Here is a 57,671-nt window from a genome sequence, read left to right as displayed (position 1 = left end):
ACCTGCGGTGATAGAAACTTCGAGCGTACCTACAAAACCTTCAGCCAAGAAACGCCACGTGGTCCAATAGGTAAAGAAAATCCAATACGAAGGAGCAAGTTGGCCAGTAACGTAAAAACGATACACGATTGCCGCTATACCCAAGGTCACCAAAAGCGATGCGATGATGGTGCCAATAAGAATCTTGCGCTGCGTTTTTGGTCCTGGCTGCTCATAGAGGACATCGCGCATGGATGTTGTATCGCTTTGTGCATTCATCGCTTAATCCTCACTTTCTTATCGAGCTTATCGCCAGCAAAACCAATGACAAACGCCGTAAGTGCATAGCCCAAAGCAGAAATCATGAAGGGCAAAATACCACCAACAGAGCGTGTGTTAATAAAGGAAACTAAACCTGTAAGTTCATTGGGAGAAAGCGGCACCTGTGAGCCTAAGGCCGTTGTAAGCATGACTGCAATAAACAGATTGGTCATAGGTAAAATGGCCGAACGCAACGCTTGGGGAATTACCACAAGGCGCAGCATTTGCATAAAAGATAACCCCAAGGAACGCGCCGCTTCAATCTGACCTACACCAATGGTATTGATACCACTCATAAAGTTGGCAGAGCCAAACGCAGAGGCAATGAGTACCGTGGTAACGATAACGCATTCACGATAATCAAGTACTACCTTGAGATTAGGCAGCGCATATACACAAATAACCAGCAAAGAGATGCCTGGAATATTACGGAATATCTGTACATATAAGTCTCCCACTTTGCGCAAAGGCGCAATGGGGCTTACGCGCAATATGGTAATGAATATCGATACAAGCATGACGCAAGCAAATGAGACAAGTGTCATAGACCACGTAGTGAGCAGTGCTTGGATATACAAGTCACCATATAAAGAAATAAGCTCCGAAAAACTCAAGGTACACCTCCCCAAAATGTAATAACGGCCCTCCGTGCATTATAGAATCACGAAGGGCCTTATATACCTAAACAGAGATTCTGTATGCTATACAAGCAGTCCTGTCTTAGCCTTCAATAACAGGAGCATCAGGCGTCTGAGAAATACCAGCGCGGTCACCAATGCAAATCTTCCAAAGCTTAGCCCAGGTACCGTCCTCTATAACCTTCTTCAAGAAACCGTTAACAAACGCAACGCCATCAGAATTAAGGGGTAAGCCAACACCATAGTTATCCTTAGGACCAAAGGTATCGCCTGCAAGACGATACTTGCCAGGATTCTTTACCATAGCGCCAGTTTGCAGGGTAATGTCAATAACGTAGGCATCTACACGACCTTGCTCAAGCGCGGTACGAGCCTCCTCGTCCGTACTAAACTCCTGCACCTTTGCCTTAGGTGCAAGCTCTTCTAGGATAGAAGGACCAGTGGAGCCAGACTGTGCAGCAACCGTTTTGCCTGCCAAGTCATCCACACCATTAATGTCTTTATTGTCTGCCTTTACCAAAATACCTTGCTGAGAGGTGTAATAAGGGCCAGCAAACGAGATAACCTTCTTGCGCTCATCATTGATGGTATAGGTAGCAAATACGGCATCTACCTGATCATTTTGAAGTACTGACTCACGAGTATCAGAAGTTACCTGAGTAACCTCACTTTTAGTTTGATCACCAAGAATATACCGAGTCAGTAGTGCATATAAGCCAGCATCAAAGCCACGAATGGCATTGTCCTTCTCATTAAGCAAAGCAAACAAGGTAGAGGTCTTGGTACCACCAACACGAAGGGTACCAGCAGCCTTAACCTTCTTTGCCCACTCAGAAGCATTAATTTCAGAGTCAGAGGCAGTAGAGCCCTTAGAAATGAGCTCATCATATGCCTTAACATCGAGCTCGGGGGAAGCGTTTTTGGTATCAGAGTCTTTTTTAATTTCCTTGCCTTCACTGCAGCCAGCAAGCGTTACAACAGCAGTAGTTGCCGCTGCACCCAAGCCAAGAGCAACAGCCTGGCGCCTATTCATCATCATGCTCGTAAACTTCTTCATGGGGTATTCCTCTCAAAAGTAAAGACTGGATATACCAGCCCATTTACACCATGCCTAAACGTACGGATTATATTCCCCAAATTCGGGAGTATTTACATGCATTATAAAAAGGGAACCAATAAAATTGGTCCCCTTTTTCATCTTGTAATCGTTATTTTACAAAATCAACGTGTAACAGTTACAGCTATTATTTGTAATACGAGGTGAATCAGCTATTTTAGATGCACACCTGTTACATACGCGCGGGTAAGCTTGGCAGTTTGTAGTAAAGCATCTACATGACAACGCTCGCGACCATGGGTGTTAAGGCAGGCCATACCAAAAGCACCACTCTTCATATTATTGCCAAGGCAATAAGCAGCAGAAGCATCCGTGGAATAGTGGAAGCAAACTTGCGTATTCCATTTGCCTGCATCGCACACGTTCTGAGCAGCACCAATAAGCTGATTAGACAGTTCCCAGTCATACGGTCCGCGCGCATCAGAAACAATGATGCCCACAGAGTGCTCATCACCATCATAATCTGGCCCAATCAAGGTAATATCCAATGCCACATACTCGCTTACCTCGTCAGGAACAAAGGCACCACCATGGCCAATCTCTTCAAAAATAGGAAATGCAAATAACGTATCAAACGCAGGGACTTCCCCCGTCTGCTTTAACCATTGCAGTGTGTCTAAAAGCACAGCTACTGCGGCCTTATCGTCAATATAACGACCGACCATATAACCATTGTCATACGACACAAAATGAGGATCAACAGCCACAACGGCACCAGGGGTTATCCCTAAAGAACGGGCGTCATCGGCAGTCTTGACGTCACCAATAATAGAAATGGACATATGGTCTTCATCGCGTGGGGTTTCTCGGCAGTCTGCAAAAACATGTACGGAATGCTTATTACAAATAACCTGACCATCTACCGCGTTACCATTGCGGCAATGAATGCGAACGGTCTCTCCTTCAATGGAGTGGTAATTGATACCACCAAGTTGACGCACGCGCAAGCTGCCATCATCATTAAAGCCTCGGACGATAAGACCAATGGTATCTAGGTGAGCTCCCAAACATACGGTCTTGCTGGAATCCTTGCCAGGCACCCGTACATATGCAGTAGCTTTATTATCCGTATACATGCTGTATCCCATGTGCTCCAGTATCTGTGCAAGATATGCATGGATTTCTGGATAATAGCCAACAGGGCTATCCACTTCAATGAGCTTGCGGGTGGTATCAATCAGATACTGAGCATCAATGTCATAGGTCATAGCGTTCTCGTTTCTTTGGTTTCTATACGGCGCCAGCGTGTAGCTCCTCTAAACTGATTACTGAGCTGGTGTTTGAACTGATGTTTGAGGCTTTGCATACAGCGCAACCAGCTCTTGCAACATATCTACCATTGCTTCCAACTCAGGCACGGGTACAAACTCACGCACACCATGCGCGTTATAGTAGCAGGCAGACAAATTAGCACAGGCAAATCCACGGAAAGATAACTGGCTGCCATCGGTACCGCCACGCATGGGAATACAGGTCATTTCTGTATTGATATGCGCATAGGCACTTCGTGCATTATCAATCAGATGCTTATACTCTGGTTTGGTAACTACGTCTGCCAGATTGTGATATTGGTCATGAGCCTCAACCGTTATCACGTCCTGACCATACTGTAAATTCATAAAGGCAGCTGCATCACGCATGGTCTTCTTGCGCTTCTCTACCAACGCTTGGTCATGATCGCGAATGATATAGTCTGCCTTGGCTTGTTCACAATCACCGCTCATACGTTCCAGATAGTAAAAGCCATCATAGCCCTCAGTATACTCAGGACGCTCCTGAGCAGGAATCATCTGATGGAACTTCATAAGAGCCTCGGAAGCGTTAATCATGACACCCTTGGCAGTACCCGTATGAACAGACAAGCCCTTGGCGCGTACGTTTACCTCGGCAGCATTAAAGGTTTCATAGCAAAACTCGCCCAGCGGGCCACCATCAATGGTATAGCCAAAACTTGCACCAAACTTCTTAAGATCCAACAAAGCAGCGCCATGACCAATCTCTTCGTCAGGCACAAACGCAATCGCAATGCGTGGATGAGGCAGCGAGGGATTATCTTTCAGACGTGCAAGCAATGAGACAATCATAGCTATACCGGCCTTATCATCACCACCTAGCAAAGAAGTACCATCTGTAGTGATAAGATCCCAGCCCACCATATTGGCAAGGTGCGCATTAGTCTGAGGAGAAACGTAAACTTCTTTACCATCACGATCAGTACCAATGATAAGCTTGCCACCTTCGTAATGCATAATGTGAGGATGAACCGGATTGCCATAGCTTTGCCAAGCAGTGTCTAAATGACAACATAAACCCAACGCAGGCAACTCTTGAGCCTCTGGCGATGCAGGCCAATGAGCTGTAAGATACGCATGCTCATCTACCGTTACATCTTGAGCGCCCAATTCTTCCAAATCTGCAGCAATCACCTGAGCCATATCAAACTGACCAGGTGTGGAAGGCACCTTGTCTGCAGTTAAAGGATTGGATTGTGAGGCAACTTCACAATACTTTATAAAGCGATCAACAACATCACTCATGACAAACCTCTCATAGCGATAGGGCCCGCTCTATACACGGGCCCTACCATTCACCTTTGATACACCTACTGCACAACTGCATTATCTGCCATACATGCTACCAGCGCAGGATTGAGCGAAAGTTCGCGCTGAGCATCAGAGAGCGCCTTATCATACAGATGACAAGCACACATATGGCCATCCTCAACCTCTATAAGCTTAGGAGCTTGTTCCGTACAAACTTTCATGCACTGAGTACAACGCGTATTAAACACACAGCCCTGAGGAGGATTGGTGGGACTTGGAACATCACCCTGCAAGATTTGTTTATCTTGAATGCGCTCATGTGCAATGCGAGGAATAACGTCTAAAAGCGCCTGCGTATACGGGTGAAGGGGCTTCTCGAAAAGAGCATCTTTGCTTGCTAGCTCCATCTCGTGGCCCAAATACATAACCATAACAGTATCGGAAATGTGCTTTACAACCGAAAGATCGTGACTAATAAAAATGTACGAGAGGCCCAAACGCTCCTGCAGTTCTTCAAGCAAGTTAATAACCTTTGCCTGAACGGAAACGTCCAAAGCAGATACAGGCTCGTCGCATACCACAATATCGGGCACCAGAGCAATTGCGCGAGCAATGCCAATACGCTGACGCTGGCCACCAGAAAACTCATGAGGATAGCGATACTTATATGAGAGGTCTAAATTAACAGCGTCCATAACCTCTTCAATACGACGATCGCGCTCTTCTTTAGTCTTACACACGCCTGCAATATCAAGAGGTTCTGCAATGATATCTGCAACGGTCATGCGAGGATTAAGTGAACTGTAGGGGTCTTGGAAGATGAGTTTGAGCTTCTGGCGCGCCTCGGTAAGTTCATTACCACGCAAACTGGTAAAGTCCGTATCTCCCACATAAACCTTACCGCTCGTGGGCTCAGTCAAACGCAAGATGCACTTGCCTGTAGTGGATTTGCCACAGCCAGACTCACCTACAATGGCAAAGGTCTCGCCACGATGTACCTCAAAAGATACATCTTCCAGTGCATGCACCATCTGAGCAGACTTGCCAAAAAAGCCCTTTTTAATGGGATAGTGTTTGGTAAGATGCTCTGCCTTAAGCACAACATCGTTGGTGTCATAGTTTTTACCCATGCCTACTCACCCCAGCTTTCGGTATACATCCAACAGGCAACCCTGTGGTTTTTATCGCCCTTAACCGTCTTAAACTGAGGAGCATGCCTGCGACAAATATCTTTTGCAAAGGGACAACGCGGATGAAATGGACAACCATCAGGCATCTCTGCCAACATGGGAACGTTACCAGGAATGGCATACAAGGTATCTACGGCAGAATCAAGCGAAGGAATAGAGTCGATAAGCCCTTTGGAATACGGATGAAGCGGATTAGTAAAGAGCTCGGGCGCCACAGTGTACTCCACCTTGTGTCCCGCATACATAACCAACACCCAGTCTGCCATCTCGGACACAACACCCATATCATGCGTAATAAGCATGACAGCTGTACCAAGCTCTGCGCGCATACGATCAATGAGCTGCAAAATCTGGGCCTGAATGGTTACATCCAACGCAGTGGTTGGCTCATCACAAATAAGCAATTCAGGCTGACAAGCCAATGCCATTGCAATCATGATGCGCTGACGCATGCCACCAGAAAGCTCATGCGGATAACTCTTAAAAACCTTCTCGGGAGCAGGAATGCCAACCAGTTTAATCATCTGAAGCGCACGCGTATCTGCTTCCTTTTTGCTCATATGAGCGTTATGGGCTAAGATTCCTTCGCGGATTTGTTTGCCTGCAGTCATAACAGGATTAAGCGACGTCATAGGCTCTTGGAAAATCATGCCGAGCTTGTTGCCACGATATTGACGCATCTCATCAGGTGTTAGTTTGGTCATGTCTACACCAGAGAGCTCAATAGAACCATTCGTAATCTTTGCGGGAGGTGTGGGCAACAACCCCATAACGGCTAAGGCAGTCATAGATTTACCACAGCCGGATTCTCCTACAACGGCAAGGGTTTCTCCCTTGCGCATGATAAACGACAAATCCGTAATGGCTGGAAGTGCCCCGTCTTCAGTAAAGAGGGTAACGCTTAGGTCCTTGACGCGCAGCAATACCTCACGACGACCGCCCTCCCTGAGGCGCTCATCCACCAAATCTTCTGCCAGTGCTGCATACTCCTGAGCCACGACATCGGAGTTAGTCACATGTTTTTTCTTTTCTTCGGTCATGTTTCCTCCCCCTATGAACGCATCTTGGGATCAAGCGCGTCGCGCAACGCATCGCCCAAAAGATTAAAGGCCATTACGGTAATGATTACAGCCAAGCCTGGAACAATTGAATAGTTGGTATTGGATTGAATATAGGGCTGCGATGCAGAAATCATCTGTCCCCAAGAAGACATGGGTGGCTGCACGCCCAAACCCAAGAATGATAACGAAGCCTCAGACAAAATCGCATTAGGAATGCCCAGTGTCGAAACAATAATGAGTGTAGACACACAGTTGGGAAGCAAGTGCTTCATAATAATGCGCCAGCTCTTACCACCACTCAAAATGCAAGATTGGATGTACTCAGAGCCCTTAAGACGCATGACATCGCCTCGTACCAAGCGTGCAGTACTCGTCCACATGAGCAAGCCTAAGGCTACATACAGGTTAGTTAGTCCGGGCCCCATTACAAACATCACAACAATGGCAAAGAGCAAGAAGGGAAATGACGAGAATACCTGGATGATAAAGGAAATAACGGCATCTACCCAACCGCCAAAGTATCCGGCACACACACCAGCAAAGAAGCCAATAAACAGCGCCAGCAGCTGAGAAACCACACCTACAGAAAGCGATACCCGACAGCCATAAATGACGCGTGACAAAATGTCACGACCAAACTCATCGGTACCAAACAAATGTGCAGCAGAAGGCTCCTGCAGCATATCTGCTAAAGATTGTGCATCTGGATTGTAAGGCGCCAACAGCGGTGCAAACAGAGCTACCAACACCAATACCGCAACAACAAACAGGCAAAACATACCTAACTTGTTCTTTTTAAAGATGTTCCAACTTACTGCCCAATAGCTTTCTGCACGCTTTTTAGAACCAGTAGTACGCTCGTTTACCTGGGCTTGCACAGCGGACGCGGCAACACGTTCGGCCTGCTGTACCTTCTTGGATTTTTTATCACTCGCAAACAGTGCCATTATTCTGCTGCCTCCCCTCCGAGTCGAATGCGTGGATCTACTACGGCGTAGAGAATGTCTACGAGCAAATACACAACAACACAGATAAACGCAATGTACATAACGCCACCCTCAATCAGAGGTAAGTCACGCGCGTTAATGGCATCAAGCAAAAGCTTGCCAACACCAGGAATACCAAAGACTGATTCTATAAGCAAAGAGCCTGTAAGGATATTTCCCAACTGCGTACCTGCAATGGTAATAATGGGAATCAAGGCATTACGCAAACCATGAACCAAAATGATGGCACGTGGCTTGAGTCCTTTGGCTTCTGCAGTACGCATAAAGTCTTGATTAAGTACGTCCAACATAGAGGTGCGTGTTACACGAGCAATAGATGCAGCATATTGGGCGCCTAAGGCAATTACGGGAAGAACGTAGCTAGCAGGTGTTTTTACACCAGACAGAGGGAACCACTTAAGCGTAAGTGCAAAGATAATCTGAACGATAATAGCTACCCAAAACGAAGGTGCCGAAATGCCCAAAATAGAAAGTGCCATAAGAGCGCGATCAATCCATTTACCATGAAAAACCGCGGCAGTAACACCAATAACCAAACCAAAAATCAACGCAAAAAGATAGGCAAAACCTGCAAGTGTTCCCGTAATAGCAATGGCCTTAGCGATAAGAGCAACAACGGGTTTCTTCTGTGTGTATGACACACCAAAGTCTCCCTGAACCATTCCCGTAAACCAGGAAACATACTGCTCTGGAACGGGCTTATCAAGACCCATGTTATGTCGTACCTGAGCAATGGTTTGCTCGTCAGCCATATCGCCCATCATAATGCGAATGGGATCTCCAGGAACGATATTCAGTACAAAAAATGTAATAAGCGAAATACAAAAAATAACGCCTAGTGCCTGTAAAATCCTCTTTGTGAGGAAACTCCTCATCTGGCCCCTCCTATCCTTCACTCGACACTACGTGCCTCAACGCCCATGCAAATCTACCAGGTATAGCTCTTTGTATGCACTGCTTGTATACGCTGCAAAAAAGATGAAACAAAGGCGCTGCTTTATTGTTGCAGCGCCTTTTTATGCGTTATACCTTGGACGTTACAAATACCTTACCCCGTGTAGTCGTCCTTAGAGGTATCGATATCAATATCAAACGCATGGTAAATCAAGTTGCCAACTTTGGCGTTCTTAACGTAGTCTTTTGCCACAAAAGAACCCTTAGGCCAGTACAGAGGAATCGTTGCATAATCCTCGCGCGTAAGCAGGTTGTCTGCTTGCTTGTAATTATCGGCACGCTGATCTTTATCTTGGCTGGTACGTGCTTCAGATACGAGCTTATCAAACTCGTCATTGCTATAGAATGAAGACTTCTTTGCAGCATTTTTACTATAAAAATACGTATACATGTGGTTATCTGCATCGGCATACAGCGGGAACCAACCCAAAGAAGTAATCTGCAGGTTGCCATCTGCCCAGTCACTTGACCACACACCAGCATCCTCAGTCTGAACGCTCAGCTCTACGCCAATCTTTTGCCAGTAGGCCTGTACTGCAGTAATCAATTTCTCAGACAAACCAGCACGTACCTTGGCAGAAAGCTTCAGATTACTTACGCCAGCCTCTTTAAGAAGCGCCTGTGCCTTATCCGCATCATACTCAAAAGCAGCAGCACTCTTGTCATAACCAGGAGTTGCAGGAGCAAGCCAACCAGAGCAGGCGGTGCCCTTGCCAGACAACATCGTGTCAATCATCTCTTGACGGTTAATAGCCAAAGAAAGTGCCTGGCGGACGCGCTTATCGGTCAGGCCCATATCATCCTTGAGGTTCAAATTGATGAACTGTACACCAAGCTGATCATAGCTGGTGATAAGGTCTTTGAGCTCGGGATCCTTAACGGCCTGGGCTACCTGCGTAGCATCCAAATCGCACATATCAATGTCGCCATTCTTGAATGCCTTTAGTTTTGTATTGAGGTCATCGTAGTAGACGTAGTGAACCTCATCCAAGGCAGGAGTGCCATCATGGTACTCTGCGAACTTCTCGAGAATAACCTCGTTAGTATCATCATTGGACTTAACTTTGTACTTACCAGTACCAACTACATCCGTACCAGTACCCCACTTGGTACCCGCCTTTTCGCAGGCATCTTTAGGGAAGATATGGGCATAGGAAATGCCAAGGTTATTGATGAACGATACCATAGGGGTAGAAAGCGTAAAGGTAAAGTGAGTGTCATCCTCAACGGTAAGACCCTCAAGCTCGGTAGCCGTACCAGCTAACATCTCGGGAGCACCCTTGATGACATCGTACATGTAAGTGGACTTAGCACCCGTAGTAGGGGTAAACATACGCTCAAAGGTGTATTTTACGTCCTTTGCGGTAAGCGTAGTACCATCATGGAACTTGATACCCTCTTTAAGCTCGCACTTAAGTGTGAGTGCGTCAGACTCAAACGTCGGAACTTCCTTGAGCAAGCAAGGAACAAGCTCGTTATCCTCGGTCCAACGCAAAGGAGCTTCAAAAATAGAATCTGCAATGGAGGAACTACCAGAAGACGTAGACTTCTGCATGTCGAGGCCCATCTTAGCGTTGGCCTGACCAAATTTAAAAATCTTCTTCTTGGAATCAGTGTTTGAGCCCGTACCTGCACAACCAGCAAGACCTGCGGTTGCAGCAGCGCCAGCTACAACAGCAGAACCCTTGAGGAAGCTACGGCGGCTAAAGGAATTCTCCAACATGCGCCCACCCTTTCATAGTCAACAATAGTCCTCACTGCCAAGATAAGGAATCTCAACTAGTGTTGCAACTGTACTATGAAGCATATTGATGTGCGCAACAAGCGTGTTTATCAATTAGAAATAGTAACGTTACCAAGATGATAAACAAAAGACCCGTCTCCATATTTTGAAGACGAGTCTTTATCAAGCTGTATATAAGACGTAAAGGTTTATTCCTCAGTAGTCTCTTCTGCAGGAGCCTCTACAGAAGTCTCAGCAGCGGCCTCAACCTCTGCCTCTGCTTCTACCTCAGACACTGCCTCAGCTGCAGCTGCAGCCTCGCCCTCAAGAGGTTCTACATCAATGTCAATACCCAAAGTCTCGGCAGCTGCCTTCATAGACAGGGAGATACGACGACGATCAAGGTCAATCTCCATTACCTTAACCTGTACGGTATCGCCAACCTTGCACACCTGTGCAGGTGCATCAACATGCTGCTTTGCCATCTCAGAGATGTGGACAAGACCCTCAATGCCATCACCAAGGTCAACAAAAGCGCCAAAGGTAACAAGCTTGGTTACGTCACCCTCAACGATTGCACCAACGGGGTACTTCTTAACAAGCGTGTGCCAAGGATCCTCGGTGGTTTGCTTAAGACCAAGGGAGATGCGCTCACGGTTAAGATCAACATCGAGCACCTGAACCTCAACCTCTTGACCAACCTTAACAACCTCAGAGGGGTGGTTAACGTGGTTCCAAGAAAGCTCAGAGATGTGGATAAGACCGTCAATACCGCCAAGGTCAACAAAGGCACCAAAGTCAACAATGGAGGATACGTTACCCTTAAGACGCATACCAGACTGAAGCTTGGTAAGAATCTCGGAACGCTCTGCCTTACGAGCCTCCTCAAGAACAACGCGACGAGAAAGAACAACGTTATTACGGTTGCGATCCATCTCGATAACGCGAGCCTCAATGCGAGTACCCATGTATGCAGCAAGGTCCTTAACACGACGAAGGTCAACCAAGGAAGCGGGCAAGAAGCCGCGCAGGCCGATATCAAGAATCAGGCCGCCCTTAACAACCTCAATAACCTCACCCTCAACGTTCTCGCCACCATTGAACTTCTCTTCAATGCGATTCCAAGCGCGCTCATACTCAGCACGCTTCTTGGAAAGGATAAGACGGCCGTCCTTGTCCTCCTTCTGGAGAACCAATGCCTCAATCTCATCACCCATGTTTACGATGTCAGCAGGGTTAGCGTCCTTGCGAATGGACAGCTCGCGAACAGGAATTACACCCTCAGACTTAAAGCCGATGTCCAGCAGGACCTCATCGCGCTCAATCTTGACGATAGTACCAGTTACCAGATCATTCTCGTCAAAGTCGGTAATAGTACCGTCGATGAGGTTGTTCATCTCCTCGTCAGAAATGTCGTCGAGAGAGAAGATGGACGAGTTCTGAATCTCACTCAAAGGTGGACCCCTTTCAAAAGCGGGGCCCCGATTGCCATGGTCATCGCCTGCAGTGTAGAAAGAGTTCCTGACACCAACTACGGAAAATTACATGCTCGGGGGCCAACAGATACGGATGTATGTCCGTCCTAGACATACGTTTGACAGAATAACCGTTTTATGCTGGTGATTTCAAGCTAAAAGCGCACTTTGTTGAGGAAATATTGAGGAAAAATCATTATTACTCGTTTTGGAGCACATAAAAGTCGAACAAATCTCAAGAAACATGAGCATTATACAGAAGTTTATTATCATCTTGTAAGTTCATGAAGGTGTGTGCGTCCACAACATATGACGTAATAAACGATACAATGCAGTCTGTAATGAGTTGTAACATATAAACATGCAAGCTATATCAGCTTAACCTTATATACGATTTATATGCGACCAGAGAGGTGCAGGACGCCAGTGGATACAACTGCCTATGCCAATCATTTGACCATCCTTAAAGAAGAACTTGTGTGTGCGCTTGGGTGCACCGAGCCCATTGCCGTTGCCTTCGCAGCAGCACTTGCTCAAGGAGCACTTCCCTGTCGTGCCGAGAAACTCAGCGTAGTATGCAGCGGCAACATTATTAAGAATGTAAAAAGCGTAACCGTCCCCAACTCTGACGGCATGCGTGGCATTGAAGCGGCAGCAACACTGGGTTGTGTTGGCGGAGACCCCACGCGCGTACTAGAGGTGCTACAAGCGGTCACTCCCGATGATATTACTCACACTAACACCTTACTTAAACAGGGGTTTTGTGAGGTTGAGCTTGCAGAAGGTGTTCCCAATCTGTATGTACGTATACAAGCTGAGGGCAAGGGGCACACCTCAGTTGCTTGTTTAGTAGAACGCCACACCAACGTAACGGAACTAAGCTTGGATGGTGCACCTGTTGAGGTAGCTGGATTTGGTGCCGGTGTATCCAACTGTAACGACACCAATGCAGCAAGCGCCGAGCGCGCAGCTTTATCTCTCAGCTCCATTTGGGATTTTGCTCATGAGGTTATATGCTCTGACATCGAAGAGCTTATCAACAACCAAATTGAGCGCAATCGTGCCATCTCCCATGAAGGATTAAAAAACTCATGGGGCGCTAATATTGGGTCTACCCTGCTCGCAAGCCGCCCACATGACATTTCCTGTCGCGCACGTGCTGCAGCCGCTGCTGGCTCTGATGCCCGCATGAGTGGATGTCCTATGCCTGTAGTCATTAACTGTGGCAGTGGCAATCAAGGCATTACCTGTTCTCAGCCTGTTGTGGAATACGCAGCAGAGCTAGGGGCAGATCACGAGAAACTCATTCGCGCAGTTGCTATGTCTGATTTAGTTGCTGTGCACGTAAAACACTACATTGGCGAGCTGTCTGCATTTTGTGGTGCTGTTTCCGCTGCCTGTGGTGCTGGTGCAGCTATTACCTACTTGCGTGGGGGTTCCTTAGCTCAATTTGAAGCAACGGTCGTAAACACACTTGCTAACGTTGGTGGCATTGTATGCGATGGAGCAAAGCCCAGCTGCGCAGCTAAAGTATCCGCTTCCGTTGACGCTGCAATTCTTGGCTGCGATATGGCTCTATCTGATCACAACTTCAAAGCAGGCGATGGCCTTGTTGGAGAAAACGCTGAAGAGACCATTCGTTCCATGGGCTACGTTGGCAGAGTTGGCATGCACCCCACTGATGTAGAGATTCTCAACATTATGATTGGCAAAACAGACGTTAACGCTCACGTTTAAGCTTCTATAAAACCTGTATCTTCAATGAGTTCGGAACCATCAGCTGCGGTAGTGGCAAGCTCATCACAGCGCTCATTTAGCGCGTGACCAGCATGTCCCTTAACCCATACCCAATGCACGGCATGTTTGTGAGCGGCCGCAAGCAAGCGCTGCCATAAGTCTACGTTTTTAACGGGCTGCTTGTTAGAAGTCTTCCAACCACGCTTAATCCAGCCTGCTACCCAACGCTGATTAAAAGCGTTAACCACATACTGAGAATCGCTATGAAGCTCTACGTTACAGGGTCGTTTAAGTGCTTCAAGCGCCACAATAACAGCTAAAAGTTCCATCCGATTGTTGGTAGTTTTGTAATACCCTTGGCTCAGCTCAAGGGTTTTAGTCTCTCCAACAGAGTTGGTATACCTTAGCACGGCGCCATACCCACCTCGCCCAGGATTGCCACGAGAAGCCCCATCGGTATAAATAAGCACCTCGGGACCTTGAAGCGCCTCAGAAGAAGGAACTTCTTCTGGCTTAAAGGAAAAATCGTCAAAACTTGCCATATCAGCTATCCTACTTTGCTTCAGCCCAGTTATTGCCATATGAAGGCTCTGCAATCAAGGGAACGCTCAAGGTACACACGCCTTCCATTTGCTCTTGAGCCAAACGAGAAACTAGCTCGAGCTCATCAGTAGGAACTTCAAAATCCAACTCATCATGAATTTGTAAAACAAGCTTTGCACGCAAGCCTTGTTTAACCAACTCGTTTTGAACACGTACCATTGCAATCTTGATGATATCTGCCGCACTGCCCTGCATGGGATGATTCATAGCGGTGCGTTCTGCAAACGAGCGAAGCTGAAAGTTCCGGCTATTAATGTCTGCGGTATAGCGGCGACGCCCATACATAGTAGTTACAAAGCCCTGCTCATGAGCAAGTTTAATCTGTTGTTTAAGGTATGCATCAACGCCAGGATATGCCTCAAAATAGCGGTCAATCATAGCTTGTGCCTCGGCACGAGGAATACCTAAAGAAGTGGCTAATCCATATGCCTGCTGGCCATATACAATGCCAAAATTAACGGCCTTAGCGCGACTGCGCAATGTAGGTGTAACCTCTTCTATGGACAATCCAAATACACGAGCTGCTGTTGCAGCATGAAAATCCATGCCACTATTAAAGGCAGCAATCAAATGTTGATCACCAGACAAGTGTGCAAGTAAACGCAATTCAATCTGAGAGTAATCGCATGCCAAAAAGACGCTCTTTGGAGGCACCGAGAAAGCCGTACGTACCCGATGGCCCAACTCAGAACGGGTGGGAATATTTTGCAAGTTTGGATCAGAACTGGACAAACGACCCGTTGCTGCAACCGTTTGATTAAAGGTGGTATGAATACGACCATCACCGCGAATAAGCTCTGGTAAAGCATCCAAATAGGTTGACTTAATCTTTGTACGCTCACGGTATTCCAACACCTCTGCCACACGCTCATCTTTTTGAGCCAAATCGCTGAGCACCTTTGCATTGGTAGAGTAAAAACCCTTCTTAGTCTTCTTAAGACCAAAGCTTGGCAAGCCCCATACATCAAACAACACATGCGATAGTTGCTCAGGGGAATTAACCTTGAACTTCTCGCCAGCTTCTTGCTGAATATGGGCAACCATGCGGTCAATTTCTACGCCCAATTCCTGTGATTGCTTGCGAAGTTCTACCGCATCCGCATGTAAACCATTGCGCTCCATAGCTGCCAATACCACCAATAAGGGCATTTCTACGGCATAAAACAGCTCATCTGCATGGGTCTGTTTAAGCAGATTGGTCAAGACGTCTTGCAGCACACGAGCCACCCATGCATCAATGGCTTGCTCAGAATAAGTGGCATGCGCCTCAGGCAACGTAGTCTTAAGGTAGTGCTGAGCCAATGCAGCTGTCGAGAAACTCGTCTTGTCAGAATCGAGCAAATACCCTGCTACACCCACATCAAAAATGCGTGCAGAATCAATATGGCTATAAGACATAAGCGCCGTCTGTGAAGAATCAGGTGGCATGACCATGTGCACCAACTGTTTGACATCAGACGATACAATCTTGCCGGCCTCAAACAGCTGCTGCAATGTAGCTAGGGCATCATCACCATCAAAACGTGCCAGTGCCTCATCCGTGGCCACCCACAACACATTGGTGGCATCGCCTAAATCCAATGCCAATTGGCCAACAGCACTTCCCTGCTCAAGTGCTACGCCAACCCACAGGCCCTTCTGGATAGCAGACGCCACAAGCGCAGTAGCATCCTTGCCCTCTGCCGGCTTGGGAAGCGCAGAAAAAGCACTTTTGGGCGTTTGTACGCTACCGCCTGCCAGCGCAACAATACGCTGAAGCACGCCCGTAAAACCTAAATCAGAAAAAGCCTGGGAAACCTCTGCTAATGCCTTATCAGAGGTAAATGCGGGGAACTGAACTTCAGATAATTCCAGCTCAATAGGAGCATCAGTGCGAATGGTTGCCACTTTGCGGCTCAAAAGCGCATCTTCCTTATGCGCCCGTAAGTTCTCACCCATTTTGCCCGTTACTTCATCTGCGTGGGCAAGTACTTCATCCAAACTGCCATACTGCATAATAAGTGCAGCAGCCTTCTTGGGACCAATACCAGGAACGCCAGGGATATTATCCGAGCTATCGCCCTTAAGGCCATAAAAATCAGGAACAAGCGCGGGTGTAATGCCGTTATACAAATCACTCACAGAATCTGGCGTCATAATGGATACATCTGTAATGCCTTTGCGAGTAGACACAATATGCACCAAGTCTGTAGATAACTGATACATATCACGATCGCCCGTCACCAACAGCATGGTATAGCCCGCCTGTTCTCCACGACGAGCCAACGTACCCAAAATGTCATCGCCTTCCCAACCCTCACACTCCATTACGGGAACACGCATCGTACGAAGCAGCTCTTTAACCATGGGAAATTGTGCATGCAAATCTGGATCCATAGGCGGGCGCTGAGCCTTATATTGCGGAAGCATTTCCATGCGTATCTGAGGACGACCCTTATCAAAAGCGCAGACTATGCCATCAGGCGAGAAGCTCTCGTAGAACTTGACAAACATATTAAAGAAACCAAACAAAGCATTGGTGGGGCGACCATCTGGTGCCTGCATGGGTTGAGAAATGGCATGAAATGCACGGTGCATAAGTGAGTTGCCGTCAATAACAGCAATGGTTTTTTTAGTGGAGGTAGCTTGCGTCATAGGTTCCTCTTTAAATAGTCAAACAAAAGCACGGACTCATCGGACTAAAACTCATACATATCTTGCAAGTGTGGTCTTAATTGTACCCGCCACAAGGACCTGACATAAAACGACGTCTCAAGGCAACAAAACACACGCAGATACATCAGGCAAACACAAAATATCTTATTTTTTCATGTATATATCACAAAAATGCACTTTTTTGTTACAAATCAGATTTAATGCTTCAAAGTGGGTTATAAATCCTTTATCACAAATTATGTGATAAGTTCATAGCCCACGAGCTGTGGTATGTAAGAGAGGCATTTGCATGGCTAATCAAGAAAAAGTGGTCATTTCCGACGCTCTACGCTCCATCATTTCCGCTAAGGGAACAACTCAGTCCGAGCTTGCTAAGGCTCTTGGCGTAAGCCAGCCTGCCATCGCTTCTGTTCTGGCTGTTGGTAACCCTCAGACCCGTGTTCTTAACAAGATTTTGGATGTATTGGGATATCGTCTGCTTATCCAACCTAAGGGTGCAGCCCTTCCCGAGAACGCAATTGAGGTTGTTCCTCGTTCTGACGAGAAGTAATTCTCGCAAGAAGTAATGTGTAGACTGCGCTCACACAAATTTGTATCAGTGCAGTAAGCCTACACACTACAGCACAAACAACAAAGTTTTAACGTGATAGGAGCTCGACGTGTGGCAGCAGCCATCATAACGTCGGGCTCCTGCGTTGCAATTGTGAACCCACCTCTCATAAGGTGGGTGCCCTACTTGCCTGTTCCGGCTTCCTCAACAACGAAGGATCCCCGTACTAAGCACAAGAACCAGGCTCCCTGAAAAAACTTGTCGGTTCACCCAGTTAGCTCGCAGGAGCTCGACACCTTTACTATACAAAATAGATAAATTGATACCAGTCTTGACTTACTAGAAGTTATGGCGTGTACTTAAACTTACCGTGTAAACATGCGTTCACGCGCTCGTGTTCGCTCCATCGTAGGAGTAGTACCACGTGAGTTCATATATTCCATACATGTGTGTATACCTTGTTGCCCTTATCGCAACTGTTATTACTACCCCACTAGCTAAGCTTATTGCTCGTAAAGTTGGTTCTATCGATAAGCCCGGTAAGCGGCGCATCAATAAAACACCTATCCCGCGCATGGGTGGCATTGCTGTTTTTATTGGCCTGGTTGCTGCAGCGGTAACGCAATATATTGGTACCACTCGCTACCTGTGGCCTATCGTGCTTGTCCCCCATCCGGGCATGTCCGTTAACTATTACTTACTTGCTGCCTCTCTAACGTGTATCTTTTTTGTGGGTGTATTGGACGATATATTCTCGCTCAAACCACTCGTCAAATTCACAGGGCAGATTATTGCTGCCGTTATTGCTGTGTGTGGCGGCCTTGTTATTGGCAATATTTATAACCCACTTACCGAGAGTGAAATTGTTCTCGGTTTCTTAACCTATCCCATAACCATTATGTATTTGGTTGCCTACTGTAACATCATTAACTTAATCGACGGCTTGGATGGCCTTGCTTCTGGCATTACCTGCATAGCAAGCCTTACTATGTTTGTATTAGCTACTGCTGCAGGACGCTTGGATGCTGCGGCACTTTCTATTGCGTTAGCTGGTACCACCCTAGGATTTTTGCGCTTTAACTTCAATCCTGCCAGCATCTTTTTGGGTGACTCAGGTTCCTTGTTGCTAGGGTTTACTTTAGGCGCAATTTCTTTGCTTAACGTAACACGCGTTGCCGGTCTTACCACCATTATTATTCCTTTGTTAGTAGCGAGCATTCCTATTATTGATACACTCTCTGCCATTGTGCGCCGCAAGCGTGCTCATGTAAGTATTGGACAAGCCGATAAGGGCCACATCCACCATAGGCTTATCCAAAGTGGCTTTGACCAGCGTCAAGCAGTACTTCTTATTTATGCATGGACCGCCATGTTATGCATTGGCTCCTTTGTTATGACAAAGGTTCCGGTCTGGCCTCGCATGATTATCTTTATTGTTTTGATTGTTGCGTCAGGTAGCTTTGCTTCCAAGCTTCATTTGTTTGAGCCAGTATTGCTTCATCACTATGATCCAGAAGCAGATGACGATGTACTTATTACACCTGATAACCCCGCCTTTGAACAAGAGGCTAAAGCGCAAAAGCTTGAGGGCAGCACTCTGCGCAAGCGCCTCAAAAAACGTAAGAACAAGCACTCATAAGACTATAGCGTGAGACAAGTTTCATACATTCGCTATATAGGCTGATGTTTTTCTCTCAGTATTTTCTTTGCAGTAAAACTCACTTTTTTTGATATTATGGTAGGATATGCTGTTCAAACCACTCTTCTTGGAATAGCTTTTTTCCTTTTGATATTTATGGGTTACCTGAATAAAGCATCCGGTTTTTCCATTATCGCCGTTATTTTGATAAGCGGGATTATATTATGGATATATGCTTTATATTTACGAACACAGGGACCGGATAATTAGATTTTGATAGAAACTGTAAAAACAGAAACCCGAGAAGCTCACGTGAACTTCTCGGGTTATTGCATACAAGCTATATCTGCGTACTGGAAGCTACTCAGCAGCCTCTACTGCCTTTTTAGCAATAGCTACAAGGTCTGCAAATGCTGCAGAATCCTCATAGGCAATCTGAGCCAAAACCTTACGGTCAAGCTCTACACCAGCAAGCTTAAGACCATGCATGAACACGGAGTAGCTCATGTCATTAATGCGAGCTGCAGCGTTAATACGCTGAATCCAAAGACGACGAATGTCGCGCTTCTTGCTGCGACGATCACGATACTGATACTGCAAAGAATGCTGCATCTGCTCCTTCATACCACGAAGGGTACGAGAGGAAGTTCCGTAATAACCCTTAGTACGCTCTTGGAGGGTGTGACGCTTCTTTTTGGCGTTAACTGCGCGCTTTACACGTGCCATATGTAATCAACTCCTTGTGAGTGAAATGCTCTTACTGACGCTTAAGCGCCTACTTACCCATACGTACCGATACATTCTTTGCATCGGCTGCGGAAACAACGGCTTCTTGACGGAAACCACGAATACGCTTCTGAGACTTCTTGGTAAGGATGTGGCTCTTAAATGCCTTAGCGCGCATAATCTTGCCGGTACCAGTTTTACGGAAACGCTTGGCGGTTCCCTTGTGAGTCTTCATCTTTGGCATACTAGTTCTCCTTCTTGTTTGCAGAATCGTCATCCATCATGGGCTTCTCATCAAAAGCGCCCTTAATAGGAGCGACGAGCATGTGCATGTTACGGCCCTCCATCTTGGGCTGAGCTTCTACATTTGCAAAAGGCTTTAAGTCTTCTGCAAGACGCTCAAGAACATTGAGACCCTGCTCAGGATGGGCCATCTCACGTCCACGGAACATAATCGTGATTTTGACGCGTGCGCCCTTCTTAAGGAAGCGAAGCACATGGCTCTTCTTGGTCTCGTAGTCGCCCACATCAATCTTGGGACGGAACTTCATTTCCTTGACCTCAACCTTGGCCTGATTCTTGCGAGCAGCCTTGGCCTTGCGGTCCTGCTCATACTTGAACTTGCGATAGTCCATCACCTTGCATACAGGAGGCTCTGCATTGGGAGCAATCTCAACAAGGTCAAGACCGCGCTCGTCAGCAAGACGCAATGCGTCAGAAACACCGAACAAGCCCAACTGAGAACCATCTTCGCCAATAAGGCGGCAGGTACGAGCGGTGATTTCCTCGTTTACACGAGGACCCTGGGGTTTGGCTATCTTCCTACACCTTCCTCTCTGTGCGGCACAGCCGCATAAAAATACCCAGACGACGCATACGCATCCATCTGGGACTTACGGCTCGCACAAAGACTGGCGAGAAGAACTATCCGTTTGCCTACCAGACAGCTGCCAAGAGGGCGCCGTTCAGGTGGGAATCCACGTGCCTGATTCCGCTTCTCCAACGCGCATACGCGCGAACTCGTTCTATATTAGAGATAGCTGCTGCCAAACGCAAGAAAAGATACCCTTAGATGCTGTGCTCCCAAACAAACACACATTCAGTGCATATTTTTTGGACTGTGGTTGGACTGTGTTTGCGCTAGAGTAGAGATGATTACCTCATATTAAGGGAGTATTATGGCCGACTTTGTTTTAACTTGTTGCTCCACCGTAGATGTCTCTGAAGAGTTTTTGCGTGCTCACGCTATCCCCTCTATCGACTTTAATTACATGCTCGACGACGTCTGGTACAAAGATGATTTTGGTAAATCCAATACACCTCGTAGTATGTTTGCAAAAATGCTTGCAGGTGCCCAAGCTACAACCTCTCAGGTTAACGTTGGCGACTACATAGATTTTTGGCGTCCTCTACTTGCCGATGGCAATGATGTTTTACATGTTACCTTGTCCTCTGGCATCTCTGGAACATACCAATCTGCATGCAACGCAGCTAGCATCTTGGCACAGGAGTTTCCTCATCAAAAGCTGTATATCGTAGACTCTCTTTGCGCGAGCGCTGGGTATGGCTTGTTAGTAAGTAAACTTGCTCAGATGCGTGATAGTGGTATGTCTATTGACCAGACGCGCGATTGGGCAGAAGCCCATAAAACTGAGGTACAAAGCTGGTTCTTCTCAACAGACTTACGATTTTTTATTAAGGGTGGACGCATTTCCAAGACAGCAGGCACGGTAGGCAGCATGCTTCATATATGTCCTTTGATGCATGTTGCCCCCGATGGTTCGCTTGCAGTTAAGGAAAAGATTCGTACTAAAAAGCGTGCCAGTAAGCGTGTGGTTTCTCTTATGGAAGAGACCTGCCACAATGGTTTTGACTATACGGACGAGGTGTTTATAAGCCATTCGGATTGTTTAGAAGATGCCCAGGAAGTGGCCAAGCTCATTGCTCAGGCGTTCCCCAAGGCTCAACCTGCACAAATCTTTAACATTGGCGCTACCATTGGCGTACATACAGGTCCTGGTACGGTAGCAACTTTTTGGTGGGGCACTCCTCGTAAGGATTAGAGTAACAACTAGACGCGCCATGAATATTTTTGCGTCGTCTCGTACCACTTGTTCATTTTTTCTGCTATAGTTTGTAACGCGCAATGCGCGTATGCCTGAGTGGTGGAATTGGCAGACGCGACGGATTCAAAATCCGTTGTCCGCAAGGACGTGTGAGTTCGAGTCTCACCTCAGGCACCATACAAAAGCAAGAGCCCCTTTTGGGGCTCTTTTTGTTATCTGTTGCTTTATATACCAGTCTGTAAGTTCAGCTGTTCTGTAAGTCTCGCTCGTGGATAGGTCTTTCTACTGATAAAAGCGATTAGTAGCACATTCTATTTGCATAGTAGTAGTTGCGCCATGTCCAGGAAGCACCATACAGTCTTGGGCAAGCTCTGCTTTGAGCCTCTTGAGTGAGTGCATAAGCTCATCAAAGTTACCGCCAGGCAAATCCGTGCGCCCCGCACTTCCTGCAAACAGCGTATCACCCGTAAAACACAAACCTTCTGCGGTACCATGCCCCACCAAACACACACCACCACGCGTATGCCCAGGTGTCTCGATAACATAAAAGCTTGCAGTCCCCACGTTTATGATGTCACCTTCGGACAAGGTACCCGTGGGATGAGGTGGCAGGGACTCTCCAGGTCTGTGACCAGCAGCATGAGCAGATTGTGCAAGCTCCACGTCTTTCTCGTTCATGAGAAAAGCGGTGGAGGGACGCATGAGTTCTGCCACACCACCTACATGGTCCCCGTGACCGTGAGTAGCAACAATGGTGGTAATGTTTTGATCTGCTAGCTGTTCTGCCAAAGCAGCACCATCAAAACCTGGGTCAATAACCAAACACTCACCCTCTGACACATAGGCATAACAGTTGGTAGAAATAGGACCTACCACAAAACAATGAATGGTGTCATTACCATACGATGCAGTGCTGGTAAAACTAATAGACATACCCTGTCCTTAATCCGGCATTACAGGAACACTAAGCTGTGTGTTTTTACAACCTCACCTACTACAAGCACCCTAAAAACGACGTTTAAGCTGTTTGCTTCCCTCTCCTGGCAAGATGCGACGTGCATCATATACGCCTGAAACTCGGCCCACCGTTGCCAGCAGCGAATTAAGAATACTTGCATCAGAGATGGCAATAAGAAAACGCAAGCGTGCGGCACCACTGTCGCTTGTTTGCGTAGCAGCAGACAAAATGTTGGCGCCTGCGTCACCTAATGCAATGGTTACATCCTTGAGCAAGCCCATACGGTCGGTTGCAGCAACTACAATTTCTACTTGGAACTCGGTTGCACCCGATGTATCCCACTCAACATCAATCATGCGCTCAGGATGACGCATAAGATCGGTGACATTGGGGCAGTTGGCGCGATGTACTGAAACGCCACGACCACGCGTAATAAAACCAATAATTTGATCGCCGGCAACGGGATTGCAGCATTTAGATAGATGAACTAAAAGATCAGCATCGCCCTTAACCACGACGCCACAATTAGTGCGCTTTTTACGTTGCTCACGCGTTTGAGGCTTGGCAAGCTTGAGGGGCTTATCGCCATCCATAGCCTCTTTTTTGCGAGCCTCTTCCTCTGCTGCTTTTGCTGCCTCTGCCAGCCGCTCGGGGCTGCCCTCCATAAGGACAGCTTCCACGCGATTAGCAACCGATTTTGCCGTAAGTTTATTGGTGCCTATTGCAGCAAAAAGATCATCAACCGCATGGAAATCATACTGAACATATACGCGGTTAAGCGCCTTAGTAGTACGGGCATTAGAGATACCAAAACCGCGTTTACGCAGTTCACGAGCGAGTTCAGAACGTCCTGTTTCTGCATCATCAGACTTGCTAGCGGTAGAAAAATACTTACGGATTTTGGCGCGAGCAGACGGTGTACGCACCAAAGAAATCCAATCACGCGAAGGCTTGGAGTTTTTATTGGTAAGAATCTCTACACGATCACCAATTTCCAACGAGTAGGTAAGCGGTACCACAGAACCGTTAACCTTAGCACCAACACAATGATTGCCAACCTCAGTGTGAACCGCATACGCAAAGTCCAAAGGTGTAGCACCAGCACGCAAACTCATGACCTCACCCTTGGGAGTAAAGACAAAAATCTCATCCTCATAGAGGTCTACGCGCAAGCTATCGAGGTATTCATGTGCGTCATCAATATCTGCCTCAGCAGCCCAGTCAAGACTGCGGCGAATCCAAGATATTTGTGAGTCCACGCTTTTATCGTCATGAGAAAACTCACCCAATGAGTTGCCTGAGCGCTTATAAAGCCAATGAGCAGCAATACCGTATTCTGCCTGCTCATGCATTTCATACGTGCGGATTTGAATCTCAATGGGTCGTGCGTCGGGGCCTACAACCGTCGTATGCAGCGAGCTGTAACCATTGGGCTTAGGGGTTGCAATGTAATCTTTAAAACGACCTGGTAAGGGATGCCACAAAGAGTGAACAGAGCCTAAAATGGAATAACAATCGCTCACCGATTGAGCAATAACACGTAAAGCAATCAGGTCATAAATATCCGAGAATTGTTTGTCCTTGCGCTTCATTTTTTGGTAGATGGACCACAGATGTTTGGGACGACCGCTAATCTGTAGACCCGTAATACCTGTTTGAGCAATCTCGTCCGAAAGCACCTCAATAATAGCGTTAGTCTCGCGCTCACGCGCCTCATGAGAGTCTTGTACCATGCGCGCAATGCGGGTGTATTCATCGGTATATAAGTAGAAAAATGAAAGGTCTTCAAGCTCCCACTTAAAGGAACTGATGCCCAAGCGATCTGCCAAGGGTGCGTACACATCCATGGTCTCGCGCGCCTTGAATATGCGGCGATGTGGTGGCAAAGATGCCAACGTACGCATGTTATGTAAGCGGTCAGCAAGCTTAATAATCACTACGCGAATATCTTTAGACATGGCCAAAAACATCTTACGTAAGTTAAGCGCTTGCTTTTCATCCATGGAGTCTACCTCAATGGATGTAAGCTTCGTAACACCATCTACAAGCTCCGCGACCGTCTCGCCAAACTGAGCAGCAATATCACCAAGTGTGGCCGTGGTGTCCTCCACGGTATCATGCAGCAATGCTGTGCAAATAACGTCTTTATCCATGTGCAAGTTATTTGCCAAAATAAAGGCAACTTCGACAGGATGATTGATGTAAGGCTCGCCACTACGACGGCGCTGATTACCGTGAAAACGTGCGGCAAAATCGTAGGCATCCTTTACGGTTTGTAAATCCGCCTCATTTAGATACTGCCCACAGGTACGAAGCAACAAGCTGTAATTGTCCGCTTCTGGAATCTCATCCGTTGCAGGAACAAACAATCCCTCTTCAGTTGTACCTCTACCAGCACTTGTTTCTAATGTCATCCGCTTGGCCTCCTTTAGACCTCATACCCAAAATCTGGGGTAATGGGCCTGTTAATACGAGCCAAAAGCTCGTCGGTCGAAGCAGTCAGAACCCAATTCCTAAACTGCTCAAACTCTTCACGTGCGTGCTGACCTTCCAAATAGCGAATAGATTTCTCTAGGTCTACACGTACGGGCGATAGATTCATAACAATTCTGCGCGTTGTTCCATATCCAGTGGTACGCAACAGTCCCAACTCTTTAAAAATGGCAATGCCGCACGACACCATACGTTCATCCAGCTCTGTATGAGCATCACGCTCACGGGCAGCCTCCGCCAACTCTGAATTGGATAACGAGAAACCCTGTGTGGGTGCGCCGTCCATCTGAGCTTGGGTTTGCCCAGTCATATCCGATTGCACCTTTGCCTGAGCAATAAGCGTGCGATATAGCACCACGAGCGCAGTGCGGTCAGGAGCACCAGCCGCAAGCAAGCGTTCATTGATACGAGCATCGCGATCACCAAATAACACGTAAATCTGGGCAGGCTTTCCATCACGGCCAGCACGGCCAGACATTTGGTTAAACTCCACAGAACCAAAGGGCATATGGTACAGCACAACATCACGGACGTCAGGCAAGTTAACGCCCTCGCCAAACGCACTGGTAGCAACTATGCAGCACAGCTCTCCGCTTCTAAATGCATCCTCTACCTTAGAGCGTTCCTTGCGCGTGAGTCCAGCGTTGTAGAAGGAAATCTTATGCCCCAAATCAGGTACAGCACGACGCAACATACGAGCCAACATAACGGATTGCTCGCGTGAATTAACATACACGACGACCTTCTCGCCAGAAGCAACAAGATGGATAAGAGCTGCATCGCGATCTTGGGAATCACGCTCATCTTGCACACTCAGATTACTGCGCATGGAACGATCTACAATTACATGGCTTGCATCAATATGAGCAAGCGAGCAGATTTCCTGGGCGCTATCAGTATGCGCTGTAGCGCTTACTGCCAAGCATACGGGGTTATTAAGCTCTGCTAAAACACGCGGTAGCTCGGTATATGCACTGCGATTGCCACCCTTTGCCGTGCCAGCATGATGCGCCTCATCCACCACTATAAATCCCACACGACCAATGGATGCAAAGCGCTGAGAGTGAATGGCCAAAAACTCTGGTGTGGTGAGAAGAACATCGATTGCGCCAGAACGTGCGCCAATAAAGATGTCATCGCGCTCATCCAAACGGGTTTCTCCGGTAATCACGCGAATGTTCATGCCAATCTTCTCGAACATCTCGGTAAGATGATAGGCTTGATCGGCTACGAGCGCGCGCAGAGGAAATACAAAAATGCTGACGCGCTTGTGCAAAATAGCCTCACGCGCAGCATGCATATGAAAGATGAGCGACTTACCCCTACCAGTTGCCATAACACACAACGTAGAGTGACCCTGGGCTAATTGCTGCAAGGCTTGTGCCTGAGCAGGAAGCAGCGCATGCTGGCCAATCGTACACTGGCGCAGTGCCTCAGTAAGTTCTTCATACGACAATGACTCAAACGAACTACGCATATGGGTAATCTGCGCCTTGCTCTCATCCTCTGCCTTAGAAGTAGCGGCATCATTGGTGGAATGCTGGCGTACTACCACAACATTAAGGCCATAGCCTTTTTGTTCACTGTGCGTTACGGCAACAACCGCTGCTCCATACTTTGCCCCCGCTGCAATACGCGGGGCTAATGCCGCATTAATAGCAGGACGTAACTCGCCTAGTACCTCGCCCTGTTCTGTAGCCAAAACCAATGTCTTTTGCTCGTGCGGGGCTGTGGGATCAAACATGATGTCTAAAGGCTGACCAGCAAAAAGCTGAGCAATGGCAGCTTGTCGTGCGGGAGATTGGACCTGCATTGCAATGGTTGGGAAACTTGATGCCTCGGCAAGGCCCTCATATTCCCCGCGTGCCAAAATAGCATGAGAGCGCGAGAAAAGCTCATCGGCAATGGAGGGCATTGTTTGCGCCGCCGCAGCTGCCGCTCGATACACAATATCACGCACCATAAGTTTAGGCTTGGTACGTCCTTGCCACGTCTCACTCACAGCCTCAAAGACAAGGTTAACAGCACCGTCAAAATCAACTGCCTGCTCCACATTAGGTGCTCTAAACATAATTGCAGGAATAGAATGAATGCCATCTGTTGCAGTAAACCGTAGATGCTCACCTGCACTGCCTACGCGACAACAACTACGCATACATACGCCAGACGTAGCCAAGAGCGGCTTTTTGTTGCCCTGGCCAAAGGGCTGCAATACCTCAAGCGAGTTAATAGATTGCACGTCAAGCTCATGTAACTCAACAAGTGCAGTTACTTCCCCAGTGGAAACAAAATCATCCTCTGGAAGCTTAGAGAGCTCCTCCTCCATACGCAATCTAAAAGCATCAATATTGGCGGCATCTAAGGTAACACCCACGGCACCAGAATGCCCACCAAAGCGAACGAGCAAATCAGAACACTTGCTCACCGCGCTAAACAGGTCTACCGAGCCAACACTACGACCACTGCCACGAGCAATACCATCAGATATGGTAAAGAGTAACGACGGCACATGATAGCGGTTAACAATACGGCTAGCTACAATGCCTTTAACGCCTTCATGCCAGCCTTCACCTGCAATAACAATCACGCGGCCACCAGGCTCATAGGTAGCCTCAACCATAGCCATAGCTTCTTGTGCCAAGCTTGACTCAATCTCACGACGCATCTGGTTAATGCGCTCAAGCTCACCAGCCAAACGAGCAGCGTGTTCAGGATCTTGGGTAAGTAACAACTCAAGTGCTACATCCGTTTTACCCATGCGTCCCGCAGCATTCAAACGAGGAATAAGCGAGAAGGGCAATGAGTCTGAAGTAACAGCCGCTAAATCCACATGACTTATAGCACTAAGTGCCACAATGCCAGGGCGATTTGTTTTGCGTAGACGACGGATACCGTCATACACCAGTGAGCGATTTTCACCCACAAGAAGCATCATGTCAGAAATAGTTCCTAAACAGGCAATTTCTGTATATTCACGCCATAACTGCGGCATACCCAGTCTGCGGCTTAAAGCACATACCAACTTGAGTGCAACACCAGCACCTGCCAGCTCACGTGAGCAATGAGAGGGCTGTAGTTTAGGATCAACAACAGGCACACCCTGAGGAACTAAATCTGCAGGTTCATGATGGTCGGTAATGACAACATCAATACCCTGCTCAAGTAGCCAAGTAACCTCTTTAGCAGCAGAAATACCATTATCAACCGTAATGATAAGGTCAGGCTTGCCATCTTCCATTACGCGATCAAGCGCCGCAACAGACAAACCATATCCCTCATCAAAGCGATGTGGGATATAGGCACGTACTTGATTGGCGCCCATACGACGCAGTGCCAACGTAAGCAAGCAGGTAGACGTCATGCCATCTACATCAAAATCACCAAACACTGCAATGATTTTATCGGCAGCAATGGCCTCTACAATCTTGGTAACTGCTTGCTCCATATGGGGGATGGTATAGGGATCAAACCAGTCTCGATCTAAATCAGGCTGCAAAAAACGCTGAGCTTCTTCATTGGCATCAAAACCACGCGCCGCCATAACTCGAGCAACCAAAGGAGAAACGTTAAGTTGCGATTGAAGGCGCTGCTCAGCATTGGCATGAGGAGCCAAAACTTCCCAGCGCTTGCTCCCATCGAGCTTAGCCATTATTTTACCTCGGCAACAGTTTCAGTCTGAGCGCCAGAACCATACTTTGCCTCAAGCTTTTTCCACTTGGGCTCTTGGCTCTTCCAGATGCACAGCAAAGGAGAAGCTACGCCAAAGGAGGAATAGCCACCCAGCACCAAACCAATAGCCATAGCAAAGGCAAAGTCTTTGAGTGTTGCTCCACCAAACGCAAGCATGGCAGCTACAGGGACCAACGAAGTAATCGTAGTGTTAATGGTACGAACCAAAACCTCATTGATAGAGAAATTTGCAATTTGGTTATAGCTCCGATGAGCACTATCACCTGAACGCTTGGCATTCTCGTTAATGCGGTGGAACTCAACAACAGTGTCATACAGTGAATAACCCATGATAGTAAGCAAGGCTGCTACCACATTAGGAGTAAGCGCAGTTTGTGTCCAAGCATAAATGCCTATAGTAATAATGAGGTCATGCAGCAAAGATGCCACGGCACACAAGGCCATCTTGTACTCATAGCGAATGGCAATATAGGCAATGATTGCCAAAAGAGCAATACCAAAAGCCAAAGCAGAAGAGTGTGTTACGTTAGCCCCCCAATCAGGACCAATGGTAGTTACCTGATACGAGGCATCGGGCAGCGATAAGGCCTGTGCTGCTTGTTGCGCATGCTCAGTTGCTGTATTGGGATCAGTGGTGTCAGAACGTACCAAAAAACCAGCAGCACCATCCGTTAACGTAGTTTGAACAGTGGCATTGCCCTCTTGGGCATCTGCCAAGGCACTGCGCATGCGCTCGATAGAAATAGTCCCGGTATTGTAAAAATCAATCTCGGTACCACCACTAAACTCAATACCAAACACCAAACCCCGTACCAGCAAGCCCGCAAGAGACAAAACGATAAGTACGGCGGACACAGTCAAAAAGACACGACGATGCGTAATAATGGGCAACTCATGAGAAAAATGACTACGCACGAGTGGCACCTCCCTTCGAAGCTAAAACACCCTGTTTTTTGTTTGCCTCATCTATATCAGACGAAACACCCCAAAAACCAGGATGCTTTGCAATGGGGCCATGTGCCAAAAGACGCAGTGCAGGCGCTTTAAACATGAACATGGTAATAACGTCGCATACAATGCCCAAGCCAAGGGTAAGACCAAATCCCTTTACGGGACCAACCGCAAAGAAGAACAGAGCAAGCGCAGAAACCATGGTGACCATATCTGCATCAAGCGATGTTCCAATGCCATGCTTAACACCAGACAGCGATGCATTGCGTATACTCTTGCCCATCCTAATCTCTTCTCGAAAACGCTCTAAAACCAAAATGGAAGAGTCAGCTGCCATACCAATGGTCAAAACAATGCCAGCCAAGCCAGGAAGTGATAAGGCAAAGGCGCCAAAATGCGATAATGCAGCCAAAAGACCAAGGTACATCAGGGCAAATGCAAGCAAAGAACCAAGTGTTAAAATGCCCAAACCCTTATAGAACACAAACAGATACAAGATAACAACAGCCATACCCAAAGCAATGGCAAGAATACCCTGATGCAAAGAATCTTGACCAAGGGTAGGGCCAACAACGCGACTCTCTGAATAGTTGAGCGTAACGGGCAAAGAACCCGAGTCAAGCACGGTTTTAAGAGAACGCGCGGAATCGGCTGTAAAGTTACCAGAAATACTTACATTGCCATCAGTAATCTCATTTTGTACGGCAGGAGAAGACTTCACAACGCCATCTAACACAATGGCAATACGGCCGTTAGTAGGCGCAAGTTCACGCGTTACCTCTGCAAATTTCTTGGCGCCATCTCCCGTTAACGTCAAATTGACCACATACGCGCCCGTAGCAGAATGAGACTGCTGTGCTACCTGTACTGACGCAATGGAAGCTCCATCCATAAACGCAGAATAAGTGCCCTTTTTAAGCGACACGTTATCCTTATAAGCACTAAGCTGAGCCACTGCATCTGCGTCACCAATGGCATCCAGGCGCACAAACTCAAGATAGCCAGTTTTACCAATGGTTTCTACTGCCTGCTGTGCGTCTGTTGCACCCGGAATCTGAATAAGAATGGCGTTGTTACCCTGTTGTTGAACGGTCGCCTCAGAAGCACCCAATGAGTTTACGCGATTTTGAACAATAGACGTTGCCGTTTGCATGTCATTTGCACTTGGTGCAGATCCATCAGATTTGCTTGCAGTCATAATGACGGAAACGCCACCTTGAATGTCCAAGCCCTGTGTAATGCGCTCATTAAGTGGCATAAAACCAATCACGCACACAACACATATAACGAGAAGAGCTATGAGTGTTGCCACCCACTTACGCAGCTCTCTTGGTGCGGCAGACGTAGATGAACTCCTGTGACTGTGAGATGCTGAACCCTTATCCCAGCGATCAATTCCAGTCTTTAAGGAGTCCTGTGACTTTTTACGAGCCATAAGACAGTCTCTTTCAGGTTGTTAAGATATGGAGCAGAGCTGCCACATATCTAGAGCTATTTTCCAACCATTCATTATAGACGCATGATTGAAGAGAAAAGAGACTCAGTGTCTTTAAAAATCATCGGCAGCTGGACTATTCATCCAACTATCTACAAAATCACCGTAGGTACCTTCAATGATGGACGCGCGTGCTTTTCTCATAAGGTTAAGCAAGAAGTAGAGATTGTGCATAGAAAGCAAAATGGAACCAAGCATCTCTTTTTGGCGCACCAAATGGTTAAGGTATGCACGCGTATAGCCACCAGTACAAACAGGACAATCACAGGCATGGTCAAGAGGTGTGTCATCCGTGCTAAAACGGGCATTCTTAAGATTTAAGCGGCCTTCTGATGAGAAAGCTGTACCCATGCGAGCGGTACGAGTGGGCAATACACAATCAAACATATCTACACCACAGGCAACGCCGCGCACCAACGTAGTGGGATTTCCTACTCCCATCAAATAACGAGGTTTCTGCTTAGGCATGTATTCTGATACCAGAGGCTCCAACGTCTGGAACATGGTTTGGTGATCTTCGCCTACTGAATATCCACCAATGCCATAGCCAGGGAAATTGGCAACGCTCTCTAAATGATTAAGGGAACGCAAGCGCAAGTCCAAATCCATACCACCCTGAACAATGCCAAATAGAGCTTGGTCAGGGCGCGTATGCGCTTTCCAACAACGCTCCGCCCACATACTGGACAACTCAACCGCACGCTCCACAAACGGACGCGGAGAAGGATAGCCAGGACATTGATCAAGCTGCATACAAATATCTGAACCTAAACGCTGAGCAATAGCCATGTTGTCTTCGGGCGTCCAGCTAATCCAGCGACCATCATAGTCCACTGCTCTAAAACGAACTCCTTCATCGGAGAGCTTAAAAAACTCGCCATGACTAAACACCTGGAAGCCGCCAGAATCAGTCAAAATAGGATGATGCCACTGCATAAAATCATGCAAGCCGCCGAGCTTATCAATCATCTCTGAACCGGGGCGCATTTCACAATGGTAGGTGTTTGCCAAAACAACCTGTGCACCAATTTGCTCCAATGTCTGAGGCAAAATACCTTTAACCGTACCCTTGGTGCCAACCGGCATAAATAATGGAGTTTCTACGTCACCATGAGCGGTATGAAACACGCCAGCGCGCGCATGCGTTTGAGGGTCTTCTGCAATAATTTCGTAGCTAAACAAATCTGCCATGTGACGTGCTCTTCCATTTCTTGATACTCAAATATAGGAACATAAAAAATGCCTGGCACACAACGGTACCAGGCACCAGTATATATAAGTTGCGTTAGTTTACTCGCCAAAACCACTATCGATAAGAGCAATCAAAGCATCGCAAGCTTCCTGCTCATCAGGACCATCGCAGGCTATCTCTACGGTAACGCCCGTGCCAAGACCTGCAGCAAGAATCATCATAATGGACTTTGCATTTGCAGGAGCAGTGCCCTTGTCTACATCAGCAATAGTAATGTTGGACTGGTACTTCTTTGCTTCCATAACAAAGGCAGATGCAGGACGAGCATGAAGACCCGTTGCATTCTTAATAGTGGTCTGCTTAGAAACCATCTTTATCTCCTTTTATCCGTATATACGAAAAAAGACTAACTTCGATTCACTATCGTAGCAGAATTATGCAATAAACACGCGTAGGGATTTATAGTATATGCATACATTTTTTATATTACCCTGAGTTTGTAATATGTGACTTATATATCTACACCCTTCGCAGACGCAAGACCATTGGCAGAAACTCTTGCAGAACTTTACCCACACACTAGGTAAACCTAGCTCGTTCGATTACCCTATAGGTATAAGACTTTGTATGAAGGACGCGCAATGACAGACGAGTTCACTCATAATCCCGATACCACTACAGAAGACAATGCCGCACCAGACTCTCCTGCGCCTGAACCTGTATCAGAAGCCGCTCTGACGCCATCTGTAGCAGAGGACACTTCAATTGAAGATCTTAAAGAACCGCAGGTGCCAGATGAGCCTACCGAGAAACCCCTGGAAGAAGTAAGCTCAGCCATTAACAAAAGTATTTCTTCCGTAGCAGGCTCGCTTAATAAAGATGAGCTCACTAAGTTTGCCGATAAAGCACGTGAGACTATCTCAATAGGTGCAAGCCAAGGTGCTCATACGGTTATGGAAGGTTTTGAGGCGGTGCGTGACGTGCGCCGAGCCGCCAAGCAAACGGATGCTGCGCGCACACGCTTGAAGCAAGTCCACAGTGAACTTGACGAGACTAAAGCTCTTCTCGCCCACCGTGAGGACGTAGCCCAAAACTACAAAAGCATCATTGAAGATCAAACTGCACTGCGTACTGAAGCTCAAAATCGCATGAACAAGCTAGGTGCTCAAATTGCAGATAAGCGCGCCGAAGAGGACAAGCTCAGACAACAACTTACCGAGCTTCGTGAAACCAACAGACAGGATTTGCGGCCTTATAAGGCTCAGCTTGAACAGGCACGCGATAAGGTAGATGAGGCAACTAAGGTTGTGGCAGATGCCAAACGCGCTCTTAAAGGAGCTGAGTCTCAACAAAAAGAGGTGATAAGCCGCCGTGATGAAGAAATTGACCACGTTAATCAATCCATCAAGAAATCCACAGCTCACATCGAAGCATTACATGAAGAATTGGCAACGTTGACCGCTGCAGACACGCTTGATGAGAAGGCTCTTAAACAAACGCGCAAAGCAATCTCTAAAGAAGAACGTGCTCTCGATTGTGCTCATACTGAAATTAGCGAGATTACAGAACGACATCGTCGTGCTGTAGAAAATGCACTTACGCATGTATATACACAACGCAATTCCCTCGATTTTGCCCAGGAAACACTTGAAGATGCCAAACGTGAAGCAAACGAACATAAAGCAACCTATGACAAACTTTATAAAGATGCACATGGCCGCGAATCTGAAGTAGACAAGAACTTAGCCGCACTTGCTAAAGCCATTGCAGACACCAAAAAACAGCTTGATGAAGCAACTGCCAGGCGTGATGCTGCGCAAGCACTCATTGATGAAGCAGAAGACATTCACGCAACGCCAGAGCGGACAGAAGAGTTGCGCAATACGATATGTGACACACAAGCCGCTATTGAGGTACAGCAACGCCAGGTGCAAAACCTCGAGAAGCGCGAGGCAAAGCTGCGTGAAAAAACAAAACAGCAGCGCTCTGTATTTATTGGTGTGCTATTTGCTGCAAGCATTGTTATTGTGCTTATATTGCTGTTTGTAACACATATTTTTAAGTAAAAAACCTGTGCTGCGCGCAGGTGATGTGCCCTGTTGTAAACGCCTATCTATCACATACTGTGATAGATAGGCGTTTTGCTGAGGCAGGCACTAATTAAACAACTCAAAACCAACTATTTTTAAAAGAGTCTTAACTAGATTAAAAGCAAATACCACAATTGCAACACCGCGCCAAAATCTATCTGAAGACGTAGTTACACGTGGACCTACTACTGAAAACACAAGGGCTGCTAAAAAAACGAAAACGGTAGAGAGCGTAAAATAATCCCGTAAAGTTGGAATAAATAAGCAAAGCAATATAAATACAACAAACAAAAAAGCAATACCAAATCTTAGGAATTTGCCATAGCTTGTATCCCAAATAAATTGCCTTAACTTTTCCATTAATACCCCCTACTCAAAAAATTGCACTACTCAATGAACATGGCATCACCAAAGCTAAGCATCCTATAGCGCTCAGCAATAGCTTGCTCATAAGCACTCATAATGTGGTTTCTTGTAGCAAACGCCGAGACAAGCATCATGAGCGTGGAACGTGGTACATGAAAATTGGTAATCATTGCATCTACCACATGGAAGGTTGAGCCAGGCATCAAAAACAGGTTGGTGGCTGCGTCTTCACGCACCACAATATCTCCCGTACCTGTTATTGCAGCAGACTCAGCTGTTTTCTCAAAATGCTGGGCTACTACTGCAGGCTCACTTGCCACAACACTACTATCCCAGGCAGACTCAAGCGAACGTACCGCCGTAGTACCAACAGCAATAACCCTGTGCCCACCAGCCTTAGCAGCATGCACCGCATCAATCACATCCTGTGACACATGGTAGCGCTCCGTGTGCATAGCATGCTGTGTGGGGTCATCCTCGGTAACCAACCTAAAGGTGTCAATACCAACCTCAAGCTCTACTGTTGCCCATTTACAACCCTTAGCTTTAATTTTCTGGATAAGCTCAGGCGTAAAATGCAAACCAGCCGTAGGAGCTGCAGCGGAATGCTCTTCCTTCATAGCATATACGGTCTGGTACTTCTCGGGATCTCCGTCATACTCGGTAATGTAAGGAGGCAGGGGCACATGGCCAGCACGATGAATTGCCTCATCAAGCGTCATGCCTTCTGCAGGTGCAAACTTAACCAGGCGGCCACCGCGGTTATCATCTACAAAATCCACAATTTCACCGGTCAAAACCACAAAAGAAGACTCGGGAGCATGCAAGCCACCGGCGCGATACTCAATAACAGCACCGGGTTTCAAACGCTTACCTGGATTGACAAGACACTCCCATACAGAACCCAAAGCGTCAATATCTTCACGGCGGCGCAACAATAAGGTCTCTGATACACCGCCCGTATGCTGTTTGCGCCCCACTAAACGAGCAGGCATAACACGCGTTTTGTTAGCAACCAGCAAATCGCCTGGCTCAAGCAAATCCAAAACGTCCCTAAAAATCTTATGCTCTACCCTACCATCCTTACGATGCAATACTAGCAAGCGACAAGAATCGCGCGGCTCGGCAGGTGCCTGAGCAATCAGCTCTTCGGGCAGGTTGTAATCAAAATCATCTGTACGCATTACATAACTCCTAGCAAGCTGCTGCTTCCCTTAAGAAACATGAGCTTTTAATTGCATATGTGCACGCTCAGCAGCTTTGGCCGCCTTACGCTTATCTCGTATATTTTGCCTATCAAAGGCCGCTTCTGCAGCAGAAAAACGACAGCCGCAGTAATTTTGCCTATACATATCCGCCTCACGAGACAAGCGTATAGCTTCAGGGTAGTACGGGCGAAAATCACGCCACACCATAATAAGGCCTTGTGCGTCACAAAGTTTTTTGAGTACGTCATGACACACATCAAACAACTGATAGGGAGACACTACCAGCGTGGTAGACACATGGGAAAATCCTCGCTCTTTTGCAACGTAACACAGCTCTGCCAAGCGCTGAGCATAACAGGCGCGACACCTACGCTCACGGTCAAAACCTGCACCAGCCACACGCCGCTCCCAAGCGCCACGATTATCAGACGCAACAATAAGCTCAAGACCTAAATCATGCGCATATGCGCGCATGGTGTCCAAACGCAAGTCATGCTCTTCTATCGGTTGAATATTAGGGTTAGTCCAACAAATAGTAGGCTCAAAACCCTCTTCACGTAAATGGAGAATGGGTTCTATGGAACACGGCGCACAACAAGCATGCAACAACAATGGCATGCGCTCCTGCTGTTGCACACAGTGCCCGCGCTGATTCACACAGTCCATACGCTCGCTGTGTTGCTGTTGGTTTTGCTGATTTGGCATCTAACGCGTCATCCAACTCTCATCAGAGGGGTTATCACGAAAAGCCAGCAAGCGTGCCTTATCTTGAGGTTTGATGTAGCCTTCCTCAACAGCAACGTCTACCAAGGTATCCAAATCACACAAGCTAGTATTTTGTACATTGTCTGCAGCAAGACGATCCAAACCTTTTTGCATGCCGTAGGTAAAGATAGATATAACACCCAGCACGTCTGCACCAATCTCACGCAAAGGGCGGACACAGTCTAAAACAGAACCTCCAGTGGAGATAAGATCTTCAATCACCACGATTTTCTCGCCCGCATGCACACGGCCTTCAATCTGATTCTTGCGGCCATGATCTTTTGCGGAACCACGCACATAGCCCATAGGAATACCCAAGCGATCTGCAGCAATAGCAGCATGAGCAATACCTGCCGTAGAAGTTCCCATAAGCATCTCTGCATCGGGATACAGCTCATGGCTTTTCTTAGCAAGCGCCTCATCAATAAGTGTACGAACCTCGGGGTAGCTAAGTGTAAGGCGATTGTCACAATAAATAGGACTTTTAATACCACTTGCCCAGGTAAAGGGGTCATCAGGCTTTAAAAATACTGCCTTAATGGACAAAAGAGCGTGTGCAACACTGGCTTTAGTTGCCATGACCTACCTCTTTCGTAGATTCGCTTCTCACCTGCGCGTAAAATCAGCTGCATGTGTTAGCATTTTTTACAGTCCACTTGATTGTATTACGCAATGCTCAACCTTTAGCCGAGAAGCTACGCATACATATATAAGAGACGCTATCCTTAAAGAGCAAACAACTTTTATACACGAGATAGGTTTTTATATGTCAAAGAACACTCCCGCTAAACGTCGTGCTCATATTGCACTGATTGTTTTTATCGTTTGCCTGCTGCTAAGTGTGGGTATTAATATTGCGCGCAAGATTGTGATTTTTGACTATCTTCCCTGCAAATCCACTGTTGTCTCCAAAAAGGTTGATCCTACAACCTTTAAATACAAGGTGGTTGTATCCTATCAAAATAGGCAGTTTCGCCTGGTAGATACGGAACTTAAGTTCAAGCCAGAAGTGGGAGACATTACCACTACCTACCTACAAAACGGTCATATGTTCGCCAACCAAGAAAACGTTTTACGCACGTCTCCTCTTACAACAGTGCGCCTGTTTGCTATTGGCATTACCGCAGCTTCAGGTCTTGTTTTGGTATGGTTTTTCCGAAAAGTCCAAAAAGAAAACGCGCTATTAGCCAGCCTTGACGAGAAACCCACGTCTAAAAAACCAACCAAATCCGCCAAAACCAAAAAGAAAAACAAGTAGAAGGGTTGCCATGTCCTACGATATTGCATTGTTTGACATGGATGGTACTCTGCTCAATACCACCCAAGATCTTGCAGCGTCACTCAACTATGCTATGCACCAGCTGAAGTATAAAGCCTGCTTTACTCCTGCTGATGCTGCGCTCTTTTTTGGCAGTGGCTCAAAGATTGCCTTTGCTCGTGCACTTGCAGCCTTACAAGGCGCATCTTCAGACGAACTTTTAGCATTGGGCGCCACACTAAGTCCGCAAGATTTAGCCATAGACCCCCAAGAGGTTAGCAGACTCGATGAGGTCTTTAGCTCGTATTATCCAGCACACAGCAATGACCACACCCGTCCCTACCCGGGAATATATCCTATGCTTACAGCCCTGCAAGCTGCGGGTGTAAGCTGTGCGGTTATTTCCAACAAAATGGATAGTGAAGTCAAACGTCTGTCTTTGCTGCATTTTGGAAATACCATGGCATATGCTGCAGGTGTATGTGATGCCATAGCGCGCAAACCCTCACCAGAAATAACCTTAGCCGCCTTACATGAGCTGCAAGCTCAAACAGGCAACGCAAATGCCACTGCTGTCTACATTGGTGATACAGAAATTGATTTTCGTACTGCTCATAATGCAGGTTTGGATTGTATTGCCGTAGATTGGGGTTTTAGAACTCACAGCTATTTAGAGCACTGTGGCGCAACGCATATCGTAAGCAGTGCAACTGAACTTACTGCTGCAATTTTGGATGGCAAAGAAGCACATAAGTTGTGCGATACTAAGTAAATTAAACAAAACTAAGGCGCCTGAGCGCTTACGCAACAACTATGAAAGGTCTTCCATGGTAGTCGATAGCACCAATCGTCCTACATTTCCTGCACGTGCCGTTATTACGGGCGGCATGCCCTATGGCAACAAAAACCTGCACTTTGGACATATTGGCGGCGTTTTTGTACCAGCAGACTTCTTTGCTCGCTTTTTGCGCGACCGTCTTGGCAAACAAAACGTGCTCTTTGTTTCTGGTACAGACTGCTATGGTTCCCCTATTATGGAGGGCTATCGTAAGCGTAAAGAGGATGAAGGCTACACGGGCACCATCATAGATTACGTGAACGAGAATCACGAGGCTCAAAAGTCCGCGCTGGATGCCTACGGCATTTCTTTGGACTTGTTTGCCGGTTCTGGTCTAGAGCCCGCTGCTTCGTTCCATAACACACTCACTGCCACTATCATGCAGCGCCTGTACGAACGCGGCTATTTGCATAAGCGCAGCACGCGTCAGTTCTATGATCCTGAAGCTGGGCAGTTCCTCAATGGTCGTCAAGTCCGTGGACATTGCCCTGTACGTGGGTGCAAATCAGAAAAAGCCTATGCAGACGAGTGCGACTTAGGTCATCAGTTTGATCCTGAAGAGCTTATCGCCCCCGTATCCCAGCTCACCGGCGCTACACCTGAGCTACGCCCAGTAGATAACTGGTACTTTGACCTGCCAACTTTTCATGCTGAGCTCGAGAAGCTCATGGATGAATGGGACTTGAATCCACAGGTACGCACGGTAGTTACCAAGACGGTACGTGAGTCTTTGGTTGATCCCGTCATGTACATTCAAACCAAATTCCGTGAAGCGTTTGATGCGGTAGAAAATCAACTTCCTGCTCACACCCTAACAGAAGCTACGAGTAACCAATCTTCCTTCTTTATAACCTTTAACAACTGGTCTGATCGTGATGATGCGCGCGAGAAGCTCGAAGCCGCCAATATCCGTTTCCGTACTGGCAAAACACTGCTCCCCTTCCGCATTACGGGCAACATTGAGTGGGGTGTTCCTGCTCCTACCATTGAAGATGTGTCTGGCTTGACCGTATGGTGCTGGCCAGAAAGTTTATGGGCTCCTATAAGCTTTACACAAACTGCTTTAGCAACTGCACCAAAAGGTTCGTATTCCACGAGCGATTGGCGTGATTGGTGGGCTTCTGACGATGCTCAGGTATTCCAATTTATTGGACAGGACAACATCTACTTCTATTGCGTAGCACAACCTGCTTTATGGGAAGCTTTGGACTGGAACCTTACGCAAGATACTCCCCTTGCTAACTACCACATCTTATTTATGAATAAGAAGGCTTCCAGCTCCGGAGAAATCAAACCTCCCATGGCAGCAGAGCTGTTGGAACATTACACTCCAGAACAGCTTCGTTGTCATTGGCTAAGCTTGGCTTTGGATCAAAAAGCCGTGAGTTTCTCGCCTAAACCGTATGACACCAGCGTAAGCCATAAGGATAAAAAAACTGGCGCAGACGTTCTTGTTAAGGATGACCCTCGCGTGGCGGACCCCGCACTTAAAGAAAGCGCGTTTCTTACGAACATCTTTAATCGCTTGGCTCGCAGTTGTTTTTATGGTGCACAAAATGCTTTGGAGGGGAAACTACCCACCCTTCCTGCGCATGAAGCTGTTATGGATGAATGTACTACTGCTATTTTGGCGTTTGAGAAATTTGCGCACCGTTTTGACGCCCATTCTGCACTGGCTGTAGTTGAAGACTTTACACGTGCTGCAAACAAGCGCTGGGGCGATGCATCCAAGGCAAGCCAAGGGGACAACAAGGAGTATGAGCAAGCATTAGCAGATGCCTTTGCTGCGCTCCGCACCACTACGCTACTCATGCATGCCGCAGCACCCTTTGGCTGTGAAACTATCTGTGACTATCTAAACTTTAATCTTGACTTCTTCTTTAGCTGGGAGCATGCGTTTGCTACCCCTACCCAGCTGGCAGAGAAACTCGGCGAAGCTGCGGGTACTCACAAACTTAAACAACTACCTCCGCGCTTTGACTTCTTTAGTAAACATGAAAACCAGGGCAAGTAGCTTCACTTGTGTAATAAGCTATTTTGCACAAAACCTGCTCAGACAGAAGATGTCAGAGCAGGTTTTTGCTTAGAGAAAATTCATAATAAAGCCGTGAGATATCTTATAACTCCTCATTCTTCTTTACTATCGGAATCCATAGCTCCATTTTGTAGTTGTCGCTTTGCATATCACCTTCATAATAATATTCAAAATCAGGACTTCCTGAATGCACATATCCTTGTTCTGGAAAAAATACCTCCATAACGTACTTCCAGCCCTCATGAATACATTCGGGAACCTTACCCATTAGTTCAACAATGGCATATTCCGCTGCTTGAACTTCTAAAATATCTAATCCCATGTCCTTTGCAGTCATGCTATCTTTAATCACATACCCTGCCAGGTAATTAAGAGTGTTTGGCTCATCTATATCATGGCAAACACCAACGGACTTTCCATCCCCAAGCTTTGCTAGTTCATCATGACTATACGTGTTATAAAGTTTTTTCCATACTTGGGGACATACTGATGAATCTATACTTTGCTCATCAAGACCCGCAACTACAAAAGCATCTTTCTTTTGAATTGTAATATTCATATTCCTGCCTCCTTGCACAGTCAGCACCAATTGAACACGTGAGATTACTTTGAAGGGTTTTCCAGATCTTACCTCGGAAGGAGTAACACCATGGAAGTTTTTAAATGCTGTACCAAATGAGTTTGGAGATTCGTAGCCATATAACGAAGCTATATCTATTACTTTTTTATCTGTCTCTCTCAATAAAACAGCAGCTTCACTCAAACGTCTTCCCCGTAAATATTCTGAAAGGGATGTGTTTGTCAAAATAGAAAAGAGTCTGCTAAACATTGGATATGAATATCCTGATATATACAGCACCTTCTTCTCTTCTATCTGGTTATCCAAAACCGATTCAAGATAGTCTATGGTGTCATTAAAGGCCTTCATAAAGTTCATGCTCACCACCCCTTTATACGTACTATACGCAAACATAACTTCACCTGTCCCCATAGTTTACGTACAAAAAATGTGAAGATTGCTAGGTTCCTTGTAATTATTTAGAAGGAACCTAGTAAATTGTTCAATTCGGGGCATACAATTATGCATCCAACAAAGAAGAAGGTGTATATGCACGCAGATAAATCTAATAAACCTATCTGGGTTCCCCCTTCAGATTGGGGAACTACACGCAGAGTACTTGCATGCATCAGCTCGCTTGGTCACTACATGTACTTTGCTCGCGGTGGACGAGCGGGTCAAGATCATGTGCTCACCAAGCTCTATCGTCATGACATGCATATGGCCCAGCGTGAGCTGCAAGAGTCTATGAGCATTACTTCTGCCTCACTATCAGAAGTGCTGAGTAAGATAGAGAGTGAGGGCTACATAAGGCGCTCCAAATCTGAAACAGATAAGCGTCAATTTGAAGTTTTTCTCACCCCACAGGGCGTGCAACGAGCAACTCAGCTCATGGAAGACCGCAAGCACTTTGAACAACAGGCCTTATCGTTTTTATCGCAAAAAGAACAAGAAGATTTGCTTAACACGCTTATGACGATTATTGCCAACTGGAATGGAAAGGAGAACTAATGGCAGAAAGCACCTTGGGCAACGCAGCCAAAAACCTTACCCTGCGCGACATCATTTCCATTATTGGCAAAAGCCTGCGCGAATTTAAAAATATCTCCGTTGTAACACCGCTCTTAGTTTTGGGAGAAGTGGTTGTAGAGGTTTCTATTCCCTTTGTAACGGCTCAGCTCATTAACATCATTTCTACTGGTGCGAATATGAGCGTTATTTCTCACTATGCTGCCATCCTTGTTGGAATGTCTTTGGTATCTTTGGCATTTGGCGCTGCCGCTGGCTACACGGGCTCTGTGGCATCAGCTGGTATGGCTCGCAATTTACGACATGATATCTTTGCGCAGATTCAGAAGTTTTCATTTTCTAACATCGATCGCTTCTCTACCAACTCATTGGTAACTCGTCTTACTACCGACATTACAAACGTTCAGCTGTCTTTTCTTATGATGATTCGTCTTGCTGTACGCAGCCCACTTATGGCCATCTTTGCCATCATTATGGCATTTTTAAGCGGTGGACCCATGGCCGCACTATACATTGTGGTAGCTTTTGTTTTGGGATATGCCGTCTTTCGTATTGCACTATACGTTACCCCTATCTTTCGTCAGATTTTTAAGAAGTATGACGCCCTGAATGAGTCTGTAGAAGAAAATGTTTCTGGCATTCGCGTAGTTAAGTCTTACGTGCGCGAGGACTTTGAAAAAGAGAAGTTTAATACCGCCTCGGGCAACCTTTTTCATGACTTTATGCATGTAGAACGCATCTTGGCATGGGCTACTCCTCTGTTTACTTTCTCGATTGATGTCATCTATCTCTTTGTCGTGTACTTTGGTTCTCAGGTTGTTGTAAGCTCACAGGGTCAGAGCCTTGGCGTTGGTCAGATGAGCGCTCTTATTACCTATGGCTTTTCCATGCTCATGGCACTCATGATGCTCTCTATGGTATTTGTCATGATTACCATGTCTGAAGAAAGTGCTCGTCGTATTTGCGAGGTTCTTATCGAGAAGAGCGACCTTACTAATCCTAAAAACCCCTTGTTTGAAATCCCCGATGGCTCCATTGACTTTAACCACGTAGACTTTGAGTACTCCAAAACAGCAGAACGCATGGCTCTTAAAGACATTGACCTGCACATTGCATCTGGCGAAGTCATTGGCATTTTGGGTGGCACTGGTTCTTCTAAATCTACGCTCATCCAACTGATTAGTCGTTTGTATGACGTTACTCGAGGCTCTGTTTGTGTTGGTGGCCATGACGTGCGTGAGTACGACCTTGACACACTGCGTAATCAGGTGGCTGTGGTATTGCAGCGTAACGTTTTGTTCTCTGGCACCATTGCAGAAAACCTGCGCTGGGGCAATCCCAATGCCACAGACGAACAGCTGGTCGCTGCATGTAAGCTTGCTCAGGCAGACGAGTTTATTCAGCAGTTCCCCGACACATACAACACCTATATTGAACAAGGTGGTACCAACGTATCTGGTGGTCAGAAGCAGCGTTTGTGTATTGCACGTGCACTACTTAAGAACCCCAAAATCTTGATTTTGGATGACTCCACCAGTGCCGTAGATACCAAAACCGATAAGCTCATTCGTGCAGGTTTCCGCAGCTTTATTCCCCAGACCACCAAAATTATTATTGCCCAGCGCACCAGTTCTATTGAGGATGCTGACCGCATTATTGTTATGCGTGATGGTCAGATTGATGCCATTGGCACCCACGACGAGCTTCTTGCATCCAATGCAATTTACCGCGAGACCTATACCTCGCAAAACAAGGCGTCTCACGATCAGAAAATGAGCGCGATGCAAGCCCAAGAAGATACTTTAAGAAAGGAGGATGAGGTACATGAGTAATAAAAAGACCCCTACAGCACCTGGAGCTACTCATACGCACAAGACTCCTCAAAAGAGTAGTTTTATTCGCGTTATTACCATGCTCTTTGAGTTTTATCCCGTACATACCACCATCGTCCTTCTTTGCATTGTTATTTCTGCTATAGCAAGCGCGATGCCTTCCGTCTTTATGCAGCAAGCAATTGCTGTTGTAACAAAGTACTTTACCAGTGGAAATTGGGAAGCTGCTCAGCCAGAAATAGCAAAAATTGCTGGTACCTTATTGGCTGTTTATACCGTAGCCTTGATTGCAGTAAGTGTTCAGGTGCAAACGCTTGCCACGCTTACACAGGGTACGCTTATGAACATCCGCAATAAGATGTTTGACCATATGGAAGACTTGCCCATTCGCTTTTTTGATACAAACAAGCATGGTGACATCATGTCGTACTACACCAACGACGTAGATGCATTGCGCCAGCTTATTAGCCAATCTTTGCCCAGCATCATCACAGCAGTCATTGGTGTAACCACGGTACTGTTTATTATGCTGTGGTACTCCATTCCGCTCACCCTCATTGTGCTTGCTATCATTGCGCTCATGATGCTCGTAGTTAAAACTTTGGGTACACGATCTGCGCGCTTCTTCATAACACAACAAAAATCACTTGCGCAGGTAGAAGGCTTTGCTCAGGAAGCTATGGCTGGACAAAAGGTCATCAAGGTCTTTACACACGAACAAGCAACCCAAGCAGATTTTGACAAGGTCAATGAAGAGCTTTATCAGGCTTCCAAATCCGCAAATATCTTTGCAAATATGCTCATGCCCATCTTGTTTAATCTGGGCAATCTTGCCTATGCGCTCGTAGCTTTAGCGGGAGGTTTCTTTATTATTAATGGCTTGCCCTCTCCTTCTCTTTCTGGAGCAGTGCTTACCATTGATATCGCCGTATCATTTTTGACGCTTACCAAGAACCTCACATCTTCCATCGGTCAAGTTTCTGGCCAAATCAATTCCATTGTTATGGGCCTTGCTGGTGCAGCGCGCATCTTAGACCTTCTCGACCAAGAAATTGAGGAGGATGAAGGCTATGTAACCCTTGTGAATGTAAGCAAGAATGAGAAGGGCGAGCTCGTAGAGTGCCCTGAGCGTACCGATATATGGGCATGGAAACATCCGCATCATGACGGCACGCTTACCTATACCCCGCTTGCTGGCGACATTGTGTTGGACCACGTAGACTTTGGCTACAGCCCAGAGCATACCGTTTTGCATGATGTGTCCTTGTATGCAAAGCCTGGTCAAAAGGTTGCTTTTGTTGGTGCTACCGGTGCAGGTAAAACCACCATTACTAACCTCATCAATCGTTTTTATGACATTGCTGATGGTCGCATTCGTTACGATGGCATTAATATCAATAAGATTAAAAAAGCAGATCTTCGTCGCTCGCTCGGTATGGTCTTGCAGGATACCAACTTGTTTACTGGTACTGTTATGGACAATATCCGTTATGGTCGCCTTGATGCCAGTGATGATGAATGCATTGGTGCCGCTAAACTTGCAGGCGCAGACTCCTTTATTCGTCGCTTGCCTGACGGCTATAACACCATGCTTACGGATAACGCTACCCAGCTTTCCCAAGGTCAGCGCCAGCTTTTAACCATCGCACGTGCAGCGGTGGCAGACCCTCCTGCCATGATTTTGGATGAAGCAACCAGCTCCATCGATACACGCACTGAGTTTATTGTGCAACGTGGTATGGATGCTTTGATGGCAGGGCGCACCACCTTTGTTATTGCTCACCGTTTGTCTACCGTGCGCAATTCCGACGTCATTATCGTTTTGGACCACGGTCATATTATTGAACGTGGCACCCATGATAATCTTATCGCAGCCCATGGCACCTATTACCAGCTCTATACCGGTGCCTTTGAGCTTGAATAAGCCACTCCATATACCAGAGCATGAATGCACCTGTTTGTTTTACGAGCAGGTGCATTTTTATGGAGAAATACAGGGACTATATACGTATCGGCTAGAATATAGGGTCTGTATCTCTTCCCTAGAAGACTTTGGTATACCATCCAAAAGCGCAAACGCGCGATACACAGCATCTGTCCCCGTTGTTTTGGAGGAGCATGAAGGGATATACGAGCAAGCATATTGCGCACAGCATCCTTTGTGTGCTCATATGCACTACCCTCGTCTGTGGTATGACACCTCATTCGGCATACGCAGAAGAAAGTCTCGAAGCCCTAGAAAATGCTGCTATTGAAGCTGGAGAGCACTACGCTCAAGCTCAACAGGAGTTGGATAACCTCAATCAAAAGATAGAGGATAATCAGTCCAAGCTTAAAGAGCTCGAAGCTCAGCTACCTAAAGTTCGCCAAGATACAGCAGAGGCCATTCGTCTTAACTATAAACTCTTGCAAAACCAGCCTAATCTTATTGGCTTGATTTTATCGTCACGTGACTTTAGTGACTTTTTAAGTACTGTTTCCTATATCAATGCCATTAACGATTCCAATTACGAGAAAATCCAAACGCTCGTACAAATAGAGTCACAGCTTACGCAAACGCGCGATGCGCTACGCTCGCAACAAAGCACACTTGCGTCCAAGACCAAAGAAGCCGCTACGGCTCAGGCCAACGCACAAGCAGCTATTGCAGTTGCAAAGAAACGCGCCATGGAGCGCGCAGCAGAAGCTAAGGCAAAGTGGGAGGCAGAACAGGCTGCGGCTCATGCCACTACCACACAGAGCGCTGATGCAAATAACAGCACTCCTTCCAACTCTTCTAATACTTCCAGCAGCTCCAACACCAGCAATTCTGGCACCACATCAAACTCTGGCACTTCTTCAAACTCTAACAATTCCTCCAGCACAAGCGGTGGCAGCTGGAAATCAGTTGGTGCGTCTGTGTATGGCAATGACGATGGCTTTATGTGGGGAACAACTGCTTCTGGAGATACCGTAACCCCTACCTCTATGGGTGTTGCCATGAAGCGCCCCATGCCTTTAGGCACTACTATTGAGATTAGCTATAACGGGCGCACAGTTCGCGCTGTTGTAAATGATCGTGGTCCCTTTATTGCTGGTCGAGAAATTGACTTGCAACCTGCTGTTGCCAATGCCCTTGGCTTTGATGGCGTGGGTATCGTAAGCTATCGCGTAGTGTAGAGGGCTTGGATACCTATAAGGCTTTAACGCTCGCACGAACCTGTTGTTAACAATGCAGTCAGCTCTTCGTTGGAATGCACAAGCGCATCCACCTGAGCATCGAGGAGCTCTTGCTTTGTTGCCGTACCAAAAAGCACGCATACACAAGGGATGCCCAGTTCATGAGCACCCGCTACATCATAGTTGCGATCTCCAACCATCACGGTATTCTCTGCAGTAGCACCAAGCTCTTGTAATGCACGGCCAATAACAAACGGTTTTGAACCTTGTGCGTCATTTTGTTTGCCTATAACCGCATCAAAGAGATGAATGATGCCTTGCGCGCGCAACATATGCATGACTTGCACTTCTCGCTTTGAGCTCGCCGTACTAAGTTTTTTACCAGCAGCTTTAAGAGATTCCAACATAGCTTGCCCGCCCGGAAAGAGCGGAAAATCCTCTGGACCAACCGTATCATACAGCGCACGAAACGCCCGAGTTACCTGGACAGCATCTGCTGCACTCAAGCCATAAACAAGAGAAAACGCTTCTGGAAAGGGAGGACCAACTAAGCGAGAAGCATCTCCAATTTCTTCAGGTGACATTCCAAAATCAGACAAAACCTGAGTTGCAACACGCACCAAACCAGGTTTAGTATTGGCAAGCGTACCGTCAAAATCAAACAGGACAAACTCGCGCTGTGCAAAATTGCAATTGGCATACACGGTCACAGAAGCTCCTTACTCATACGTTGTAGTTTGAGCCTAGCACACATCATACGTGTATGCTTACGAGGTTATGCCATACAGGAGGTAGGTATGCACGTTAGTCCTATAAGCTGCTTGCGCCCCAACCCTGCAAGAGTGCAGGATTTTGTAACACCTCCCTACGATGTGTTTACTCGCAAAACAGCACGTCAATGGGCACAAAAGCACCCACATTCCTTTATTACCATTGACAGACCTGAGGTAAACTTCCCCGAAGATTACAATGTATACGCCTCTGATGTGTATGCTAAAGCAAGTGAGCTGCTTGGCCAGCGCCTGCTTGATGCCACCTTACTGGCAGACCCTACTCCCTGCTTTTATGCGTGGCGTTTGAGTGGCCAGAGGCATAGCCAAATTGGCATTGTGGGTGCTGCAAGTGTAGATGAATACCAAAACGGTCACATTAAGCAACATGAAGCCATTCGCCCAGAAAAACTGTATGACCGTATTGAGCATATAGAAGCCACATCCGCTCAGACCAGCCCCGTTTTAATGATGCATCCCGCTGAGCCCTCACTCTCACTTATTATCAAGGCATCTACTGCGGCACATCCTCTGTATGATTTTACGGATACCACAGGCACGCACCATAGTGTGTGGCGCATTGCCCGCCCCGATGCAATAGCTGCGCTCAGTGCTCTGTACGAGCGCATCCCTACGGCCTACATTGCAGATGGTCACCACCGAGCTGCAGCTGCTGCCCAGGTCGCGCAAGCCGCACGTACGTACAAACCAGAAACCATATTGCCCCATCAGTTTTTAGCGACACTCTTTAGCGCTGAGGACCTCACTATCCTGCCGTATCATCGCCTCATCCATGACACCAATGGCATGTCACCCACCGAGCTTATCGAGAAAATCATGGAGGCTGGTATACATGTCAAGCGCTGTGCATCGTATGCTTCCGACAGCGCCACACAGCCACAACAAGCTCAAGATATGCAGGCGTATCTGTATGTAGACAACAGCTGGTACCATCTAGATTTAAGTCACCTTGACGACGCACAAACAAACAACACCATCGCAGCAGACCTACTCCAACGCCATATACTTGCGCCCCTCTTAGGTATAGAAGACCCCAGCACAGACCCACGCATTTCCTTTATAGGAGGCACTGCAAGCGCAACAGAGCTGCAGGAAGCAGCACAAGCTACTGCAGGCGTGATGTTCTCGCCAGCAGCAGTACGTGCACAACAGATTATGGATGTAGCAAACGCCGGTAAGCTCATGCCGCCTAAATCAACCTGGTTTGAGCCTAAGCTACTGAGTGGTTTATTTATACGTCAGATTTAATATCTTCTGCTGCATGCTCTAAGCCAACACGCAAAAGGGTAACCACATGGTCGTCTGCAATTGAGTACATCATACGCTGACCATCACGACGAGCAACTACCACACCACGATCGCGCAACAAACGCAGCTGATGAGAAATGGCAGACTGCGTTACATGCGCGGCCTCTTGCAACTCAGATACCGAGCGCTCCCGTGTTCCCAATGCAGACAAAATTTGGAACCGCGTAAAGTCCGAGAGTGCATCAAAAATCTGCGTAGCTGCGTATACAACATCATCATTTGCACAATACGCAGACAATTCAGAACTTGTAGTTGTGAGGTCACTCGTAAAATCACTCACGGCATGTGTGTCAGTCGTGGTAGTTGTTGTATCAATAGTATTGGTAGCGTGAGCAAGCTTTTGATTGGTCATGTTGTAATCCTTACATTGATGCTTCTTGTGTATGTTCCCAAACCGCGCGCCATCTGTCATCTGCCACACAAAACCGTGAATTATGTCCGTCTGATAGGGTACTCTAAAAGACAGGAGGTCATGTGGAACACAAGGAAAACGGCTCTCAGCCACAAGACAACAAGCAAACTATGCCGCAAGCAGATGGAACATCAGCGCATACCAATGCGTTTGAGCGTGGTCGTCAGGCCCTTCTTGGACTGTCTCAAGCGTTTGGATTTAATGGCGGCTTGGCTGCCTTAAACGAGCAAAAGCATGCCTTACAAGCAGCACCCTCGCAAGACAATTCACCAGATACTGCTCAGGTTGATACGAGCTTTAATATTTATTCGTTGTATCGTGGCTTTAATGCAGCAGCCAACTTTATTGATGCGCTCAAACTCTACCATGCTGGCGTGCTTGACCGTACGCAAAAAGCCGAGCTAGATCCTGCAAATAACCTCATGCCATGCGCGGCAGAGCGGCTTTTGGCACGCTGGTTGGAAGAAGCCGACCTTCTCAAAGAACTTCCTTCTCACATCCATGAATCTGACGAGAAACCCCATTGGCCTCAGATGCGCCTTATTATGTTGCACCATACCGGCATGGTTTACCTGCGCATTGAGGAGTTTCCCGTTCCTTATGCCATTAAGCTGCGCATCATCCGCATTGAGGCAGCACTCAATCGCATGCTTATGGCAACCACTAAAGCAGACACCCAGCTAACAGCTATGACTGAGCAAGAGCTCTATACCTACACACAGGCTATTACTGATGCCATTTGCCAGCAACATAATGTCTGCAACTATGCCGACAAACCCAATGAAGCGCACAGCAATCCCAACCTACCGCATGAATGGCAAGTGCGTGAAGCTGTCTCTACTGGTTTTGAAACCTGGCTTTTGCCCTATCGCTTTATTGGACTTATGCGCAGCAATGTTGCTCGTGGTGCCGTTGCATTAGAGGTTGAACTTACACCACCTGCCGCCATGCCACAAAGCTATTGGTCCGATGATGTACATAACGTGCTTCCCACCTCTCAATACATGCGCAATACTGCTGCAAGTACGTATGCTTTGCGCTTGGGAATCTTGGCTGCGAGCACAGCATTTGATGCTAATGAGGCAGTTCAGCAGGTCTATGTTGCAGGCGTCATTAACACATCCACAGCGCGGAGCTGTCGGTACAGTGTGTGCTTTACGCGTAATACCTTTACTTCTGTTGCCACAAGCTCTCTTGCTCAGCTGCAAGAAAGCTACCATGCCTTCGGTGCAGCTCTTACACTAGAAGATGGTTGGCTTGCCCCCTGCAAGCAAGACTTCTTCCTAGAGGATGAGCTCTTTTGCCCTCCTGAGCGCTATGCATCCATAGAACTATCCACGCGCGTGCTGGACGAGAAAAGCGCCGAGCTTTTAGGCACCCATCATGTGTCAGAGTTTGGCATTAACGAACATGCACATATAGAACAGGTAGCAGAACAATTAGGTATGCACCTTGGTACCACGGTAACTGAACATGTACAGGCACTCATGAACCTTGCGCATTCTACAAGCTCTTTTACAGATTCTTCTGCGGTGACTTCTGCAACAACTTCCCCCAGCAATGATGACGCTGCTCACAGCTCCAGCACAGCTGTTGCAGATGCCATTACGCGTACTGCTTCAAAACTCATTGAAGGCACGCTTGATGCAGAAGATTATCAAACCATTTTGGAAGAGTTTACTTATGGAGATGAGCTATCACGCGTGCGCGAAAAAGCATTTACCCTGTTTACACAGGGTAAAAATGAAGAAACCTGCCGCCTTATTGCCTCGGTACTTGAGCCTTTAGAAACAGCTCATACTTACAATCCTACTCCTCAAACACCATGGCGCCACTTTGAAACCTATACTGAGCGTGCCTTATATAACCGTACGCGCATGACAGACGATGCACTTTCAACGCCACGCCTTGTTCCTGCAGCATATTACAGCTGCTTGCTAATGTATGCCAGCGCATCAGTACGCTTAGGTCAACTCGAACAAGGTATACGCTCTGCTCGTAAGTGCCTTGCACTCAACCCCTATGATATTCGAGCACGTCTCCTTCTTGCTGGCGCCCTTGAACAAGGTGGAGATCAACCCGGAGCCTTTACAGAACTTCTGAGCCTTTTGCGTTATGCATATTCGGGAGACAGCATGGGCATTGGCTTATACCGCCTTGGTTCCTATATGTGGAAACGTAACCAACCGCGTGTAGCAGACGCCTGTTACTCCAAGGCGCTACAGTTTGCGTCCACTGCGCACGATATGGCAGCTGCCGAGCTCAAAGCTCTTATGGAAGAGCATAAAGACAGCTATGAACCCGTACAAATAGACGAGATTGACGCTGTGCTACAAGACAACAATATCCCCAGAGATGTTGATGAGGATATTCGTAAGTCATTGCATGTTATTGCACACACAGCAGTGGACGAACAGCTCTTTGAGCTGGCAAGTGATGTTATGAGCAATCTAACCAACCTTGAGAGCGACGAGATACTCTTTGACATTGATCGCTCACTTGAGCATGCCCCAGATGCATGAGCATTTTGCTGTACACAGCTGGATACAAGCTCCCACTAACCGCTGTGTTGCATACCTCAGCCCTCAAGCAAAAGACCGAGCTGCCACTCAAAGGGCAACTCGGTCTTTTAGGTAAAACAAAACGAAAGCGTATATTCTCAAAAGCAGAGTCTTACGCAAATAAACTATGTTCGCGCAGACGCTTAAGCAGTGAGGTCAAGCTTCATCAAGCGGCTCAAAGCCAAGATATAAATGCCCAAGGACTGCTTCATGAGCTCCTCAGAAACACCCTCATCGGCGCTGTGCTCACCATGGACCCACTCAGGATACTCCCAATCAGGATCATTGGGGCCAAAGCTTGCCGCGCGAGCAAAGTGACGTGCATAGGTACCGCCACCCATGGTAAAGGGCTCGGCGTTCTTGCCAGTTACCTCGTTGTAGGTAGTAATGAGTGTCTGAATAGCCTCGGACTCAGGATCGGTTACAAAAGGAACCATATCCAAATAGCACTCTACGGTTGCATGGTGCTTGGCAGCCAGCTCAGAAACCTTAGCGGTAATCTCCTCACCCGTAATAGTGGTTGGGTAACGAGAGTCAATGGTCTGCTCAAAGCGACCATCAATGGTGCGCATAGTGCCACCAATGCAAGTAAGAGGATCAAAGTACTTATCGGCAGTTGCAAAGCCCATAGAGGAGCCATCAGTTGAAGCTAAGACAATGCGATCAAGCTCAAGGAACTCACGCTCGCCCTCATCACACAAATCATTGTCCAAGAGATAGTTAACAAGCAAGCCAATAGCATTAATCGTACCAGCAGGTTTAGAAGCGTGGCCACCAATACCATGAGCAGTAAGCTTAACCAAGCCATCGCCTGCGTCCTCCACGCTTACGCGGTCAGTTGGCGTTAAATCAGCAGTGTTGGCACGAACGGTAGCAGTTGCCAAATTAGGAATGGCGTTGTCCGCAATGCCGCCATTAAAGTCAACAATCTTGCCACCAGCTACCTTATCAGACAGAATGCGTGCGGAATAGCCGCCCTTCTCGCCATAGCACAGGGGGAAATCTGCATCAGGCGTAAAGAGGAATGCAGGCTGAGGGAAGTTTTCTACATACCACTCAACATCTTGCATGGAGGTTTCCTCATTGCAGCCAATGATGACACGAAGGGTGTAAGGAAGCTCCTCGCCCTTCTCGATAAAATACTTTGCAGCATACATGGCCAAAACCAAAGGACCCTTGTCATCCAAAACACCGCGGCCCAACAGATAGCCGTCCTTGCGGGTTACATGCAAAGGATCAAACGTCCAACCAGTGCCTAAAGGAACAATATCTGTGTGACCGATAAGACCAATGTAGTCCTCACGGGCACCCTTAAGGTCAGCATAACCAATGTAGCCATCACAATCATGAGCCTCAAGGCCAAGGTCTTGAGCAATCTCGCAAGCCTTTACCAGCGCCTCATGGGGAGCATGACCCCAAGGCTCGCCAGGCTTGGCCTCGTCCATGTTCTCTACACTCTCAATCTGGACGAGCTTATCAATATCTACAATAACGTCTTCCCAGACACGGTCCACGTATTCAGCAATTTCTTGCTTAAGCTGTTCGTCTGCCATAATGCCCCTTTCAAAAGACTGGCTAACAAAAATGCATACCGTATTGATTGTATTCAATACGGTATGCCTGTGCCTCACGAGTCTCTAAGCGGCATAATTTTTACTGCCGCAGGTAAACAGCAGGTCAAGTTATGAAGTTAGTCTAGGCTAATCTCCATAAGTCGCATAATTGCCACAATATAAATCTTGAGAGCTTGTTTAAACTCCTCCTCATTCACACCCTCGTTGGGACCGTGCTCAGGGCCAACCCAAGAAGGAAGTGTGGCGCCATGCTCAAAGGGACCAAAGGCCGCCGCTTTGCTAAAGTGGCGCGCATAGGTGCCTCCGCCAATAGTGAAGGCATGGCCATGCTTGCCCGTATATTCGTTATACGTTGAGACAAGCGTTTGAATCTCTGGCGACTCAGGATCAGTCAAAAATGGCGTCATATTTGCCTGAACCTCAAAGCATGCTCCATGCTGCTGAGCCAATGGCTCTAATACCTCGCACATCTTGTCTACATTTGTGCTGGTTGGATAGCGCACATCAATAGTTTGAACAAAGCACCCCTTATTGGTACGCACGGTACCACCAATGCAGGTTAGAGGCTCAAAGAACTTATCTGTAGCATCAATGCCAAGAGAAGAACCATCCGTAGAAGCCATAATTTTTTGTTCAAGCTCCAAATAGCTTTGCTGAGAAGGGCTGTATAGCTTGTTATCAAGCAGGTAATCCACTAAAACACCAATGGCGTTGAGCGTACCTTCTGGCATGGAAGCGTGACCACCTTTGCCATGCGCCACAATACGCGTTAAGCCATCGCCCGCTTCTTCAAGCTCAATGTTGTTGGCAGCAGGAAGCTCTTTGGCATTGGCGCGCACAAGCGCTTCTGCAAGACTACACACAGCATTGGCAACCGTGCCGCCATCTAAACTGACCAATACAGTGTTGCTATTCTTACCTACGATAGCTTGACTGCGAAAAGCGCCTTGTACGCGGCCCTTCTCGCCACAAATGAGCGGAAACTCAGCATCAGGTGTGAATAGAAAATCTGGTTCACGATAGTTTTGTAAGTACCATTCCACATCACCCATTGAGGTTTCCTCATTGGTGCCAATCAAGGTGCGCAGCGTATGGTTGGGAGCACTGCCACTACGCTCAGCCTCACGGCGTACAAAAGCTGCTGCATACAAAGACAAAACCAAGGGACCTTTGTCATCTGCTACACCGCGACCAATCAGATATCCGTCCTTACGCGTTACGCGCAGCGGATCAAAGTCCCAACCAGTACCTAAAGGAACAATATCTGCATGGGCAATAGTGGCAATTTGCTTGTCATCCTGCCCATCAATCTGGCCATACCCTATATAGCCATTGCAGTTAACCGTATCCAAACCAAGACGCTGAGCAATGCTCAATGCCGCATCCAATGCCGCGCGAGGCGCAGGGCCAAAAGGAGCCCCGTCAGTTGCGTGCTCAAGGTCTTCCACGCTTTCTATTTGAACCAGCGTATCAATATCAGAAACCACGCTGTCCCAAACCTCATCTACATATGCATCTACACGCGCTGCAAGTTTTTTATCTACCATGTGATTTCCCTTCATGTTGCTGTGCTGTTGTACCCTGTGTTTTTCCCTGTATTGTACCGTGCGTCTGTGCCTTGGGTTGTATACGAGGTGCGGTCAAGATAAAACTCGTATCGATAAGCTCCATCAGTTGCTCATCAGAAACGGTTTCAAAATCATGCCAATCGTATGACTGTGCACCTTGTGCATCACATACATCTGACTCCAGTACTACAGAAATCCAGTGTTCTTTATTCATGTGATAGGCTAAATAAATACCTGCCTGTTCACGCAACTGTGTAATAACCAGTGGATCATTCTTAAGCAGTACAATCTCCACAGTTTTCTTGGTAGAAAGCCCCAACTTACAACCAGCTACAGGCAAGACCAGCGCAAACCATTTGCTATTTGAAGGATGCCTGAGTACCGCATTGACAGAACTAGTACCAGTCCAGGGGTAATCTGGAACAACGCCATACTGCTCTGCAACATAGGCAAGCAACTGCCGTTTATTCATACGCCCCCCACCTCCGTCAACAGGCAAATAAAGTATGTAAATCCGTTTTACCACAGTGCTTCATGTAAATTGTTGTACGCACGGGATTGTTTATAGCTTAGACTCATTTGTATTCATGTGGGCATACACGCCTGCCCCAAACACTTGTGCAACTTGTTATCAGTCTTTTTTACGTGGAGAAAACATGCTTGATGCCGCTCAATTTCTTGCCAATCATCACTTTAAGGCAGCCATCTTTGACTTTGATGGCACTATTGCCTTGTCTGGCAAGATTTGGAATGACATTGACACTATCTTTTGTGAACGACGTGGCATCCAATGGACGCCTGAACTTGCAACCAACGTTGCAGCACTTGGCTTTAGCAAAGGTGCTGCTTACATGGTTGATCGCTTTAACCTTGATGAGAAACCCGAGGATATCGTAGCTGAATGGACAAGCCTCGCCACACAGATATATACCAAACAGGTTACCCTTCGTGCGGGAGTAGAATCCTACCTTACCCAATTGCGTAATGCAGGCATACCCATAGCACTTGCAACCAGCAATAGCCCCGAAGTGCTTGAATCCCTTGAGCCACGGGTGGCCCTCAACAACCTCTTTGACAAGGTATTGTATGCTCAGCACGTAGGTAAATCCAAGCACCATCCAGACATCTATGTACACACCGCAGCAGCTCTTAATACGGACCCTGCTTGCTGCATTGTGTTTGAGGATATTGTGCCCGCCATCAATTCTGCCAAGCAAGCTGGCTGCACAACGATAGGCGTATTTGCCGATGATCCCGCACAAGATGTAGAGAAGGTCCAAGAAGCAAGTGACTGCTTCCTTTATGACTGGCAAGATTTGCTGGTGTAGTGTTACTATTCCAAAGACTCAGCCAACGCCTTACCAATGCGATACGGAATACCTGTAACAAGAGCATTACCCATGCAAAATGCACGGTTGTTATCGCTCATCCCTGTATTAGTCCAGCCTGTCGGAAACCCTTGCAAGCGGTCAAGTTCATCAGGCACTAAGCGACGATAACGACCTTCTACTTGGATAATATGCTTAAAACGCGATGCGGAAGAACCTCCCTCACC

The 57,671-nt window shown here is 47.1% G+C and carries 49 protein-coding genes and 1 tRNA gene (2 of these 50 cut by a window edge); 16 read left to right on the top strand and 34 right to left on the bottom strand.

Features of this window, described 5'->3' with window-relative positions:
* The 11 genes from SPD80_RS02155 to rpsA all read right to left on the bottom strand — a co-directional run.
* Window positions 1–258 carry the 5' portion of an amino acid ABC transporter permease gene (locus SPD80_RS02155; RefSeq protein WP_320605859.1) on the bottom strand. Its footprint begins 594 nt before the window's first position, so the window shows 258 of its 852 coding nt (coding positions 1–258); it begins with the start codon at window positions 256–258; the stop codon falls past the left edge of the window.
* The gene (locus tag SPD80_RS02150; protein WP_320605857.1) at window positions 255–914 is read right to left on the bottom strand and encodes an ABC transporter permease subunit; all 660 of its coding nucleotides are present in this window, start codon (window positions 912–914) and stop codon (window positions 255–257) included. Before SPD80_RS02150 ends, SPD80_RS02155 begins: the two co-directional genes overlap by 4 nt.
* 106 nt (window positions 915–1,020) lie before the next feature.
* Entirely contained in the window at window positions 1,021–1,995 is a 975-nt protein-coding gene (locus SPD80_RS02145) for a glutamate ABC transporter substrate-binding protein (protein ID WP_320828283.1), read from the bottom strand.
* Window positions 1,996–2,207: 212 nt separating this feature from the next.
* A complete protein-coding gene (locus SPD80_RS02140; RefSeq protein WP_320828282.1) occupies window positions 2,208–3,263 on the bottom strand; it encodes a M20/M25/M40 family metallo-hydrolase in 1,056 nt (351 codons plus the stop codon).
* 57 nt (window positions 3,264–3,320) lie between these two features.
* A complete protein-coding gene (pepT, locus tag SPD80_RS02135) occupies window positions 3,321–4,592 on the bottom strand; it encodes a peptidase T (protein ID WP_320605850.1) in 1,272 nt (423 codons plus the stop codon).
* A 65-nt stretch (window positions 4,593–4,657) separates the two neighbouring features.
* Window positions 4,658–5,728, bottom strand: coding sequence for a dipeptide ABC transporter ATP-binding protein (locus tag SPD80_RS02130; protein WP_320828280.1), 1,071 nt, complete (start codon window positions 5,726–5,728; stop codon window positions 4,658–4,660).
* Between the two features lie 2 nt (window positions 5,729–5,730).
* Complete coding sequence (locus SPD80_RS02125) at window positions 5,731–6,828, bottom strand: ABC transporter ATP-binding protein (protein ID WP_320828279.1); 1,098 nt, start codon at window positions 6,826–6,828, stop codon at window positions 5,731–5,733.
* 11 nt (window positions 6,829–6,839) lie between these two features.
* Window positions 6,840–7,796 (bottom strand): ABC transporter permease, encoded by a 957-nt coding sequence (locus SPD80_RS02120; RefSeq protein WP_320605047.1) that lies wholly within the window; start codon window positions 7,794–7,796, stop codon window positions 6,840–6,842.
* Complete coding sequence (locus SPD80_RS02115) at window positions 7,796–8,731, bottom strand: ABC transporter permease (RefSeq protein ID WP_320605049.1); 936 nt, start codon at window positions 8,729–8,731, stop codon at window positions 7,796–7,798. The genes SPD80_RS02120 and SPD80_RS02115 overlap by 1 nt, the downstream gene beginning before the upstream one ends.
* A 173-nt stretch (window positions 8,732–8,904) precedes the next feature.
* Window positions 8,905–10,533 (bottom strand): ABC transporter substrate-binding protein, encoded by a 1,629-nt coding sequence (locus SPD80_RS02110; RefSeq protein ID WP_320828278.1) that lies wholly within the window; start codon window positions 10,531–10,533, stop codon window positions 8,905–8,907.
* 209 nt (window positions 10,534–10,742) lie between these two features.
* Window positions 10,743–11,987 (bottom strand): 30S ribosomal protein S1, encoded by a 1,245-nt coding sequence (gene rpsA / locus SPD80_RS02105; protein WP_320605053.1) that lies wholly within the window; start codon window positions 11,985–11,987, stop codon window positions 10,743–10,745.
* A 447-nt stretch (window positions 11,988–12,434) separates the two neighbouring features.
* On the opposite strand from rpsA, the gene SPD80_RS02100 reads away from it, so the two are divergent.
* The gene (locus tag SPD80_RS02100; RefSeq protein WP_320605055.1) at window positions 12,435–13,745 is read left to right on the top strand and encodes a serine dehydratase subunit alpha family protein; all 1,311 of its coding nucleotides are present in this window, start codon (window positions 12,435–12,437) and stop codon (window positions 13,743–13,745) included.
* On the opposite strand, the gene rnhA is transcribed toward SPD80_RS02100, so the two are convergent.
* Window positions 13,742–14,287, bottom strand: coding sequence for a ribonuclease HI (rnhA, locus tag SPD80_RS02095; protein WP_320605057.1), 546 nt, complete (start codon window positions 14,285–14,287; stop codon window positions 13,742–13,744). The genes SPD80_RS02100 and rnhA overlap by 4 nt on opposite strands.
* A 10-nt stretch (window positions 14,288–14,297) precedes the next feature.
* Window positions 14,298–16,982 carry a DNA polymerase I gene (gene polA / locus SPD80_RS02090; protein WP_320605059.1) on the bottom strand — a complete coding sequence of 895 codons (2,685 nt, stop codon included), beginning with the start codon at window positions 16,980–16,982 and terminating at the stop codon, window positions 14,298–14,300.
* 310 nt (window positions 16,983–17,292) lie between these two features.
* Between polA and SPD80_RS02085 the strand changes: the two genes are divergently transcribed.
* Both SPD80_RS02085 and SPD80_RS02080 read left to right on the top strand, forming a co-directional pair.
* Entirely contained in the window at window positions 17,293–17,553 is a 261-nt protein-coding gene (locus SPD80_RS02085) for a helix-turn-helix transcriptional regulator (RefSeq protein WP_320605060.1), read from the top strand.
* Between the two features lie 424 nt (window positions 17,554–17,977).
* Window positions 17,978–19,192, top strand: coding sequence for an MraY family glycosyltransferase (locus SPD80_RS02080; protein WP_320828276.1), 1,215 nt, complete (start codon window positions 17,978–17,980; stop codon window positions 19,190–19,192).
* 360 nt (window positions 19,193–19,552) lie between these two features.
* Here SPD80_RS02080 and rplT read toward each other — a convergent pair whose 3' ends face one another.
* Genes rplT through infC form a run of 3 tightly spaced genes read right to left on the bottom strand, consistent with a single transcriptional unit; the run spans window position 19,553 to window position 20,736 of the window.
* On the bottom strand, window positions 19,553–19,918 hold the full coding sequence (rplT, locus tag SPD80_RS02075; RefSeq protein ID WP_320605070.1) for a 50S ribosomal protein L20: 366 nt from the start codon (window positions 19,916–19,918) through the stop codon (window positions 19,553–19,555).
* Between the two features lie 49 nt (window positions 19,919–19,967).
* A complete protein-coding gene (rpmI, locus tag SPD80_RS02070; RefSeq protein ID WP_002563965.1) occupies window positions 19,968–20,162 on the bottom strand; it encodes a 50S ribosomal protein L35 in 195 nt (64 codons plus the stop codon).
* 1 nt (window position 20,163) lies between these two features.
* Window positions 20,164–20,736 (bottom strand): translation initiation factor IF-3, encoded by a 573-nt coding sequence (gene infC, locus SPD80_RS02065; RefSeq protein ID WP_320828303.1) that lies wholly within the window; start codon window positions 20,734–20,736, stop codon window positions 20,164–20,166.
* A gap of 360 nt (window positions 20,737–21,096) precedes the next feature.
* Here infC and SPD80_RS02060 point away from each other — a divergent pair, with 360 nt between their 5' ends.
* Both SPD80_RS02060 and SPD80_RS02055 read left to right on the top strand, forming a co-directional pair.
* Window positions 21,097–21,981 (top strand): DegV family protein, encoded by an 885-nt coding sequence (locus SPD80_RS02060; protein ID WP_320828274.1) that lies wholly within the window; start codon window positions 21,097–21,099, stop codon window positions 21,979–21,981.
* A 93-nt stretch (window positions 21,982–22,074) separates the two neighbouring features.
* Window positions 22,075–22,161, top strand: a tRNA-Leu gene (locus SPD80_RS02055).
* Between the two features lie 105 nt (window positions 22,162–22,266).
* Here the strand turns inward: SPD80_RS02055 and SPD80_RS02050 are convergent.
* The 7 genes from SPD80_RS02050 to SPD80_RS02020 all read right to left on the bottom strand — a co-directional run bounded on the left by SPD80_RS02050 (window position 22,267) and on the right by SPD80_RS02020 (window position 33,134).
* The gene (locus SPD80_RS02050) at window positions 22,267–22,917 is read right to left on the bottom strand and encodes an MBL fold metallo-hydrolase (RefSeq protein ID WP_320605076.1); all 651 of its coding nucleotides are present in this window, start codon (window positions 22,915–22,917) and stop codon (window positions 22,267–22,269) included.
* Between the two features lie 72 nt (window positions 22,918–22,989).
* Window positions 22,990–25,356 carry a bifunctional (p)ppGpp synthetase/guanosine-3',5'-bis(diphosphate) 3'-pyrophosphohydrolase gene (locus tag SPD80_RS02045; protein WP_320828272.1) on the bottom strand — a complete coding sequence of 789 codons (2,367 nt, stop codon included), beginning with the start codon at window positions 25,354–25,356 and terminating at the stop codon, window positions 22,990–22,992.
* A 14-nt stretch (window positions 25,357–25,370) separates the two neighbouring features.
* Window positions 25,371–29,084: a single-stranded-DNA-specific exonuclease RecJ gene (gene recJ / locus SPD80_RS02040; RefSeq protein ID WP_320605080.1), complete on the bottom strand. Its 3,714-nt coding sequence runs from the start codon at window positions 29,082–29,084 to the stop codon at window positions 25,371–25,373.
* The gene (gene secF / locus SPD80_RS02035; protein ID WP_320605082.1) at window positions 29,084–30,040 is read right to left on the bottom strand and encodes a protein translocase subunit SecF; all 957 of its coding nucleotides are present in this window, start codon (window positions 30,038–30,040) and stop codon (window positions 29,084–29,086) included. The genes recJ and secF overlap by 1 nt, the downstream gene beginning before the upstream one ends.
* On the bottom strand, window positions 30,033–31,511 hold the full coding sequence (secD, locus tag SPD80_RS02030; protein ID WP_320828270.1) for a protein translocase subunit SecD: 1,479 nt from the start codon (window positions 31,509–31,511) through the stop codon (window positions 30,033–30,035). The genes secF and secD overlap by 8 nt, the downstream gene beginning before the upstream one ends.
* 114 nt (window positions 31,512–31,625) lie before the next feature.
* Complete coding sequence (tgt, locus tag SPD80_RS02025) at window positions 31,626–32,762, bottom strand: tRNA guanosine(34) transglycosylase Tgt (protein ID WP_320604261.1); 1,137 nt, start codon at window positions 32,760–32,762, stop codon at window positions 31,626–31,628.
* Between the two features lie 99 nt (window positions 32,763–32,861).
* Window positions 32,862–33,134 (bottom strand): HPr family phosphocarrier protein, encoded by a 273-nt coding sequence (locus SPD80_RS02020; protein WP_028264519.1) that lies wholly within the window; start codon window positions 33,132–33,134, stop codon window positions 32,862–32,864.
* A 270-nt stretch (window positions 33,135–33,404) separates the two neighbouring features.
* Here SPD80_RS02020 and SPD80_RS02015 point away from each other — a divergent pair, with 270 nt between their 5' ends.
* Window positions 33,405–34,829: a hypothetical protein gene (locus SPD80_RS02015; protein WP_320828268.1), complete on the top strand. Its 1,425-nt coding sequence runs from the start codon at window positions 33,405–33,407 to the stop codon at window positions 34,827–34,829.
* 90 nt (window positions 34,830–34,919) lie between these two features.
* Here SPD80_RS02015 and SPD80_RS02010 read toward each other — a convergent pair whose 3' ends face one another.
* The 4 genes from SPD80_RS02010 to pyrE form a co-directional block, all read right to left on the bottom strand.
* A complete protein-coding gene (locus SPD80_RS02010) occupies window positions 34,920–35,213 on the bottom strand; it encodes a hypothetical protein (protein ID WP_320828266.1) in 294 nt (97 codons plus the stop codon).
* 26 nt (window positions 35,214–35,239) lie between these two features.
* Window positions 35,240–36,403 carry a tRNA preQ1(34) S-adenosylmethionine ribosyltransferase-isomerase QueA gene (gene queA, locus SPD80_RS02005; RefSeq protein WP_320828265.1) on the bottom strand — a complete coding sequence of 388 codons (1,164 nt, stop codon included), beginning with the start codon at window positions 36,401–36,403 and terminating at the stop codon, window positions 35,240–35,242.
* A gap of 30 nt (window positions 36,404–36,433) precedes the next feature.
* Window positions 36,434–37,045 (bottom strand): epoxyqueuosine reductase QueH, encoded by a 612-nt coding sequence (locus SPD80_RS02000; RefSeq protein ID WP_407061951.1) that lies wholly within the window; start codon window positions 37,043–37,045, stop codon window positions 36,434–36,436.
* An 87-nt stretch (window positions 37,046–37,132) separates the two neighbouring features.
* Window positions 37,133–37,771 (bottom strand): orotate phosphoribosyltransferase, encoded by a 639-nt coding sequence (gene pyrE / locus SPD80_RS01995; RefSeq protein WP_320604919.1) that lies wholly within the window; start codon window positions 37,769–37,771, stop codon window positions 37,133–37,135.
* Window positions 37,772–37,958: 187 nt separating this feature from the next.
* On the opposite strand from pyrE, the gene SPD80_RS01990 reads away from it, so the two are divergent.
* The 3 genes from SPD80_RS01990 to SPD80_RS01980 are packed head-to-tail and all read left to right on the top strand — an operon-like array spanning window position 37,959 to window position 41,302.
* Window positions 37,959–38,450, top strand: coding sequence for a hypothetical protein (locus SPD80_RS01990; protein WP_320604917.1), 492 nt, complete (start codon window positions 37,959–37,961; stop codon window positions 38,448–38,450).
* Window positions 38,451–38,460: 10 nt separating this feature from the next.
* Window positions 38,461–39,222, top strand: a complete 762-nt coding sequence (locus tag SPD80_RS01985; RefSeq protein ID WP_320828264.1) for an HAD family hydrolase — start codon at window positions 38,461–38,463, stop codon at window positions 39,220–39,222.
* A 55-nt stretch (window positions 39,223–39,277) separates the two neighbouring features.
* Window positions 39,278–41,302 (top strand): class I tRNA ligase family protein, encoded by a 2,025-nt coding sequence (locus SPD80_RS01980; protein ID WP_320604913.1) that lies wholly within the window; start codon window positions 39,278–39,280, stop codon window positions 41,300–41,302.
* Window positions 41,303–41,405: 103 nt separating this feature from the next.
* On the opposite strand, the gene SPD80_RS01975 is transcribed toward SPD80_RS01980, so the two are convergent.
* The gene (locus tag SPD80_RS01975) at window positions 41,406–42,260 is read right to left on the bottom strand and encodes an AraC family transcriptional regulator (protein WP_320604911.1); all 855 of its coding nucleotides are present in this window, start codon (window positions 42,258–42,260) and stop codon (window positions 41,406–41,408) included.
* 171 nt (window positions 42,261–42,431) lie between these two features.
* On the opposite strand from SPD80_RS01975, the gene SPD80_RS01970 reads away from it, so the two are divergent.
* The 4 genes from SPD80_RS01970 (at window position 42,432) to SPD80_RS01955 (ending at window position 47,902) form a co-directional block, all read left to right on the top strand.
* The gene (locus SPD80_RS01970; RefSeq protein WP_320604909.1) at window positions 42,432–42,893 is read left to right on the top strand and encodes a MarR family winged helix-turn-helix transcriptional regulator; all 462 of its coding nucleotides are present in this window, start codon (window positions 42,432–42,434) and stop codon (window positions 42,891–42,893) included.
* Entirely contained in the window at window positions 42,893–44,743 is a 1,851-nt protein-coding gene (locus tag SPD80_RS01965; protein WP_320604907.1) for an ABC transporter ATP-binding protein, read from the top strand. Before SPD80_RS01970 ends, SPD80_RS01965 begins: the two co-directional genes overlap by 1 nt.
* The gene (locus tag SPD80_RS01960; protein ID WP_320828262.1) at window positions 44,736–46,667 is read left to right on the top strand and encodes an ABC transporter ATP-binding protein; all 1,932 of its coding nucleotides are present in this window, start codon (window positions 44,736–44,738) and stop codon (window positions 46,665–46,667) included. The genes SPD80_RS01965 and SPD80_RS01960 overlap by 8 nt, the downstream gene beginning before the upstream one ends.
* A 194-nt stretch (window positions 46,668–46,861) precedes the next feature.
* Window positions 46,862–47,902: an RlpA-like double-psi beta-barrel domain-containing protein gene (locus SPD80_RS01955; protein WP_320828260.1), complete on the top strand. Its 1,041-nt coding sequence runs from the start codon at window positions 46,862–46,864 to the stop codon at window positions 47,900–47,902.
* 23 nt (window positions 47,903–47,925) lie between these two features.
* On the opposite strand, the gene SPD80_RS01950 is transcribed toward SPD80_RS01955, so the two are convergent.
* Window positions 47,926–48,612 carry an HAD family hydrolase gene (locus SPD80_RS01950; protein ID WP_320604901.1) on the bottom strand — a complete coding sequence of 229 codons (687 nt, stop codon included), beginning with the start codon at window positions 48,610–48,612 and terminating at the stop codon, window positions 47,926–47,928.
* 87 nt (window positions 48,613–48,699) lie between these two features.
* Between SPD80_RS01950 and SPD80_RS01945 the strand changes: the two genes are divergently transcribed.
* On the top strand, window positions 48,700–49,941 hold the full coding sequence (locus tag SPD80_RS01945) for a DUF1015 domain-containing protein (RefSeq protein WP_320828258.1): 1,242 nt from the start codon (window positions 48,700–48,702) through the stop codon (window positions 49,939–49,941).
* Here SPD80_RS01945 and SPD80_RS01940 read toward each other — a convergent pair.
* Window positions 49,925–50,353 carry a metalloregulator ArsR/SmtB family transcription factor gene (locus tag SPD80_RS01940; RefSeq protein WP_320604897.1) on the bottom strand — a complete coding sequence of 143 codons (429 nt, stop codon included), beginning with the start codon at window positions 50,351–50,353 and terminating at the stop codon, window positions 49,925–49,927. The two genes, SPD80_RS01945 and SPD80_RS01940, sit on opposite strands and share 17 nt — an antisense overlap.
* Window positions 50,354–50,475: 122 nt before the next feature.
* Here SPD80_RS01940 and SPD80_RS01935 point away from each other — a divergent pair, with 122 nt between their 5' ends.
* Window positions 50,476–52,935, top strand: a complete 2,460-nt coding sequence (locus tag SPD80_RS01935) for a hypothetical protein (protein WP_320828257.1) — start codon at window positions 50,476–50,478, stop codon at window positions 52,933–52,935.
* A 182-nt stretch (window positions 52,936–53,117) separates the two neighbouring features.
* Here SPD80_RS01935 and SPD80_RS01930 read toward each other — a convergent pair whose 3' ends face one another.
* The 3 genes from SPD80_RS01930 to SPD80_RS01920 form a co-directional block, all read right to left on the bottom strand.
* Window positions 53,118–54,527: a Sapep family Mn(2+)-dependent dipeptidase gene (locus SPD80_RS01930; RefSeq protein WP_320828255.1), complete on the bottom strand. Its 1,410-nt coding sequence runs from the start codon at window positions 54,525–54,527 to the stop codon at window positions 53,118–53,120.
* Window positions 54,528–54,664: 137 nt separating this feature from the next.
* On the bottom strand, window positions 54,665–56,095 hold the full coding sequence (locus SPD80_RS01925) for a Sapep family Mn(2+)-dependent dipeptidase (RefSeq protein WP_320828253.1): 1,431 nt from the start codon (window positions 56,093–56,095) through the stop codon (window positions 54,665–54,667).
* Window positions 56,085–56,588, bottom strand: a complete 504-nt coding sequence (locus SPD80_RS01920) for an MmcQ/YjbR family DNA-binding protein (RefSeq protein WP_320828252.1) — start codon at window positions 56,586–56,588, stop codon at window positions 56,085–56,087. Before SPD80_RS01920 ends, SPD80_RS01925 begins: the two co-directional genes overlap by 11 nt.
* A gap of 184 nt (window positions 56,589–56,772) precedes the next feature.
* Here SPD80_RS01920 and SPD80_RS01915 point away from each other — a divergent pair, with 184 nt between their 5' ends.
* Complete coding sequence (locus SPD80_RS01915) at window positions 56,773–57,444, top strand: HAD family phosphatase (protein ID WP_320828251.1); 672 nt, start codon at window positions 56,773–56,775, stop codon at window positions 57,442–57,444.
* 5 nt (window positions 57,445–57,449) lie between these two features.
* On the opposite strand, the gene dcm is transcribed toward SPD80_RS01915, so the two are convergent.
* Window positions 57,450–57,671, bottom strand: partial view of a DNA (cytosine-5-)-methyltransferase gene (dcm, locus tag SPD80_RS01910; RefSeq protein WP_320828249.1) — the 3' end only. Its footprint extends 1,053 nt past the window's final position; 222 of the gene's 1,275 nt are visible here — the last part of the coding sequence; its start codon lies off the right edge, out of view — the gene reads right to left on this strand; the stop codon is at window positions 57,450–57,452.

The sequence above is a fragment of the Atopobium sp. genome (genome assembly GCF_034113385.1).
Lineage (GTDB): Bacteria > Actinomycetota > Coriobacteriia > Coriobacteriales > Atopobiaceae > Atopobium.
This window is presented reverse-complemented; position numbering and strand designations above follow the sequence as displayed.

Bases quoted from the DNA above. Each gene is read 5' to 3' on its own strand.
- SPD80_RS02145 (WP_320828283.1), bottom strand. From the start codon at position 1,995: ATGAAGAAGTTTACGAGCATGATGATGAATAGGCGCCAGGCTGTTGCT.
- SPD80_RS02140 (WP_320828282.1), bottom strand. From the start codon at position 3,263: ATGACCTATGACATTGATGCTCAGTATCTGATTGATACCACCCGCAAG.
- pepT (WP_320605850.1), bottom strand. From the start codon at position 4,592: ATGAGTGATGTTGTTGATCGCTTTATAAAGTATTGTGAAGTTGCCTCA.
- SPD80_RS02130 (WP_320828280.1), bottom strand. From the start codon at position 5,728: ATGGGTAAAAACTATGACACCAACGATGTTGTGCTTAAGGCAGAGCAT.
- SPD80_RS02125 (WP_320828279.1), bottom strand. From the start codon at position 6,828: ATGACCGAAGAAAAGAAAAAACATGTGACTAACTCCGATGTCGTGGCT.
- SPD80_RS02120 (WP_320605047.1), bottom strand. From the start codon at position 7,796: ATGGCACTGTTTGCGAGTGATAAAAAATCCAAGAAGGTACAGCAGGCC.
- SPD80_RS02115 (WP_320605049.1), bottom strand. From the start codon at position 8,731: ATGAGGAGTTTCCTCACAAAGAGGATTTTACAGGCACTAGGCGTTATT.
- SPD80_RS02110 (WP_320828278.1), bottom strand. From the start codon at position 10,533: ATGTTGGAGAATTCCTTTAGCCGCCGTAGCTTCCTCAAGGGTTCTGCT.
- rnhA (WP_320605057.1), bottom strand. From the start codon at position 14,287: ATGGCAAGTTTTGACGATTTTTCCTTTAAGCCAGAAGAAGTTCCTTCT.
- polA (WP_320605059.1), bottom strand. From the start codon at position 16,982: ATGACGCAAGCTACCTCCACTAAAAAAACCATTGCTGTTATTGACGGC.
- SPD80_RS02085 (WP_320605060.1), top strand. From the start codon at position 17,293: ATGGCTAATCAAGAAAAAGTGGTCATTTCCGACGCTCTACGCTCCATC.
- rplT (WP_320605070.1), bottom strand. From the start codon at position 19,918: ATGGCACGTGTAAAGCGCGCAGTTAACGCCAAAAAGAAGCGTCACACC.
- rpmI (WP_002563965.1), bottom strand. From the start codon at position 20,162: ATGCCAAAGATGAAGACTCACAAGGGAACCGCCAAGCGTTTCCGTAAA.
- SPD80_RS02060 (WP_320828274.1), top strand. From the start codon at position 21,097: ATGGCCGACTTTGTTTTAACTTGTTGCTCCACCGTAGATGTCTCTGAA.
- SPD80_RS02050 (WP_320605076.1), bottom strand. From the start codon at position 22,917: ATGTCTATTAGTTTTACCAGCACTGCATCGTATGGTAATGACACCATT.
- SPD80_RS02045 (WP_320828272.1), bottom strand. From the start codon at position 25,356: ATGACATTAGAAACAAGTGCTGGTAGAGGTACAACTGAAGAGGGATTG.
- recJ (WP_320605080.1), bottom strand. From the start codon at position 29,084: ATGGCTAAGCTCGATGGGAGCAAGCGCTGGGAAGTTTTGGCTCCTCAT.
- secD (WP_320828270.1), bottom strand. From the start codon at position 31,511: ATGGCTCGTAAAAAGTCACAGGACTCCTTAAAGACTGGAATTGATCGC.
- tgt (WP_320604261.1), bottom strand. From the start codon at position 32,762: ATGGCAGATTTGTTTAGCTACGAAATTATTGCAGAAGACCCTCAAACG.
- SPD80_RS02020 (WP_028264519.1), bottom strand. From the start codon at position 33,134: ATGGTTTCTAAGCAGACCACTATTAAGAATGCAACGGGTCTTCATGCT.
- SPD80_RS02015 (WP_320828268.1), top strand. From the start codon at position 33,405: ATGACAGACGAGTTCACTCATAATCCCGATACCACTACAGAAGACAAT.
- SPD80_RS02010 (WP_320828266.1), bottom strand. From the start codon at position 35,213: ATGGAAAAGTTAAGGCAATTTATTTGGGATACAAGCTATGGCAAATTC.
- queA (WP_320828265.1), bottom strand. From the start codon at position 36,403: ATGCGTACAGATGATTTTGATTACAACCTGCCCGAAGAGCTGATTGCT.
- SPD80_RS02000 (WP_407061951.1), bottom strand. From the start codon at position 37,045: ATGCCATTGTTGTTGCATGCTTGTTGTGCGCCGTGTTCCATAGAACCC.
- pyrE (WP_320604919.1), bottom strand. From the start codon at position 37,771: ATGGCAACTAAAGCCAGTGTTGCACACGCTCTTTTGTCCATTAAGGCA.
- SPD80_RS01990 (WP_320604917.1), top strand. From the start codon at position 37,959: ATGTCAAAGAACACTCCCGCTAAACGTCGTGCTCATATTGCACTGATT.
- SPD80_RS01985 (WP_320828264.1), top strand. From the start codon at position 38,461: ATGTCCTACGATATTGCATTGTTTGACATGGATGGTACTCTGCTCAAT.
- SPD80_RS01980 (WP_320604913.1), top strand. From the start codon at position 39,278: ATGGTAGTCGATAGCACCAATCGTCCTACATTTCCTGCACGTGCCGTT.
- SPD80_RS01975 (WP_320604911.1), bottom strand. From the start codon at position 42,260: ATGAACTTTATGAAGGCCTTTAATGACACCATAGACTATCTTGAATCG.
- SPD80_RS01970 (WP_320604909.1), top strand. From the start codon at position 42,432: ATGCACGCAGATAAATCTAATAAACCTATCTGGGTTCCCCCTTCAGAT.
- SPD80_RS01965 (WP_320604907.1), top strand. From the start codon at position 42,893: ATGGCAGAAAGCACCTTGGGCAACGCAGCCAAAAACCTTACCCTGCGC.
- SPD80_RS01960 (WP_320828262.1), top strand. From the start codon at position 44,736: ATGAGTAATAAAAAGACCCCTACAGCACCTGGAGCTACTCATACGCAC.
- SPD80_RS01955 (WP_320828260.1), top strand. From the start codon at position 46,862: ATGAAGGGATATACGAGCAAGCATATTGCGCACAGCATCCTTTGTGTG.
- SPD80_RS01945 (WP_320828258.1), top strand. From the start codon at position 48,700: ATGCACGTTAGTCCTATAAGCTGCTTGCGCCCCAACCCTGCAAGAGTG.
- SPD80_RS01940 (WP_320604897.1), bottom strand. From the start codon at position 50,353: ATGACCAATCAAAAGCTTGCTCACGCTACCAATACTATTGATACAACA.
- SPD80_RS01930 (WP_320828255.1), bottom strand. From the start codon at position 54,527: ATGGCAGACGAACAGCTTAAGCAAGAAATTGCTGAATACGTGGACCGT.
- SPD80_RS01925 (WP_320828253.1), bottom strand. From the start codon at position 56,095: ATGGTAGATAAAAAACTTGCAGCGCGTGTAGATGCATATGTAGATGAG.
- SPD80_RS01920 (WP_320828252.1), bottom strand. From the start codon at position 56,588: ATGAATAAACGGCAGTTGCTTGCCTATGTTGCAGAGCAGTATGGCGTT.
- SPD80_RS01915 (WP_320828251.1), top strand. From the start codon at position 56,773: ATGCTTGATGCCGCTCAATTTCTTGCCAATCATCACTTTAAGGCAGCC.